General features: G+C 70.5%; 52 protein-coding genes, 1 tRNA gene and 3 pseudogenes (1 of these 56 running past the window's edge). 38 read left to right on the forward strand and 18 right to left on the reverse strand.

Annotated elements, in window-relative coordinates:
• Positions 1-1,092: Hsp70 family protein (locus ACFYY6_RS20530; protein ID WP_351524196.1), on the reverse strand; the 1,092-nt coding region annotated here is incomplete at its 3' end.
• A 276-nt stretch (positions 1,093-1,368) separates the two neighbouring features.
• Between ACFYY6_RS20530 and ACFYY6_RS20535 the strand changes: the two genes are divergently transcribed.
• The 3 genes from ACFYY6_RS20535 (at position 1,369) to ACFYY6_RS20545 (ending at position 5,870) form a co-directional block, all read left to right on the forward strand.
• A complete protein-coding gene (locus tag ACFYY6_RS20535) occupies positions 1,369-2,193 on the forward strand; it encodes a sugar transferase (protein WP_389194508.1) in 825 nt (274 codons plus the stop codon).
• Between the two features lie 102 nt (positions 2,194-2,295).
• Entirely contained in the window at positions 2,296-4,578 is a 2,283-nt protein-coding gene (locus ACFYY6_RS20540) for a heterodisulfide reductase-related iron-sulfur binding cluster (RefSeq protein ID WP_389194511.1), read from the forward strand.
• 311 nt (positions 4,579-4,889) lie between these two features.
• Positions 4,890-5,870, forward strand: a complete 981-nt coding sequence (locus ACFYY6_RS20545; RefSeq protein ID WP_386609018.1) for a Yip1 family protein — start codon at positions 4,890-4,892, stop codon at positions 5,868-5,870.
• Positions 5,871-6,037: 167 nt separating this feature from the next.
• Here the strand turns inward: ACFYY6_RS20545 and ACFYY6_RS20550 are convergent, their stop codons facing one another.
• From ACFYY6_RS20550 to dcd, 3 genes are all read right to left on the reverse strand, one after another.
• Complete coding sequence (locus ACFYY6_RS20550) at positions 6,038-6,571, reverse strand: DUF2690 domain-containing protein (protein WP_351630887.1); 534 nt, start codon at positions 6,569-6,571, stop codon at positions 6,038-6,040.
• Positions 6,572-6,913: 342 nt separating this feature from the next.
• Positions 6,914-7,414: a phosphoribosyltransferase gene (locus ACFYY6_RS20555; protein WP_351630871.1), complete on the reverse strand. Its 501-nt coding sequence runs from the start codon at positions 7,412-7,414 to the stop codon at positions 6,914-6,916.
• Between the two features lie 6 nt (positions 7,415-7,420).
• Complete coding sequence (gene dcd, locus ACFYY6_RS20560) at positions 7,421-7,996, reverse strand: dCTP deaminase (protein WP_351524201.1); 576 nt, start codon at positions 7,994-7,996, stop codon at positions 7,421-7,423.
• Between the two features lie 502 nt (positions 7,997-8,498).
• Here dcd and ACFYY6_RS20565 point away from each other — a divergent pair.
• Positions 8,499-8,569: transfer RNA gene (locus tag ACFYY6_RS20565), tRNA-Gly, on the forward strand.
• Positions 8,570-8,700: 131 nt separating this feature from the next.
• On the opposite strand, the gene ACFYY6_RS20570 is transcribed toward ACFYY6_RS20565, so the two are convergent.
• Genes ACFYY6_RS20570 through ACFYY6_RS20580 form a run of 3 tightly spaced genes read right to left on the reverse strand, consistent with a single transcriptional unit; the run spans position 8,701 to position 9,743 of the window.
• A complete protein-coding gene (locus ACFYY6_RS20570) occupies positions 8,701-8,865 on the reverse strand; it encodes a hypothetical protein (protein ID WP_351517690.1) in 165 nt (54 codons plus the stop codon).
• A 27-nt stretch (positions 8,866-8,892) separates the two neighbouring features.
• Positions 8,893-9,249, reverse strand: coding sequence for a PRC-barrel domain-containing protein (locus ACFYY6_RS20575; RefSeq protein WP_389194514.1), 357 nt, complete (start codon positions 9,247-9,249; stop codon positions 8,893-8,895).
• Positions 9,246-9,743 (reverse strand): DUF5994 family protein, encoded by a 498-nt coding sequence (locus ACFYY6_RS20580; RefSeq protein WP_351630865.1) that lies wholly within the window; start codon positions 9,741-9,743, stop codon positions 9,246-9,248. Before ACFYY6_RS20580 ends, ACFYY6_RS20575 begins: the two co-directional genes overlap by 4 nt.
• A gap of 309 nt (positions 9,744-10,052) precedes the next feature.
• On the opposite strand from ACFYY6_RS20580, the gene ACFYY6_RS20585 reads away from it, so the two are divergent.
• The 7 genes and pseudogenes from ACFYY6_RS20585 to ACFYY6_RS20615 form a co-directional block, all read left to right on the forward strand.
• Complete coding sequence (locus ACFYY6_RS20585; protein ID WP_351517688.1) at positions 10,053-10,658, forward strand: DUF5994 family protein; 606 nt, start codon at positions 10,053-10,055, stop codon at positions 10,656-10,658.
• A 298-nt stretch (positions 10,659-10,956) separates the two neighbouring features.
• Positions 10,957-11,223, forward strand: coding sequence for a hypothetical protein (locus tag ACFYY6_RS20590; RefSeq protein WP_351517687.1), 267 nt, complete (start codon positions 10,957-10,959; stop codon positions 11,221-11,223).
• 42 nt (positions 11,224-11,265) lie between these two features.
• Positions 11,266-11,538: a hypothetical protein gene (locus ACFYY6_RS20595; protein ID WP_073789036.1), complete on the forward strand. Its 273-nt coding sequence runs from the start codon at positions 11,266-11,268 to the stop codon at positions 11,536-11,538.
• Between the two features lie 243 nt (positions 11,539-11,781).
• Positions 11,782-12,981, forward strand: coding sequence for a PP2C family protein-serine/threonine phosphatase (locus tag ACFYY6_RS20600; RefSeq protein ID WP_386609014.1), 1,200 nt, complete (start codon positions 11,782-11,784; stop codon positions 12,979-12,981).
• 298 nt (positions 12,982-13,279) lie between these two features.
• Entirely contained in the window at positions 13,280-13,528 is a 249-nt protein-coding gene (locus ACFYY6_RS20605) for a type II toxin-antitoxin system CcdA family antitoxin (RefSeq protein ID WP_351517683.1), read from the forward strand.
• On the forward strand, positions 13,525-13,926 hold the full coding sequence (locus ACFYY6_RS20610; RefSeq protein WP_351630859.1) for a DNA-binding protein: 402 nt from the start codon (positions 13,525-13,527) through the stop codon (positions 13,924-13,926). The genes ACFYY6_RS20605 and ACFYY6_RS20610 overlap by 4 nt, the downstream gene beginning before the upstream one ends.
• A gap of 660 nt (positions 13,927-14,586) precedes the next feature.
• Positions 14,587-14,940 (forward strand): annotated as a pseudogene (locus tag ACFYY6_RS20615) (nucleotidyl transferase AbiEii/AbiGii toxin family protein); the annotation flags it as partial.
• A gap of 36 nt (positions 14,941-14,976) precedes the next feature.
• Here the strand turns inward: ACFYY6_RS20615 and ACFYY6_RS20620 are convergent.
• Positions 14,977-15,225, reverse strand: a complete 249-nt coding sequence (locus ACFYY6_RS20620) for an SCO4226 family nickel-binding protein (protein ID WP_351517679.1) — start codon at positions 15,223-15,225, stop codon at positions 14,977-14,979.
• Positions 15,226-15,620: 395 nt separating this feature from the next.
• Here ACFYY6_RS20620 and ACFYY6_RS20625 point away from each other — a divergent pair, with 395 nt between their 5' ends.
• Positions 15,621-15,917, forward strand: coding sequence for a hypothetical protein (locus ACFYY6_RS20625; protein WP_351517678.1), 297 nt, complete (start codon positions 15,621-15,623; stop codon positions 15,915-15,917).
• Positions 15,918-16,065: 148 nt separating this feature from the next.
• Positions 16,066-16,497, forward strand: coding sequence for an SRPBCC family protein (locus tag ACFYY6_RS20630; RefSeq protein WP_351517676.1), 432 nt, complete (start codon positions 16,066-16,068; stop codon positions 16,495-16,497).
• A 984-nt stretch (positions 16,498-17,481) separates the two neighbouring features.
• On the opposite strand, the gene ACFYY6_RS20635 is transcribed toward ACFYY6_RS20630, so the two are convergent.
• The 3 genes from ACFYY6_RS20635 to ACFYY6_RS20645 form a co-directional block, all read right to left on the reverse strand.
• Positions 17,482-19,539 (reverse strand): PA14 domain-containing protein, encoded by a 2,058-nt coding sequence (locus ACFYY6_RS20635; RefSeq protein ID WP_389194519.1) that lies wholly within the window; start codon positions 19,537-19,539, stop codon positions 17,482-17,484.
• A 201-nt stretch (positions 19,540-19,740) separates the two neighbouring features.
• Positions 19,741-20,847, reverse strand: a complete 1,107-nt coding sequence (locus ACFYY6_RS20640; protein ID WP_389194522.1) for a hypothetical protein — start codon at positions 20,845-20,847, stop codon at positions 19,741-19,743.
• Between the two features lie 186 nt (positions 20,848-21,033).
• Entirely contained in the window at positions 21,034-21,702 is a 669-nt protein-coding gene (locus ACFYY6_RS20645; RefSeq protein WP_351630844.1) for a DUF4232 domain-containing protein, read from the reverse strand.
• A gap of 436 nt (positions 21,703-22,138) precedes the next feature.
• Between ACFYY6_RS20645 and ACFYY6_RS20650 the strand changes: the two genes are divergently transcribed.
• Positions 22,139-22,471, forward strand: coding sequence for an SCO0607 family lipoprotein (locus ACFYY6_RS20650; protein WP_351630841.1), 333 nt, complete (start codon positions 22,139-22,141; stop codon positions 22,469-22,471).
• Between the two features lie 80 nt (positions 22,472-22,551).
• On the opposite strand, the gene ACFYY6_RS20655 is transcribed toward ACFYY6_RS20650, so the two are convergent.
• Positions 22,552-23,256, reverse strand: a complete 705-nt coding sequence (locus tag ACFYY6_RS20655) for a helix-turn-helix domain-containing protein (protein WP_388651584.1) — start codon at positions 23,254-23,256, stop codon at positions 22,552-22,554.
• Positions 23,257-23,393: 137 nt separating this feature from the next.
• Here ACFYY6_RS20655 and ACFYY6_RS20660 point away from each other — a divergent pair, with 137 nt between their 5' ends.
• The 9 genes from ACFYY6_RS20660 (at position 23,394) to ACFYY6_RS20700 (ending at position 31,169) form a co-directional block, all read left to right on the forward strand.
• Positions 23,394-23,663, forward strand: coding sequence for a hypothetical protein (locus tag ACFYY6_RS20660; protein WP_386609005.1), 270 nt, complete (start codon positions 23,394-23,396; stop codon positions 23,661-23,663).
• Positions 23,664-23,750: 87 nt separating this feature from the next.
• Positions 23,751-24,125: a hypothetical protein gene (locus ACFYY6_RS20665; RefSeq protein ID WP_389194525.1), complete on the forward strand. Its 375-nt coding sequence runs from the start codon at positions 23,751-23,753 to the stop codon at positions 24,123-24,125.
• Between the two features lie 444 nt (positions 24,126-24,569).
• Positions 24,570-25,802 carry an ATP-binding protein gene (locus tag ACFYY6_RS20670; RefSeq protein ID WP_351517667.1) on the forward strand — a complete coding sequence of 411 codons (1,233 nt, stop codon included), beginning with the start codon at positions 24,570-24,572 and terminating at the stop codon, positions 25,800-25,802.
• Entirely contained in the window at positions 25,799-26,203 is a 405-nt protein-coding gene (locus tag ACFYY6_RS20675; RefSeq protein ID WP_073789056.1) for a roadblock/LC7 domain-containing protein, read from the forward strand. Before ACFYY6_RS20670 ends, ACFYY6_RS20675 begins: the two co-directional genes overlap by 4 nt.
• Positions 26,200-26,574, forward strand: coding sequence for a DUF742 domain-containing protein (locus ACFYY6_RS20680; protein ID WP_351517666.1), 375 nt, complete (start codon positions 26,200-26,202; stop codon positions 26,572-26,574). Before ACFYY6_RS20675 ends, ACFYY6_RS20680 begins: the two co-directional genes overlap by 4 nt.
• On the forward strand, positions 26,549-27,139 hold the full coding sequence (locus ACFYY6_RS20685) for an ATP/GTP-binding protein (protein ID WP_073789060.1): 591 nt from the start codon (positions 26,549-26,551) through the stop codon (positions 27,137-27,139). The genes ACFYY6_RS20680 and ACFYY6_RS20685 overlap by 26 nt, the downstream gene beginning before the upstream one ends.
• A gap of 203 nt (positions 27,140-27,342) precedes the next feature.
• Positions 27,343-28,743: a cytochrome P450 gene (locus tag ACFYY6_RS20690; protein WP_351517665.1), complete on the forward strand. Its 1,401-nt coding sequence runs from the start codon at positions 27,343-27,345 to the stop codon at positions 28,741-28,743.
• Positions 28,744-29,220: 477 nt separating this feature from the next.
• Positions 29,221-30,351 carry a cytochrome P450 gene (locus ACFYY6_RS20695; protein WP_351630883.1) on the forward strand — a complete coding sequence of 377 codons (1,131 nt, stop codon included), beginning with the start codon at positions 29,221-29,223 and terminating at the stop codon, positions 30,349-30,351.
• The gene (locus tag ACFYY6_RS20700; RefSeq protein ID WP_351630828.1) at positions 30,348-31,169 is read left to right on the forward strand and encodes an enoyl-CoA hydratase/isomerase family protein; all 822 of its coding nucleotides are present in this window, start codon (positions 30,348-30,350) and stop codon (positions 31,167-31,169) included. The genes ACFYY6_RS20695 and ACFYY6_RS20700 overlap by 4 nt, the downstream gene beginning before the upstream one ends.
• 400 nt (positions 31,170-31,569) lie before the next feature.
• Here the strand turns inward: ACFYY6_RS20700 and ACFYY6_RS20705 are convergent, their stop codons facing one another.
• Positions 31,570-32,022 carry a VOC family protein gene (locus ACFYY6_RS20705; RefSeq protein WP_351517662.1) on the reverse strand — a complete coding sequence of 151 codons (453 nt, stop codon included), beginning with the start codon at positions 32,020-32,022 and terminating at the stop codon, positions 31,570-31,572.
• A gap of 464 nt (positions 32,023-32,486) precedes the next feature.
• On the opposite strand from ACFYY6_RS20705, the gene ACFYY6_RS20710 reads away from it, so the two are divergent.
• From ACFYY6_RS20710 to ACFYY6_RS20720, 3 genes are all read left to right on the forward strand, one after another.
• Complete coding sequence (locus ACFYY6_RS20710; protein WP_386609002.1) at positions 32,487-34,802, forward strand: MMPL family transporter; 2,316 nt, start codon at positions 32,487-32,489, stop codon at positions 34,800-34,802.
• 214 nt (positions 34,803-35,016) lie between these two features.
• Positions 35,017-36,477, forward strand: coding sequence for a sensor histidine kinase (locus ACFYY6_RS20715; protein ID WP_351630820.1), 1,461 nt, complete (start codon positions 35,017-35,019; stop codon positions 36,475-36,477).
• Positions 36,449-37,150, forward strand: coding sequence for a response regulator transcription factor (locus ACFYY6_RS20720; protein WP_351517658.1), 702 nt, complete (start codon positions 36,449-36,451; stop codon positions 37,148-37,150). Before ACFYY6_RS20715 ends, ACFYY6_RS20720 begins: the two co-directional genes overlap by 29 nt.
• A 250-nt stretch (positions 37,151-37,400) precedes the next feature.
• Here ACFYY6_RS20720 and ACFYY6_RS20725 read toward each other — a convergent pair whose 3' ends face one another.
• On the reverse strand, positions 37,401-38,330 hold the full coding sequence (locus tag ACFYY6_RS20725) for an ion transporter (protein ID WP_389194529.1): 930 nt from the start codon (positions 38,328-38,330) through the stop codon (positions 37,401-37,403).
• A 225-nt stretch (positions 38,331-38,555) separates the two neighbouring features.
• Here ACFYY6_RS20725 and ACFYY6_RS20730 point away from each other — a divergent pair, with 225 nt between their 5' ends.
• Positions 38,556-39,353 (forward strand): VOC family protein, encoded by a 798-nt coding sequence (locus ACFYY6_RS20730; protein WP_386608999.1) that lies wholly within the window; start codon positions 38,556-38,558, stop codon positions 39,351-39,353.
• A 214-nt stretch (positions 39,354-39,567) separates the two neighbouring features.
• Positions 39,568-40,194, forward strand: a pseudogene (locus tag ACFYY6_RS20735) (phosphoribosyltransferase); the annotation flags it as partial.
• 421 nt (positions 40,195-40,615) lie between these two features.
• Here ACFYY6_RS20735 and ACFYY6_RS20740 read toward each other — a convergent pair.
• Positions 40,616-41,374 carry a polyprenol monophosphomannose synthase gene (locus ACFYY6_RS20740; RefSeq protein WP_351517656.1) on the reverse strand — a complete coding sequence of 253 codons (759 nt, stop codon included), beginning with the start codon at positions 41,372-41,374 and terminating at the stop codon, positions 40,616-40,618.
• Positions 41,375-42,149: 775 nt separating this feature from the next.
• Here ACFYY6_RS20740 and ACFYY6_RS20745 point away from each other — a divergent pair.
• Together ACFYY6_RS20745 and ACFYY6_RS20750 are read left to right on the forward strand one after the other, a co-directional pair.
• Complete coding sequence (locus tag ACFYY6_RS20745; protein WP_351630811.1) at positions 42,150-42,956, forward strand: SDR family oxidoreductase; 807 nt, start codon at positions 42,150-42,152, stop codon at positions 42,954-42,956.
• Positions 42,957-43,124: 168 nt separating this feature from the next.
• Positions 43,125-43,973: a GNAT family N-acetyltransferase gene (locus ACFYY6_RS20750; protein WP_389194532.1), complete on the forward strand. Its 849-nt coding sequence runs from the start codon at positions 43,125-43,127 to the stop codon at positions 43,971-43,973.
• 261 nt (positions 43,974-44,234) lie between these two features.
• On the opposite strand, the gene ACFYY6_RS20755 is transcribed toward ACFYY6_RS20750, so the two are convergent.
• Complete coding sequence (locus ACFYY6_RS20755) at positions 44,235-44,507, reverse strand: DUF1876 domain-containing protein (RefSeq protein WP_073789143.1); 273 nt, start codon at positions 44,505-44,507, stop codon at positions 44,235-44,237.
• A gap of 111 nt (positions 44,508-44,618) precedes the next feature.
• The gene (locus ACFYY6_RS20760; protein WP_389194535.1) at positions 44,619-45,413 is read right to left on the reverse strand and encodes an alpha/beta hydrolase; all 795 of its coding nucleotides are present in this window, start codon (positions 45,411-45,413) and stop codon (positions 44,619-44,621) included.
• 416 nt (positions 45,414-45,829) lie between these two features.
• Between ACFYY6_RS20760 and ACFYY6_RS20765 the strand changes: the two genes are divergently transcribed.
• The 5 genes from ACFYY6_RS20765 to ACFYY6_RS20785 all read left to right on the forward strand — a co-directional run bounded on the left by ACFYY6_RS20765 (position 45,830) and on the right by ACFYY6_RS20785 (position 50,802).
• Positions 45,830-46,339 (forward strand): hypothetical protein, encoded by a 510-nt coding sequence (locus tag ACFYY6_RS20765; protein ID WP_351517649.1) that lies wholly within the window; start codon positions 45,830-45,832, stop codon positions 46,337-46,339.
• Between the two features lie 102 nt (positions 46,340-46,441).
• Positions 46,442-47,914 carry an SPFH domain-containing protein gene (locus ACFYY6_RS20770; RefSeq protein ID WP_351517647.1) on the forward strand — a complete coding sequence of 491 codons (1,473 nt, stop codon included), beginning with the start codon at positions 46,442-46,444 and terminating at the stop codon, positions 47,912-47,914.
• 206 nt (positions 47,915-48,120) lie between these two features.
• Positions 48,121-48,591, forward strand: coding sequence for a cation:proton antiporter regulatory subunit (locus ACFYY6_RS20775; RefSeq protein ID WP_073789085.1), 471 nt, complete (start codon positions 48,121-48,123; stop codon positions 48,589-48,591).
• A 2-nt stretch (positions 48,592-48,593) separates the two neighbouring features.
• Positions 48,594-49,895, forward strand: coding sequence for a cation:proton antiporter (locus tag ACFYY6_RS20780; protein WP_389194538.1), 1,302 nt, complete (start codon positions 48,594-48,596; stop codon positions 49,893-49,895).
• 451 nt (positions 49,896-50,346) lie between these two features.
• Complete coding sequence (locus ACFYY6_RS20785; protein ID WP_351517644.1) at positions 50,347-50,802, forward strand: TerB family tellurite resistance protein; 456 nt, start codon at positions 50,347-50,349, stop codon at positions 50,800-50,802.
• 178 nt (positions 50,803-50,980) lie between these two features.
• On the opposite strand, the gene ACFYY6_RS20790 is transcribed toward ACFYY6_RS20785, so the two are convergent.
• The gene (locus ACFYY6_RS20790) at positions 50,981-52,051 is read right to left on the reverse strand and encodes a helix-turn-helix domain-containing protein (protein ID WP_351517643.1); all 1,071 of its coding nucleotides are present in this window, start codon (positions 52,049-52,051) and stop codon (positions 50,981-50,983) included.
• A 270-nt stretch (positions 52,052-52,321) separates the two neighbouring features.
• Between ACFYY6_RS20790 and ACFYY6_RS20795 the strand changes: the two are divergent.
• From ACFYY6_RS20795 to ACFYY6_RS20805, 3 genes and pseudogenes are all read left to right on the forward strand, one after another.
• Positions 52,322-52,969 (forward strand): annotated as a pseudogene (locus tag ACFYY6_RS20795) (hypothetical protein); the annotation flags it as partial.
• A 438-nt stretch (positions 52,970-53,407) separates the two neighbouring features.
• Positions 53,408-55,636, forward strand: coding sequence for a flotillin family protein (locus ACFYY6_RS20800; RefSeq protein WP_351630791.1), 2,229 nt, complete (start codon positions 53,408-53,410; stop codon positions 55,634-55,636).
• 386 nt (positions 55,637-56,022) lie between these two features.
• Positions 56,023-56,624, forward strand: partial view of a DNA repair ATPase gene (locus ACFYY6_RS20805; protein WP_389194543.1) — the start only. 4,489 nt of this gene lie beyond the right edge of the window; the window shows 602 of its 5,091 coding nt (coding positions 1-602); its start codon is at positions 56,023-56,025; its stop codon lies off the right edge, out of view.

The raw sequence follows: 56,624 nt of genomic DNA on the forward strand, positions 1-56,624 counted from the left end.
GTCGAGCAGCAGGACGTCCTTGACCTCGCCCTTGAGGACACCGGCCTGGAGCGAGGCGCCGATGGCGACGACCTCGTCCGGGTTCACACCCTTGTTGGCCTCGCGGCCACCGGTCAGCTCCTTGACGAGCTCGGCGACGGCCGGCATACGGGTCGAGCCACCGACGAGGACGACGTGGTCGATCTCGGACAGCTGGATGCCCGCGTCCTTGACGACGTTGTTGAACGGCGTCTTGCAACGCTCCAGCAGGTCGGCGGTCAGCTGCTGGAACTGCGAGCGCGTGAGCTTCTCGTCCAGGTGCAGCGGGCCCTCGGCGGACGCCGTGATGTAGGGCAGGTTGATCGTGGTCTCCGTCGAGGAGGAGAGCTCGATCTTCGCCTTCTCCGCGGCCTCGCGCAGACGCTGGAGCGCCATCTTGTCCTTGGACAGGTCCACGCCGTGCCCGTTGGCGAACTGCTTCACCAGGTAGTCGACGACGCGCTGGTCCCAGTCGTCACCACCGAGGTGGTTGTCACCGTTGGTGGCCTTCACCTCGACGACGCCGTCGCCGATCTCCAGCAGCGAGACGTCGAAGGTGCCGCCACCGAGGTCGAAGACGAGGATCGTCTGGTCGTCCTTGTCGAGCCCGTACGCCAGAGCGGCGGCCGTCGGCTCGTTGACGATGCGCAGGACGTTCAGGCCCGCGATCTCGCCGGCCTCCTTCGTGGCCTGGCGCTCGGAGTCGTTGAAGTACGCGGGAACGGTGATGACCGCGTCGGTCACCTTCTCACCCAGGTACGCCTCGGCGTCACGCTTCAGCTTCTGCAGGATGAAGGCGCTCATCTGCTGCGGGTTGAACTTCTTGCCGTCCAGGTCGATCTTCCAGTCGGTGCCCATGTGGCGCTTGACCGAGCGGATCGTCCTGTCGACGTTGGTCACCGCCTGGCGCTTGGCGACCTCGCCGACCAGCACCTCGCCGTTCTTCGCGAAGGCGACGACGGACGGCGTGGTCCTGGCGCCCTCTGCGTTGGTGATGACGGTGGGCTCGCCGCCTTCGAGAACGCTGACGACGGAGTTAGTCGTGCCCAGGTCGATGCCGACCGCACGTGCCATTTCGATTCCTCCAGGATGACTACTTGAGTGGAACTCACTCAAGGATGCATGACACGAATCCCAGTGTCAATAGAGTTGAGTCGAACCGACTCAACTAACGTGCACCCACCGCGCTCGCACCGAACATCCCGACCGCTCCTGGACAACACTCGCTCGCCCCACGGGCCACACAACCCCTCCCCATCATCAGGCCATGGGATCGTTCTGTCATAAACCGCCGCGAGTCGCGCAAACCTGGCACTCCGGCTCACCGATCCCACCAGGCAGGTGCGAACGATGCAGAGACAGGGGCAGCGGAGACAACGGGAGCAACGGAGAGGACGGGGGCGGCGACACCTCACGCACCGACCGTCGGCGGCAGCCCTCGCGCGACCCCTGGAGCGCCGCCCGGCACGACTCGCGGGACACCGCCCGGACCGCACCCCACAGCGGCGTCCGGGGCGGCGCCCGTCGGCCGAGCGCGCCCTGGACCTGACCCTCGGATCGGCCCTGCTGGTCCTGTCCGCCCCGGCGCTCGCCGCGGGCGCCCTCGTCCTCGCGGCACGAAGGCCGCCGGGCGGCATCATCGAACGCTCGCCACGGGTCGGACAGGGAGGCAGGGTGTTCACCCTGTGCTCGCTGCGCACCCGTCGGCTGCGACTCGACGTGCTCTCCCGCCTGCCGCACGTCGTACGCGGGGACCTCTCCCTCGTCGGCCCGGAGCCCCTGTCGCCGGACGACCCCCGGTCCCGCCCCACGAGCACCACGAATCCCGTGGACCACGCAGACGCCACCGACCCCGGCGGACCCGGCGATCCCGGCGACACATCCGGCACGTCCGGCACACCCAGCACATCCGGCGCGCGACACTGGCGGCAGGAACTGAAACCGGGCCTCACCGGCCTGGCGCAGATCCGCTCCCGCTCCGGAATGCCCTGGGACGAACCCGACCTGCTCGACCAGCACTACGCCGAGCACCGCGGGGTGCGCCTCGACCTGGCCATCCTGGCGCGTTCCGTACGGATTCCACTGTTCCGGGGCCTCCTCGGGGCGACCCGCCCCGAGGAGGCGCACCTGAGCGACACAGATCACCGCCGATGCGGCTACAGCGCCGCGGAATAAGTGGGTAGTGTCAGCACGGACTGATTAAGTTACTGCTTAGTAGATGCGAGTATTCGCTCGTAGACGCTGGATCCCACCCTCGCAGGCCCGAGGAGCCCCCAAATGCAACTCGCCGCGATCATCGTGTCGCTGGTGCTGACTGTGGTCGGCGTTGCGCTCATCGCCCGAGCAGTCGCGCAGATCTACCGGTTCGTCACACTCGGACAGCCGGTCCCGGCAGGCAGCCGTACCGACAACCCGAAGCAGCGCACGATCACCCTGGTCAAGGAGTTCCTCGGCCATACCCGGATGAACCGGTGGGGGATCGTCGGCTTCGCGCACTGGTTCGTCGCCATCGGCTTCCTGACGCTGCCGCCGACCCTGCTCCAGGCGTACGGCCAGCTCTTCAAGGCCGACTGGGTGCTGCCGATCATCGGCGACTGGGCTCCGTTCGAGATGTACACCGAGTTCATCGGCCTGATGACGGTGGCCGGCATTCTTACGCTGATCGCCATCCGGCTGCTGAACCTGCCCTCGCGGGCCGGTCGCAAGTCCCGCTTCGCCGGCTCCAAGGCGTGGCAGGCGTACTTCGTCGAGTACGTCATCCTCATCATCGGCCTGGCGATCCTCGCCCTGCGCGGTCTCGAAGGCGCGATCCACCACATCGACGGCTACGAGGCCGGGTACTTCATCTCGTACCCCCTGGTCCTCGCGTTCCAGGGCCTCACGCTCGGCACGCTGCAGAACCTCATCTATCTCGTCGCCGCGATCAAGATCAGCACCTCGCTGATCTGGATGATCACGGTCTCGCTCAACACCAACATGGGTGTCGCCTGGCACCGCTTCCTCGGCTTCCCGAACATCTGGTTCAAGCGGAACGCGGACGGCGAGTCGGCCCTGGGCGCGCTGCAGCCGATGACGTCCGGCGGCAAGGAGATCGACTTCGAGGACCCGGGCGAGGACGACGTCTTCGGCGTCTCGCAGGTCGAGCAGTTCTCGTGGAAGGGCATCCTCGACTTCTCCACCTGCACGGAGTGCGGCCGCTGCCAGTCGCAGTGCCCGGCCTGGAACACGGGCAAGCCCCTCTCCCCCAAGCTCCTGATCATGTCCCTGCGCGACCACGCGCACGCCAAGGCCCCGTACCTGCTGGCCGGCGGCGGCAAGACGATGGAGGGCGAGGAGAAGGCGTCCGAAGAGCAGCTCAAGGACGTCCCGGCCGCGGCGCTCGCGGAGGCGGAGCGCCCGCTGATCGGCACGGTCGAGGAGAACGGCGTCATCGACCCGGACGTGCTGTGGTCCTGCACCACCTGCGGTGCGTGCGTGGAGCAGTGCCCGGTCGACATCGAGCACATCGACCACATCGTCGACATGCGCCGCTACCAGGTGATGATCGAGTCCGCGTTCCCGTCCGAGGCGGGCACGATGCTCAAGAACCTGGAGAAGAAGGGCAACCCCTGGGGTCTCGCCAAGAAGCAGCGCGTCGAGTGGACCAAGGAGGTCGACTTCGAGGTCCCGATCGTCGGCAAGGACGTCGAGGACCTGACCGAGGTCGACTACCTGTACTGGGTCGGCTGCGCGGGCGCCCTGGAGGACCGGGCCAAGAAGACCACGAAGGCGTTCGCGGAACTCCTCCACATCGCGGGTGTCAAGTTCGCGATCATGGGCGGCGACGAGAAGTGCACCGGTGACTCGGCCCGCCGCCTCGGCAACGAGCCGCTGTTCCAGCAGCTCGGCCAGGAGAACGTGGCGATGCTGAACATGGCGTTCGGCGAGTCCCTCGACGAGGACGGGGGTGTGGACGACTCGACGAAGAAGGCCAAGTCGGCGAAGAAGATCGTCTCGACCTGCCCGCACTGCTTCAACACCATCGCCAACGAGTACCCGCAGCTCGGCGGCGAGTACGAGGTCATCCACCACACCCAGCTGCTCCAGCACCTCATCGACGAGGGCCGGCTGATCCCGGTGACCCCGGTCGAGGGCCTGATCACGTACCACGACCCGTGCTACCTGGGCCGTCACAACAAGATCTACACCCCGCCGCGCGAGATCATGGACAAGGTCCCCGGCCTGCGCCAGCAGGAGATGCACCGCCACAAGGAACGCGGCTTCTGCTGCGGCGCGGGCGGCGCCCGGATGTGGATGGAGGAGCGGATCGGCAAGCGCGTCAACGACGAGCGCGTCGACGAGGCCCTGTCCCTCGACCCGGACATCGTCTCCACCGCCTGCCCGTTCTGCCTCGTCATGCTGACCGACTCGGTCAACGGCAAGAAGAACGAAGGCAAGGCGAAGGAGTCGGTCCAGGTGGTCGACGTCTCGCAGCTGCTGCTGGACTCCGTGAAGACCCCGGCCGACCCGGCGGGCGACGCCGAATCGGCGGACGAACCGGAGCCGGAGCCGGTGAAGTAGACCGCCCGGACCGCCGTACGACGGAAGCGGCCGGACCTGCCTCTGGGGCGGGCCCGGCCGCTCCCGCGTTCCCGTGTTTCCCCCCGCCCCCGCGTTCCCGTGTCCCCGCAGGCGCGCCCGTTCGCGTTCGGGTACGGGTACACCCGGTACGGCGGAGCCGCCCCGCCCCTCTCAGCCGGTTTCCAGGGCCCCGGCGCCTCCCCGGGTCTCCCCCGGGGTCTCCCTTAGGGGATGTCACAGCTCGGCCGCAATGGCGGGCGGGTTTACCCAGCCCTCTCACCACGCCCGCGCGGACCAGGTACGTTCGACGAGTGGCTGGATTCAGGATCGGACGCGGCCGGGACAACCGCACCCCGCAACAGGCGCAGCAGCAACCGCAGCAGCAGCCGTACGGCACACAGGCACCACCACCGTACGGGCAGCAGCCATGGCCGCCGGCGGGCGGCAACGGCGCCCCTCCCCCGTACCACCACGGCGGCTACGCCAACGACGGCAACGGCGGCTACCAGGGCGGCTACAACCCCGGTGGCCCCGGGCCCGGTCATCACCCCGGCCACCACGCCGGTGGTCACGGCGAGCCGGAGTACTTCGGCGACCCGTACCAGCAGCAACCCCACCCCCACGGAGGCCCGCGGCAGGGCGACCCGTACGCCAACTCCCCGGGCCACACCCAGGCGTTCAGCCTCGGCGAGGACCCGTACGGCGACGGCAGCACCTACCGCGCAGGTCAGGCCCCCGCCCAGCCCGCGGGCCCGCGGCTGCGCTGGAAGGACCTGCTCAGCGGCATCGTGCTGCGCCCGGGGCCGACCTTCTGGCAGATGCGCGACTACCCCGTCTGGGGCCCGGCGCTGATCGTCACGTTCCTGTACGGCCTGCTCGCCCTCTTCGGCTTCGACCAGGCCCGGGAAGACGCGATCAACGCGACGATCTCCACGGCGATCCCCTACGTCGTCGTCACGGGCGTCTGTTTCGTCATCGGCGGCCTGGTCCTGGGAGCGGTCACGCACACTCTCGCCCGCCAGCTCGGCGGCGACGGTGCCTGGCAGCCGACCGTGGGCCTCTCCATGCTGATCATGTCGATCACGGACGCGCCCCGCCTGATCTTCGCCCTGTTCCTCGGCGGCGAGAACTCCCTGGTCCAGGTCCTCGGCTGGGTCACCTGGCTGGCCTCGGCCGCGCTCTTCACCACGATGGTCAGCAAGTCGCACGACCTGCCGTGGCCGAAGGCCCTGGGCGCGTCCGCGATCCAGCTGGTCGCCCTGCTGTCGATCATCAAGCTGGGCACGATCTGACCCACGGCACCGCATCGCACCGCGTCGGCGCGTGCGCGACGGCCCCGGCACCGCACGACGGTGCCGGGGCCGTCGCCCGTGCGGACCGGGCCCGCACGCGCTGCGCCGTTCGTGGTCCGTGCCCGCACGGCCTGCGCGTTCGTGGTCCGTGCCCATATGCGCTGCGCCTACACGGGCTGTGCGTTCGCCGAGGCCGACGGGAGCGACGTCCGGTCCGCCCCGACCCGGAGGGTGTAACCCTTCGGGATCTCCTCGTCCGGCTTCCCGCTGACCGCGGTAGCGGTCGCCTGGGCGGAGAAGTCGTCCTCGACGGCGAGCATCGGCGTGTACTTGGTCTGTCCTTCGCGCACGGACGCGGCCTGCCGCTGCGAGGGCGTGGTGTTGATCGTCACCGTGTCGCCGGGCCGTGCACCGGTCAGCTTGCCCCACACCGTCGCGCACCGCTCGCTGTACCGGATCTCCAGCTGCATCGTGCCGACCCAGTCCTTCTCCAGCGTCCGTGCGCCCACATCGCACCCAGCCGTCCTGGGATCCAGTCCCACGCACGTCTCCGCCGCGCAGGAGGGCGAGGCGGCGGACCCGGGCGTCGCCGTGCCCGACGACCCGGACGCGGCGGGAGGCGCGCCCTTCGCCTCCTCGTCGTCACCGCCTTCGAACACCGAGGTGAGGATCACGGAGGCGACCGCGCCGACGACGGTCACGACCAACGCGCCGATCAACGTCTCGGGCCCGTGGCGCCCTGCCCAGCCGCGCCATCGGGAGCGGGAGGTCGAGGAGCCACCGGCTCCTTCGGGTAGACCGCTCGGCCCTCCGGGCGACGGAGTGCCGTTCCCTTCTGCCATCTCTCCCCCAGTTCCGCCACAGACCATGGCAAGACCTGTCCACCTGGAAGGAGAGTGTTCCCCGCCGGACGTCACGGCTACCCCGCACAGGCGCACGCCCGAGGCCCGGCGGGCCTGACGTCCACTGCGGCTCAGGCTCGCGTCCGCGCCTCAGGCCCGCGTCCGCGGGGCCTCGAAGTCAAAGTCCGCGTGCGCCGGGTCTCAGGCGTCGAGGACCTGTCCGCCACGCTGTACGACGGGCTTCTCCACGCTCCACGGGAAGTTGATCCAGCGATCGGTCTTCTTCCACACGTACTCGCACTTCACGAGCGAATGCGGCTTCTCGTAGATGACCGCGCTGCGCACCTCGGCCACGTGGTCGATGCAGAAATCGCGTACGAGCTTCAGCGTCTTCCCGGTGTCGGCGACGTCGTCGGCGATCAGCACCTTCTTGTCCGAGAAGTCGATCGCATTCGGAACGGGTGCCAGCATGACCGGCATTTCCAGGGTGGTCCCCACTCCGGTGTAGAACTCGACGTTCACCAGGTGGATGTTCTTGCAGTCCAGCGCGTAGGCGAGGCCGCCCGCGACGAACACCCCGCCGCGCGCGATGCTCAGCACGATATCGGGCTCGTAACCGTCGTCGGCCACGGTCTGCGCCAGCTCGCGCACGGCATGGCCGAATGCCTCGTACGTCAGATTCTCCCGCACGTCATCGCTCATTCGGTATCACACCTGGGTCCGATGGAAATTCAAGTACGAACGCGACGCCGTCGGCCCGCGCTGGCCCTGGTACCGGGATCCGTACCGGTCGGAGCCGTACGGGAACTCGGCCGGCGAACTCAGCCGGAACATGCACAGCTGCCCGATCTTCATGCCCGGCCAGAGCTTGATCGGCAGAGTCGCGAGATTCGACAGCTCCAGCGTCACGTGCCCGGAGAATCCCGGGTCGATGAAGCCTGCGGTCGAATGCGTCACCAGCCCGAGCCGCCCCAGCGAACTCTTCCCCTCCAGCCGCGACGCGAGATCGTCGGGAAGCGAAATGACCTCGTACGTCGAGGCGAGCACGAATTCACCGGGGTGCAGGATGAACGCCTCGTCCCCGTCCGGCTCGACCATGCGCGTCAGATCGGTCTGCTCGACGGCCGGGTCGATATGCGGGTAACGGTGGTTCTCGAACACCCGGAAGTAGCGGTCGAGCCGCACGTCGATACTCGATGGCTGCACCATCGACGCATCGAATGGATCAATGCGTACACGTCCGGCGTCGATCTCGGCCCGGATGTCCTTGTCTGAGAGAAGCACTCCCCGAGGATACGCAGAACGCGCGGGCCCGCCCCAACCAGGGACCGCCCCGCGCGCCTGTCACCGCTCCTGCCGCGTCATCCGCGGCCTTCCGCTACCGCTGCTCGAACACCACGGGCACGGCATGCCGCAGCCGCGCGCAACGAGGACAGCGAATGAGCCGCCCGGGGCCGATCCGTCCGGACCCGAGCTGCTGCATCGGGAACGAGGCGGTAGCGAAAACGTGCCCTTCGGCACAGCGGACGACGGTGCGCTCCATGGAGTCCATCAAGTCCCTTCCCCATCAAGACGTGGACGAGAACGCCACATTAGGGGATGAACAGGACGCCACTCCAGGCGGCACTCCGACGCCCTACGCTACGCCCCCAACTCCCGCCCCCAGCGCCCGCATCCACCCTTCGCGCCGGTGTCTTCGCACACCAAAAAGACCCACGGCGCCGCCGGGGGTCTGGCATGGGGTAGAGTGTGGAACTGCACAAGCGATCGATGATCACTGTGCTTCGCGGGTGTAGTTTAATGGTAGAACATGAGCTTCCCAAGCTCAGAGCGCGAGTTCGATTCTCGTCACCCGCTCTTTGATGAAGGCCCCGGTCAGCGACCGGGGCCTTCATCGTTGTCCAGCCTGTCAGATCGGCCGTGCCCTCCGGCGCACCACCGCAGCCGAGCGTCCGGACCGCTGGGGCCCACTCCGGCCGCGCCTGAAGTCACCGGAGCGGGCGGTGATGGGCGAAGTGGCGGGTGCGCAGGGCCATGTAGAGGAAATCTGCCACGAGCACCGCGATGCCGATGAAGAGCAGGAAGAGGAGTCCGTCGGCGACGATGAGTCTCAGAATGATCGCGACGATGATCAGGGCGAGGAAGAGTGTCACGGGGCCGCCTCCCTGGCGGTCGTCGGCTCAGCGTCGGGCCAGTTGCCGTTCGCCGTTCGCACCGGGCTCGTAGGCGAGGCCGTAGTGGCGGAAGACGGCTCCCTCGTCCTCGAAAGGCAGGACGCCGTCCGTGTCGATCGAGGGGCTCCGTTTCACCAGCTTCTTGTCATGGGCGACCCGTACGTACCCCGGCCCGACCATCGCCGCCCTCCAGGGGACGAACACGAGGCGGTGCCGGGTGGGCATGCCCACACGGACCGTGGCCATGGCCGGTTCGCCGGTGCTGGTGTCGACGTAGACGGATTCCAGCTCGCCGATCTTGTGGCCGCCTGGGTCCACCACTTCCTGGTTGCGCCACTCGCGGATGTCCGCCATCTGGATCACGCCGCTCCTCCATGCTCGGTCGTCGGTGGGGGAAGCGTGGCGACGAGGATCTCGGTGGCCTGCGTGATGTTGTCGGCGTGGACCGCGCGGGCCATGGCCGTGCGGGCGGCATCGGGTTCCGTGTCCGGCGGGACCACCATCAGCGCGAAGTGGTCCTTGTCGCCGCGGGTGATCAGGACGGTGTCGTCTCCGACGGGGAAGGAGTCGAGGTGCACGATCCGGTCGTCGATGATCAGGCGGGTCGGTATCGCGTCCCAGGCGGCGGCGTCCAGGCCCACCCGGGTGATGGGTCCGAGGTGTTCAGTCAGGACGGACACCAGCGCGGGAACCTCCTGCTCCACGTCGTGGGTGCGCGGCCACCACGCCCCGTCGAGGACGCCCTGCCGGGAGTGCGTCGTCTCCAGCCGGAGCAGAGCCGTACCGGGTCGAACCACCTGGTGGATCGCGTCCGGCAGGAGCAACGGGGGCGTGGGCGGGATGTCTGAGTCGGCCATGGTGGATCCGCCCATCTACGGGTGAGCTGCCGTGGCCCTCGCGGGCCCCACCTGTGTGGGTGCCGGGCCGTCGGCGGGGCGACTGTGCCGTCGTTTCACGGTAACTCCGGCTCCCGCATATCCGTCCGTCGCCGCACACTCGTCCACACGAAACCGGAAGTCTCGCACCGCATCAGGACGAAAGATAGCTGCTCGGACGTAGACTGGACGCACCGGAAGTACTTCGAGCACCAGCTTCCACGCAGGTGTCGTTTCCGGGGAACACAAAATACCGGGCTGCCGCGGGCAGCCCGGGGGCAGGTTCGCACCATGACCACCACCCTCGACAGAACAGCGAGCCGCGCCCCCTCCCCAGGACTTCCGGCACGCTTGTCGCTCACCCCGAAGACCATGCTGGCCGGTCGGCTCGACGGCGCCTGGTGGCCCCGTTCACGCGACCTGGCAGCCGAGTTGCCGCCGCTGGCCGACGCCCTCGAAGGGCGCTGGGGACGCATCACCCGCGTCCTGGTGAATCCCGACCACTGGCCCGTCGTCCCGCACAAGGTCGCCGGCACCGACCACGTCCTGCACGTGGGCTGGTTCACCGAGCAGGATCCCGACAAGATCATCCTGCTGTCCTACACGACCGGCCGCTGCGACCTGCTCGTGATTCCCCCCGAGACCGAACCCGCCTCCGCAGCCCGGCTGATGGCCGCCGCGGCCCTGCCCGGAAGCATCCTCACCGCGGGCGGGCTCATGTCCGACGAAGCCGCGACCGGCCGCCGTATGCGGGAGGCACGGAGCAGCGAAGACGCCTGGGAGAGCGAGGGCGGGGCCGCCCGGGCGCCCCAGCCGCACCCGGCGGCGCACTCGGTCGTCGGCGCGCGGATGATCCCCCTGCCGGGGTACATGCGGGTGCCGACATGGAGGCCGTGATCTCCCTCGTGGCAGGCACGCTTCTGATCGCGCTCGGCATACGTCTGATCCATCGGCTGAACGCCCAGCACGACGCACGCACAGCGGCCCACCGCTTCAGCGCTCCCTGTCCCTCCCTGAGCCGTCCCCCCGGCCACAGACACCTCAGGTCGCCCGAACGAATCGCCGGTCGTGGGCGTGCGGGTACCTGGCCCTGACCTCAAAACCACTCCTCCGACCGAAGGCCGCAGGTGGGCACCCGACACCAGGAACATCCCACTCGTCGGCCTCTCGCTTCGTCCGAAGGGAACACGCTCTCTTGCACCCCGCCGAGAACGAGCCTCTGCCGCAGGCCGGGCACGCCGAGATCCGTATCGTCTCCGCCACCCCCGAGGCCGCCCGCGCGGTCGCCGAAGTGATCCGCCGGTGCTTTGCCGGGGCGGAGCAGCGCAGCTACCCGACGCCGGGCGGCGGCACGCGGCTCCACCTCACCGTCGACACCGAGACCGCCGCCGGACCCGCCCGCTCCTGGCTCGCCACCAGCAGACCACCCACCGGCACCGGCCCCCACGCCGAGGAACCCTGACCGGCCACGAATGACACCACACGACGACAGGACCACGCGGCCATGGCGACACTCCACGAGCGGCAGCGGTACCGCCGACAAATCCTCCAGGCCCTCTACGCAGCCGCCGAGGGCAACCGCCTGCTCGGCGTCACCGGAGCCGCGCTCGAGCACGATCTCCGCATCCCGGAGCAGGACCTTGCTGCCGCCTGCGGCTACCTCGCGGGCGAGGGGCTGGTCACCGTCGACTGGGAGCCGGGAAACACACCCGCGATGGTCTCGCTCACCCACCAAGGCATCCGCCTCATGGAGGCGGAGGAGGAGGAGCGCGGCTGAGCCCGTTCGCCTCCGGATCCGGTCAGTTCGAAAGGCTCGGGGAAGGAGGGCGCGGTCACCTGCGGCCAGCGCCCCCGCGCGGTGGTGGCCATGTGGCGTGACCTGCCGCCGAGGGGCATCCTGGAGGCCACATCTCTGGTGCGGCCCGCTCCGGTATCCGGTCGCTGCGCGCCCTCGGTACCCGCACCCGCCCCGTACCGCAGCACCGGACGAGGTCCTCGCCGCCCGGTTGGAGGCAACGGGATGACCGTCGGACGGCTCGGGGAACCCGATCGCTCGGAGAGCTTCGGGGAGGGACTCCTGGGTGCGGTCCTGGACCGGGCGCACGAGTTGCCGCCCCACCGGGTCGGGCTGGTCGTCGCCGAGACAGTGAGCCGGTTGGGGGGCCGGGACCCGCAAATCCTCCTCCAGGACTACGGGCAACAGAAGCTGGTGCCCCTGCCCGCCGAAGGGCTGACGGGCGGCGAGCCACTGCCCATCGGCGACTCGGAGGCCGGCAGGTGTCTTCTCACATCGCGCCTGGTCGAACTGCCGCTGGCCGACGGGGTACGCGTCCACGTATCACTGCTCGACGGCGGCGACCAGGCCGGCGTCCTGACCGTCACCCTGGACGCGGTCGACGACGACGACCGCCGCATCCTGCGCAGGATCGCGGGCCTGGTCGCCGGACTGCTGCAGACCAAGAACGGCTACACCGACCTCTTCTTCCGCACCCGCCGCAGCGAACCGATGAGCGTCGCCGCGGAGATCCAGTGGTCGCTCCTGCCGCCGCTGACCATGACCATGCCGCGCGTCGCCGTCGCCGGAGTTCTCGAACCCGCCTACGACGTAGCGGGCGACAGCTTCGACTACGCCCTGAACGGCGACATCCTCCACCTCGCCATGATCGACGCCATGGGCCACGGCCTGGACGCGGCCACCATGGCCACCGTCGCCATCGGCGCCTATCGGCACGCCCGCCGCATCAGTATCGAGCTGTCCGAGATCTACCTCTTCATGGACCGTGCCGTGGCCGAGCAGTTCGCCCCCGACCACTTCGTCACCGCGCAGATGCTGCGGCTGGACACGAACACCGGCCGCCTCCAGTGGGTCAACGCCGGCCACCCCGCCCCCATGCTGATCCGCGGACACCGCGTCGTGCACCGTCTGGACAGCCCCACAACCCTCCCTGTCGGCTTCGGAGGGGCACAGCCGCAGATCAGCGACCTGACACTCGAACCCGGTGACCGCATCCTCTGTTTCACCGACGGCCTGGTCGAGGAACACGCGAGCGGACAGGAGCAGTTCGGCGAGGACCAGTTGATCGACTGGGTCCATCGACTGGACCAGGCCGACCGAGCAGTACGAACCGTGGCACGCGACCTGTCCCACACGCTCAAACGGGCCCGCGGCGAGACCACCACCGACGACGCCACGCTCGTCCTGGTCGAGTGGCGTGGCTGATCCGCCGTCGTGCCACAACGTGCCAGTAGAGGCGGTGAACAGCGGTCAACAGAGGTCCTCCGGCATCCCCGAACGCCGGGATGCCGGAGGGCGTTTCCGCAGTTCAGGGGGTACTCACGGACCCAAGTGCCGGGTGATTCCCAAGCTCAGAGCGCGAGTTCGATTCTCGTCACCCGCTCTTTGATGAAGGCCCTGGTCAGCGACCGGGGCCTTTCGCTTGCCCACCGGCGGTATCGGACCGGGCCCCGCCGCGGATAGAAGCCGAGCCAGCACGTGCATACTGGAGTATGCTTGCCGCATGTCCTCGACGACTCGCATCACCGTCACGCTCCCCAGCGACCAGGTGGCGGAGCTCCGCAAGCTCACGGACAACGTCTCCGGCTACGTGGCGGAAGCCGTAGCCCGCCAGATCCGGCACCAACTCTTGGGCGACGACCTCCGTCGCCACGAGGAGCAGCACGGACCTTTCAGCGACGAGGAGCTCGCCAAGGCGCGCGCGAAGATCTTCGGCGACGCCGACTCCTCCAAGGACGCGGACGCCGCGTGAGCGAGCGCATCGAGACCGTCGTCCTGGACTCGGAAGGGCTCTCCGCCTGGGTCGCGCAGGACCGCAAGCTCCTCGCGATGCTGCAGGTCTTCCACGACATGGGCGCCGACCTGGTCATCGGGGCGAACACCATCGTGGAAGTCACCCACTCCCGCACCAACATGCCCCGCCTGAACTGGGCCCTGTCCCGGATCAAGGTGGAACCGGTCACCGAACAGGCGGCGAAAGCGGCAGCGGAGCTCCTCAAAGGTGCCGGGTTGCACGGGCACAAGTACGCCATCGACGCCACGGTCGCCGAAGTCGCCCTGCGCCAGCCGAAACCCGTCGCCCTCCTGACGTCCGACAGCGACGACATGACCAAGCTCTGTGGCAACCAAGTCCGCATCATCCCTCTCTGACCCGCTGGCCCACCCGTAGCACGCACCATGGCACCCGTTGCGCTGCCAGCCCTCGTGCCCCATCCGTGCCCAGCGGAGCGGGCAACAGCGGTCAGGTGCGGTCTCCAGAGCCCGTAGCCATGCACCCCGTGCGATGGAAAAGCACAGGTCAGGGTCCCTTCAAAGGCTCAAGCACCGCTGATTCCCAAGCTCAGAGCGCGAGTTCGATTCTCGTCACCCGCTCCATGCAAAAGCCCCAGGCCAGCAGCCCGGGGCTTCTCTGTTTGCAGTGCTGTATCACCAGCTGACCGAGTGCCCGCGGGGCCTCTTCCTGGGTAATCGATGCATGGCGTCGCAGCCCAGTCTTTCCGATCTTCGCCGCGCCAAGTTCGCCCGGAACCTGCCCGCAGCGCTCTCTGACTTGCCGGCCCCGAGCACGGCACAGCGAGCCTGCCGCTTCATCTGGCGTGGTCGGGACTGGCCACGTTCGACCATGACCAGCCCCGGCTGCGGATGAGCTACTACCGCATCGTCCTGACCGAGGGCCAACACGACGACCTGATCTCAACCACGACCTGCTCCTCGGTCCGTGGCCCACGCTGCGCACACTGGTCAGCCATGATGCCCGTGTGGTCCGGGAGATCTCCTTCGCCGAGCTGCTCACAGCACTCAGGCCGCTGCGTGAACCTCACGGACCTGCACCGCCGCCTGCTGACAGACCTGTTCGCCGTGGGTGGTGCTTACCCTCTGGCGCTTACCGGCGGCTACGCGGTCCAGGCCCACGGACTGGTCGACCGGCTCAGCCAGGACCTCGACGTCGCAACCGAGAATCCGCAACGCATGGAGGACATCGCTACTGCCGTGCGCACCGGCTTGGAGCAGCGCGGATGGCACGTGAGGGCTCTGGAAACAGACCCGTTGTCCGCGCGTCTGATCGTCACAGATCCCATCAGCCGTGAGGAGTGCGAGGTCGACATCCTCAAGGAAGCACTCTGGAGGCCACCCGTGCACACCGAGCACGGCTTGGTGCTGTCCCCCGCCTGAGGTTCTCCGTGGGCAGAGGGCTACTTTTCACACGGTCAGGGGGACTGGGTGGATCTCATCGGCCCGGTGACCAGCACGTTCGTGAATGCGCTGGACCGCTTCAGCCGAGGGGGCCTCAGAGAGGCAGTAGACAGTTCCGGACTCCGGGTCCGCCCAGGCCTTCTCGAAGTGGACGCCTTCCTCCTTCTCGATGGCCAGGTCGGCCTTGTGGGTTTCCATCAGCTGGTCGGCCGTGAGGCCCTTCATTCCGTGGTGGACGTCCATGAACCGGGCCATGGTGTCGTGCCTCCTTCCGACTGCCGCGTCCCGGCGGATGCTGAGTCGCTTGCCGGCTTCGTTATGTCCATCCTGTGCCTGTACGACCGTGATGGCGACCGTGCGACACCCGCCAGCCGGTTTCCAGCACATGCGACATCGGACGAGAGGCCAGGGCTGCCAGCGCGACAGAAAGCCGTGCGTGCCCTCCACGTGCCCGATCCAGCAGTACCGGACGGGGGGACGACGGGGAACTACCGTGACCGCCCCGAAACGCGCAGGTCAGAGTCTCGTCAGGTCACCCCCAGACTTCCCTGTTGGTCCACAGCCGCAGCAGGGGCGGAAGCCGTGCCACAAACCTACGATGGCTCGAGAAAGCGCCATCAAGTCGAACCGGCGTTCCAGAGGAGGCCGCGATGGTGGAGCACTTTGTCTGGGTGACGACACGCCGCATCAAGCCGGGCACGTTGGAGGAGTTCGAGCGGGCCTGGCGCCCGGACCCGTACCCCCAGGCGCTGCGCCGCGCCTACGCGTACTGGTCCGAGGACGGGCAAGAGATCACCGGGGTGTCGTTCTGGGACACCAAGGAAGCGTGCGACTCCTGGCGGGCCTCTGCGGCGGAGACGCAGCGGCGTGAAGCCATGGCCCCTTACATCGTCGAGGAGCGGGAAGGCTTCTACCGCGGCCGCGAACTCGGAACCGGGCACGCCTGAAGCCGCTGCGGCCCTTCTGTCCGCGTCCCGGAACGCCGAGGACGGGCAGCCCCGGGCGCGGACACCGACTCCCGGCCCCCATCGATCCTCCGGGGGCGATACTGGAGTCATGGCCCCATAAATGGTGAACCGAGTTCTGAGGTGGCCGATGAGCACTCTCGAAGAACAGATCGACGTTGCTGTTCCGATCGCTGTGGCCTGGGAACACCTCCACGAAGTGGAGAACTATCCGCGATTCGTCGAAGGAGTACGCGAGGCCAGTTCGGAGGACGGGCACCGGGCGCGCCTGGACGTCGACGCAGGCGGCCGGGCTCAGGAGTTCGAAGCCGAGATCACCGATCGCGGCAAGGAACACATGCTGGAGTGGCGGACCACGAGCGGTCCGGACCTGGCGGGAACCTTCTCACTGCTGCCCATCGACCGGGAGCACACCCGAGTCCAGGCCCGGATCGAGTACGACCCGGGCACCGTCAAGGAGGCGTTCGGCGGGCCGAAGGGGTTCGCCCAGGCGACCGCGATCGAACGGCTTGTACGGGACGATCTCGAGCACTTCAAGGAGTTGGTGGAACGGGAACGGTGAGGCCCCCACCGGTCGGGGTTGGCCTCACGCTTCACGAAGGCGTATGACGGCAGTGCGGTCCGCGGCCGTCGTGCCCCGCCCGTGCCTTCAGCCCGGCAAACAGCGGTCAGCAACGGTGCCCAGTGCACCTCCGCACGGGACGCCCAGTCGGCGTCTGGCCTGGTCAGCCCCATGCCGGCCTCGCGGGCGGCTCTGATTCCCAAGCTCAGAGCGCGAGTTCGATTCTCGTCACCCGCTCTTCGGATGAAGCCCCAGGTCAGGGACCTGGGGCTTGGCTATTGTCTAGTGCCGCTCCCGGCACTAGACCTCTCAGGTTTCTCGGCCGGTGCAGTCGGCACCCTTGCCGTGTATGGTCGGCGAGCCCACCGACCTGGTTCCTGCCGTCGCGATCGATCACGCCGGCGACGGCAGAGGACAGCGTGCGCCGGCCACTCGTGCTCCACGGTCAATTCCGTGTCGGTACGGTGCGCGTCGCCCTGGCGTGTACCCATGGGTGAGGACACGTGGGCGGGAGTGCGGGAGCGGGTGCTCCGGCTCGCCGAACGCTCCGGAGCGGACAGAGTCTTCGGGGCACAGGGGCATGGCTTTCGCCTCGGTCCGGTCATGACGACTGCCCGGCTTCGAAGCGGACTGGGGTCTCGTCTCCCTCATGCCCGAGTGTCGGCGCAAAACCGCCGCCCCGCCGACCAGGGCAAGCCATGCCGTCGGCCGCGGCGCCGGAGTGGTGACGGGGAGCGGCGTGGGGTGCGCCGAGTGTGTGAGCCATGAGGGGACCTTCCTCGCGTCGCCGGTGTCGCCCATATGACCGATATGACCGACGTCGAGAGCGGAACTCATCGCCCCTTCACCAATCGGCGGGAACGGGAACTGGTCGGCCGCTGGGCCTTCGCCGCTGACCGGCAGGTACCGGGAGGGCCGGAAGCAATGCTTCCGGGCCCTCCGTACGAGGCCGGCCTCTTCAGCGAAGAGGCCGCGGAAGCGGGCTCAGTAGGTGACGGCCACCGCCTCCGTCGCGGCGGACTCGGTGCCGTCGGCGTAGCGGACCGAGAGGCGGTAGTACACCGTGGTGGCGGACGGCTGGGTGAGGTCCCAGTACGACGAGCCGGAGTTGCTGGGCGAGGTGTTGATCAGGTCGAACTCCCCCGTCTGCGGGTTCCAGCGGCGGACGAGGATGTCGGTGGCCGGGCTGCCGTTCTCGTTCCCGGTGGTGTCGACGAAGCCCCAGGAGATGTAGCCGCTCGTACCCGCGCTCGCGAAGGAGAACGGGCCGCCGGTGGCGGGCGGGGCGGTGGGGCGGAGGTCCAGTGCGGTGACGGCGACGACGGTCGCGCCGGTCTCCGGGGCGAGCTGGTTGCCGTACTGGTCGACGCCGACGACCGCGTAGCGCGCCTCCTGTCCGTCGGCCGGCACCATGTCGTGGAACGTCGACTCCTTGATCTCCCTCGGGCGCCAGGTCGTGGGGTCCTCGACCGGGGCGTATGCCCACTGCCCGTCGGAGAGGGTGCCGCGCAGCACGCGGTAGTGGGTGAGGCCGGGGGCGTCGCTCGCGTCCCAGGAGAGGGTGACGCCGTTCTCCTCTGGGGTGGCGGTCAGTCCGGTGAGCGCGGCGGGGGCGGTCGTGTTGCCGGTGACGGCGACGGTGACCTTGTCGGAGGAGGGGCCCCCGTTTCCGGCGTGGTCCAGGGAGATGACGTAGTAGATGTACGTGGTGCCGGGAGGCGGGGCGACGTCGGTGAAGGTGGTGCCCTTCACGCCCTTGCCGACCTCCTCGGGCGCGGTGCCGGTGGTGGCCGTGGCGCGCCTCCGGAAGACCGAGTAGCCCGCGAAGTCCCTGCTGGTCCCCTCGGAAGGGTCCCAGGTCAGCATGACGCCCGCCTCGCCCTCCTCGGCCCGCAGGTTGAACGCGGTCTCCACCGGGGGTGTCTTGTCGCGCGTGTAGTACATCGCGTAGGACGAGGCGGCCGATTCGAGGCCGTGCGTGTCGACGGCGGTGACGACGTAGTAGTAGACGTCGCCGGTCTGCGGCACGGGAACGCTGTAGTAGCTGTAATACGTCGGCTCGTCGCCGCTGAGCAGGTTCTCGGGGGTGAGGGCGACGGGGAGTGTCGTCGAGCGGTACACCCGGTAGCCGACGAGGTCCGGCTCCTTGTTCTCGTCCCAGTAGAGGGTGACGCGGTCCGGGTAGTTCATGGACCAGTTCTTGTCGACGCCCTTCGGGGCGGCCGGGGCGGTCCGGTCGACAGTGGTGATACCGATGTCCGCGGTGCCCGACGAGGTGTTGCCGGCCTTGTCGTAGGCGCGGACCTCGTAGTAGTAGACGTAGCCGTCCTTCGGGACGGTCGTGTCGGTCCACGAGGTGGCCGTCGTCGTCGCGATCGGCTTCGAGGGGAAGGAGGCGCCCTTCAGCCGCCGGTACACGCGGTATCCGGCGAGATCCATCTCCTTGTTCTTGGCCCAGGAGACCTCCGTGGACGTGCTTGTCGCGTCGTACCTGACGGTGGTGCCGGTCGGGACGAGCGGCTTGACCTTGTCGACGCTCGCCGACGTGCGCGGGGCGTAGCCGAACTTGACGTTCGCGGCGCCGGTCCAGTTGACGTAGTCGACGCGGAGGCTGTGCTTGCCCTTCGGGACGGTCACGTTGACGGTCCTGGTGACCGTGGCGGAGCCGTCCTTCCACACGTCGATCTTGCGGACGCCGTCGAGATAGACGCGGATGCCGTCGCGGGCGGAGACGGTGAACGAGAAGGGCCCACCGGAGCCGAAGTCGCGGCTCATGGACCAGCGCACGCCGAACTTGTTGGCGGGCATGCCCTTGTACCCGGGCGCCCGGTTACCCCAGTTCTCGTTGATGGTGGAGTCGCAGTCCGTGCGCTTGGGCGTCCCGGAGAACGTGGTGTTCGCGTAGAACGTCCGCTTGAAGACGGGCGATGCGCAGGTCACAGCGGCGGCGGAGGCGGAGGGGGCCACACTGAGCAGGCCGCCTGCGGTGGCGAGTACGACAGCGCAGGCCGCGGCGACCGTCGTACCTCTGGGTCGGTTCATGCGTTCCTTCGGTGTGGATCGGCGGCCGAGAAATCCGGCCAACCACCATGACCCACGAAGTGGTTGCCTGGTTGTAGTGCTTGGTGTATCTGGCCCCGCGTCCCGGCAGGTGATCCTTCCTGAGGGGCTGCGGCCTTGTGGAGTCGCCCGCCCGTACCCGCCGCCCCTCGCCCCTTCCCAAAGGCGGTTCGCGGGACGGGCTCAGAACGGGCGGGTGTACGGGTGCGCCCGCACCCGGTCGTGGATCTCGCGCAGCCACGGCTGTCGCACCGTCGGCAGGCGCGCCAGCGTGTCCAGGAATATGTACGGATCCGGGCGGAGGAATTGCCAGGGGTGTGCCGGCAGCGGGTCGTCGCGCAGCACACCGTCGGGCAGTCCGCCCGTCACAGGCACCAGGGAACGTTCATCGTGGAGGGCGAGGTACGTCCACACGTCGGCGGCCAGCGGCACCGTGTCCGCGGCGCCGGGCGAGGCCCACACGCGCCCGGTACGCGGATGCCTCGGGACCAGGGCGATGTCGGGGGCCGGGTCGAGGGAGCGCAGGCCCGGTCCGTCCAGGGTCAGCCTCCTCACCGAATGGCCCGGGACGGAGGGGGCGCGCCTCCTCTTCGGCGGGCCCGGTGGGAGCAGGGCATCGAGAGCGTGACCGAAGGTGTCCGCGAGGAGACCGGCGGACATCGTCACCCGGGCGCCTGCCGAGGCCGCCAGCAGATGGGCGAGGGATGCGCCGATCGCCGCCCCCCAGCGCGGGTCCCAGGCCCCGGACTGTTCGACCGGTGGCGTGCCACCCTGCTGTTCCCGGATCAGCGTCTGCCACTCGGCCGCCGGGCGGTGGTCCGGGCCGCCGTCGACGGGGACACGGCGCACGGCGTGCGGAACGAGCCATGCCGTCTGCCAGTACGAGCAGTCGTCGACGCGGGTCGCCACCGCCCGCCCGCAGTTCGCGCAGGCCACGTTCGGGCCGTCCCGCCCGTCCAGGCCCATGCAGGAGCCACCGAGCCGGTCCGGGATCAGGGCGGTGTCGCGCAGATCGCCCGGCGCGACGACGACCGCTCCGGGCTCCCCGAAGGACAGGCCGTGAAGCGGCGCGAAGACGCCGCGGGCCGCCGCCTCGTCGGGCCCGATCTCGTTCCAGGGCCGCCACGGCGGGCCGGAGGGCTCCGGATCGACGGCGTACGTCCCCGATTCCATGAGGGCGGGGAGCAGTTGGTGCCCGCACGTCTGGCGGGCGTGGACGGGAAGCGCGACCGGTGACACGGGAGCCGTCAGGGCGGCGCCGCACCGCGCGCACACGAATACGTCGGCCATCGGTCCTCCCCCTCTGCCGGACCGATTGTCACGGCCGGACGGAAAGGAGTCCACTCACCGGAAAGGAGTCCACTCACCGGAAAGGAGTCCAGTCATCACGGCAAGGAGTCCAGTCATCGCGAAAGCCCAGGCCGTCGGCCTGGGCTCTGCATCATCGGATACGCCGGTGGGCGGCTCGTGGCGCGGTCAGCCGACCCTGCGGACCGGGCTGATCTCCAGCTTGGTGCCGTCCGGGTCGTCGCTCGCGGGCAGGCTGCCGGCCGGCCAGGAGACGGTGACGGACTTGGTCTCGTTCGGCGGCGTGACCACGATCTTGGTCGGGCGGATACCGGAACCACCGGAGTTGTTGATGGGGAAGTAGATGTTGAAGGCCGCCAGGTCGCCCGTCTTGATGACGTCGCGGCCCGTGGCGTCGCCGTTACGGTCCAGGGAGATCGAGGAACCGTCGGCCGTCTTGAGGTCGGCGCCGGCAAAGCCGTTCACGACGCAGTCGCCGCCGGTGTTCTTGAAACTGACGGTCACCACTCCCTCCTTCTTGTCGGTGGTGTTGTCGGCGGCCTCGACCTGGAGCGCGTCGGTGCGGCAGGCGCCCGCCTTGGCGTCGCCCGTGCCCTTCCCGGCGGAGGAACCGGAGCCGGAGGAGCCGGAAGAGCCGGAGCCGGAGGAGCCCGCGGACTCCTTGGACCCCGAGCCGGAGGTACCTGTCGAGTTCGAAGATCCCGTGTTCTGGCCCGCCGAGGAGGCGGCCGGGGCGGCGGCACCATCGGCGTCGTCGCCGTTGCATGCGGTGAGCGAGAACGCCGCGGCCAGACCGATGGCGGCGACGACAGTCTTACGAGCACGCTTGCCGAACATTTCTCTTCCCTCTGCCGAATTGATGGACGCACCGATTTTCGCGACAAGGAAATGTATACAGAGAGTCCGGTCACGGAACGATCCAGGGTATGTTCGCGTTCTGTCACCAGAATTCTTCGGCGCGCCGACTTGACCTGAGCAGGGGGTTTCCGCTGGTCGCGGCAGGGCAGCGCCACCCTCGGCAGCCACCGAAGGCCCTCCGGCGCTGCCACGCAAAGATTCCGGAACAGGAGGCAGGAATTCCTCTTTCGACCCTCGACCGGATATCCATGGCTTGTGAAATATTCGCGAATCGACGCGTCGGATTTCGCGAACGAACCAGCGCTGGCACACACATCTCGCGCACATGCACGGATCCCGGCTGAGTATTCGGACTCACGATCGACCCTGCATCCGTCGGCCAGGCTGTTCCCAACCGCCCACAGGGAGACAGACCATGCGCACGTTCACCCGGCCCCGGCGCCGTCACGCATCCGTCGCGGGCCCCAGGCCGACCGTACTGACCGCACTGACCGCGTTGGCCGCTGCGGCACTGCTCACCGGCTGCTCGTTCGAGGACAGCATCTGCGGCGACGGCGAGTACCCGGTCATGACCGTCGGCGCCACCGGCAGCGCGTGCGTGCCGAACGACGAGCAGCCGCCGAAGGGGTACGTCCGCTACCCGGAGGGAAAGGTCCCGAAGCACGTCGACGACAAGTGGGACAAGTACTGGCGAACCCACACCGTCGACGAGAACGGCACGATCATCACCGTTTCCGAGCCGGGCTGATCGACCCGCCGCAGTCGGCGGAGTTCAGGAGATGACGACGGGCTCGCCGCTCAGCGCCACTCCCGCGCGGCGGAGCTCGTTCAACGCGGTGCCGGTGGTGTCGGCGTGCCGCTCGGCTCTTCCTCGGCCTCCCGGACCGTCACGGTCGGCCGGTCGGCGGCGGCGACGAGGTCGGCGAAGGACACGGGCCGGGTCGGCGGCAGGTCCGGGTCCGGCGGCGGGACGCTCGCGGCATCGGCGGCGAGCCCGTCGAGCGCCAGGTCGAGATGGCGGTGGAGGAGTCCGCCGTCGGCGTCGAGGCGGGACAGCCCACCGGGAAGGGGGCGGGACAGCCGGATCGAGAGCAGCACCAGGTCGCCCATGCCGATGTCGCGGCGGAGCCGGCCGGCCCGGTGCGCGGCGTCGATCAGGCCCTCCACCGCGTGCACGGCGCCGGTCCGGACGCGTACCAGCTCCTCGTCGACCACGAGTCCTTCGAGCAGCACGAGGATCACCGCGCCCGCCCGCAGGTCCGCCGCCGCGTGCACGAACCGGCGCACGGCCTCGAAGGCGTCACCGTCCCCCGCCGCGGCCTCCTCGGCCGCCGTCTCCAGACAGGACAGCAGGTCACCGGTCAGATCCCGGACCAGCGCCTCCCGGTCCGCGTATCGCCGGTACAGCGTGCCCGGCCCCACCCCGGCCCGGCGCACGATCAGGTCCAGGGGCGCGTCCAGGCCGCGCTCCAGGAACACCTCACGGGCCGCGTCGAGAATCCGCCGTCTGCTGCGCGCCGCATCCGACCGCACGGCTCACCGCCCTTCCTGATCACCACCCTCCGAATCAATCGGAGAGTTTCTCTCCGCTATGATCCCCCCTCAGTAAGGAGGAAATTTCTCCGGTTGTGAGCGCCGCGCAGTGCGCGCAGCGGCGCAAGGGGCATGTCATGAGTGGTGCAATGACCGTCCGGACCGTGATCGACGGCATCGAGCGCACGCGGGACGACATCCGCCGGTGGGAGCTGGAGCGCTCCCGTGCGGCGCTCACCCTGCTCAAGGACCGGCTCGGCGACGAGCGGATGCGCGAACTGCCGGCCCCGGACCTCCGGGCCGCGGACCGGGCGATGGCACCGCTGCCGGAGGCATCGGGCGGGGCATGGCGGTTCCGCCGTGACCGAGATGGAGTTCGAGGGGGATCGACGCCGACAGGTTCCTGACCTGGTCAGGGCAAGCTCGCGAGCGGCGACCGGATCGCACTGCTGACGGCCGACCCGGAGCACTACCTCGCCGACCCCTCGGACGGCGTGGTCGAGATCGTCGAGACCATCGGCTCCGGGCCGCTGCGCCGCTTCCTCGCCTTCCACGAAGGCCTGCCGACCGAGGGCGAGGGGTACGGGACGCACCCGGTCCGGATCGGCGGCACCGGCAGGCTCGCCGACGGCACCGAGGTGGTGCGGGTCATGCACGAGTTCCGGGACGGGCCGCGCGGCCTGTGCGTACGGCTGACGATCCAGTTCCCCGCGAGCGCGCCGGAGCACGTCTTCACCGGCCGCCAGTGGCACTTCGCGTGCGAGTTCCTCAACCGGGCGGAGGCCGCCCACGCGGCGACCGGGGCCACCGCCGCCGCGCGACCCCGCGATCCCCGCGGCCTCGGGACTCGCGCCCCCGTGATCACATGACCACGTGACCTCGCCACCCCGCGACCTGGCCGCATCCGCGACCGTCACACCACCGCGTCCGCCGCGCCGGCCGCCGGAGATCCAGCACCCCGAATTTCCGTCAGGTTCAGGTCACATGCCCGGCCATGCCCCACAGAACGGGACATGGCCGGGCCAACCGCGCCGATGGGGGCGCCGGTTCCGACCCCTTATGTGAACATTCCGCGCCAAGAGTGCAACTGGCCTGGCGGTCTTGACATTTACCCGAGAGCCCGATGCTAAGATCATCTTACTTCCAGTGGGCTGATGGCATGTGGGGGCATTCCGGGAGGAATGAATTCCTCGGCCCCACTTTCGGAGGGGCCTTCCCCGCGTGACCCGACCGTGGCTCGACCAGCCCGGACCACGGGGCTCATGAGGGAGCGTCAAGCCGTTTCCACAGCCATGGCACTTGAAGTGAGTCTCATGACATTTGTACAGGGCCCGCTCTTCTGGGCGCTGGTTGTCGTAGCACTGGTCGCCGTCGGCGCCGTTCTGCGGGCTCGTAAGACCAATATCGGGCTTCGCAGACAAAACTCCCAACTCCGTGGCGAGCGCGACGCGCTGCAACGGCAACGGGACGAACTCCACGCCGCCCATACCGGTCTGCTGCACCGACAGACCTCCGAACTCGCCGAGGTCCGCAAGGACGCCGAGGAGGAGACCAAGGCCGTCCTGAAGGCGGCCGTCCGTACCCTCCAGGGGCTCGCGGACGAGCAGCAGGTGGTCATCGAGAACGCCCAGAAGAAGTACGGCGACGACCCCGGCATGCTCGCCGACCTGATGGCCATCGACCACGCCAACAGCCAGCTCGGGCGCCGCGCCCAGGGCATCGCGGTGCTGTGCGGCGGCTGGCTCGGTCGCCGCGAAACCTCCGCCTCCGTCTTCGACGTGGCCCGCAGCGCCCAGGGACGTATCCGGCACTTCGACCGGGTCCGGGTCAACGGCCAGGTGAACTTCTCGGTGGTCAGCAAGGCCGTGGAGCCGGTCGCGGTGGTCCTCGCCGAGCTGCTGGCCAACGCCACCAACTACTCCGCCCCCGGCACCCCGGTCGAGATCAACATCCAGGCCGTGCCGAAGGGCGTCTGTCTCATCGTCGACGACGCGGGCCTCGGCATGGGCCAGGAGGAGAAGGACCGCGCGTCGGCCCTCCTCGCCCCCCAGGCCGCGATCAGCGTGTCCAGCCTGGGCATTCCGCCGCAGTTCGGGTTCGCCGTGTCCGGTGTGCTGGCCGCCCGCTACGGCTTCAAGGTCTCGGTGGACTCCGTTTCCCCCTATGGAGGTGTGCGCGCGGTGGTCCTGCTGCCCGACGAGCTGCTCACCGCCGACGCGCCCGCTCCCGCGCCGGCCGAGGCGGCCCCGGCCGCCCACGACCCCGGGGTGTCGACGCTGCCACGCCGCCCGGTGGCCGCACCGGCCCCGACCCCGCTGTTCCCGCCGGCCCCGCAGTCGGCCACCGCCCCTCAGCCCGCGGCGCCCTTCACCACTGCGGGTGGTCTGCCCAAGCGTCGTCGCAAGAGCCCGGTGTCGGTAGTGCCGTCGGCCGAGCCCGCGCCGGTCCGCAGCAACGAGGAAACGGCTTCCCGTCTGGGTGCGTTCCAACGTGGAACCCGGTCCGGACGTGACACGACGACGATGGAAGGACCCGAGATCCAGTGAACCCCGATCTTTCCTGGGTGCTCAACGATGTGCTCCAGGTACCCGGAGCGCGGCACGCGATCCTCGTCTCCGCCGACGGTCTGCTGCTGGCCAACTCCAGCGAGATCGGCCGGGACGACGCGGAGACCGTGGCGGCGGCGATGAGCTCCATGCAGTCGCTGAGCCGCGCCGTCGCGCCGTTCATCGGGGCCCAGACCCCCGGGCGCTGGCGCCAGACACTTCTGGAGTACGAGCACGGCTGGATCTTCCTGATCGCCGCCGGGACCGGTGCCTACCTGGCCGCGGCCGCCGCGGCCGACGTGGACATGGAAGCCATGTCGTTCCGCATGCAGCAGCAGGTCACCGCGCTGGGGAAGGCGATGACCACTCCTCCCCGCCTGAACGCCGGAAGCGACATATGACGGCCCCGGGCGAGGAGCAGTCGGTCAACAGCGGGTTCGTCCGTTCCTACGTCATCACCGGAGGACGCGGGCTGCCCGACGCGGAGAACCTCTCCCTCGTCACCCTCGTCACCATCGCCCCCGACCGGCAGCCGCCGCCGAACCCCAGCCCCGAGGTCAGGGCCATCTGGGAGCTGTGTTCGGGCGGGTATCTGTCGGTGGCCGAGGTCGCGGGCCGTCTGGGGCTGCCCGTCGGAGTGGCGCGTCTGCTGCTCAACGATTTAGCGGAACAGGGTCATCTGATGCGCCGCAAGGCGCCGCCGCCGGCTCAGCTCGTTGACAGGAAGATCCTCGAAGAGGTGTTGCATGGACTCCACGTCCGGTTCGGCTGAGAACATCTATGTGTCGGACGCGGTGCGGCGTGCGGCGAAGATCCTCGTCGTCGGACACTTCGCCGTGGGCAAGACGACGCTCATCGGCACCCTCTCCGAGATCACTCCGCTGCGCACCGAGGAGCGGATGACGCAGGCCAGCGAGCACGTCGACGACCTGCGCGGCGCGCCCGACAAGGTCACCACGACGGTCGCGCTGGACTTCGGCCGACTGACCCTCAGCGACGAACTGGTGCTGTATCTGTTCGGTACGCCGGGCCAGCAGCGATTCGTCGAACTGTGGGAGGACATGGCGCGCGGCTCGCTGGGCGCGCTGCTCCTCGTCGACCCGGCCCGGCTGGCCGACACCTTCCCGGTGATCGACCTGGTCGAGACGTACGGGCTGGAGTACGCGGTCGCGGTCAACAGCTTCGACCCTTACTCCCAGCATGCCGAGGAGGAGCTGCGCGAGGCCCTCGACCTGCTGCCGGACACCCCGGTCGTCTACTGCGACGCCCGGGACGAGAAGTCGTCCGCACAGGCCCTGATCACGCTGGTGCAGCACCTTCTCGCGCGCGTGGCCTGAGCCGGCCACCGGTGCCGGCGGGCGTCCCCGCCACCCGTCGCGGTGGGCGTCCCACCGCGTGGCCGGCCCGCCTTCCGGCGCCTTTGGGCCCGGACAGCGGGCCGGCCCCCGCTCCGACCACCGCCCTCCGATACGGGTGGCCGAGCCCCCATCTCCGTCCGTCGTGCGGGCCCATCGGCCCGCGTTCACATCGAGGAATCAACATGGACTCGTCGCCGGGAGCCACCCCGTACAACGCCCCCAGCGGGTGCCCGATGCACGGTGAGCGCCAGACGTCGCTCTACGGGCCGGAGTTCGCGGCCGATCCGCAGCGCGTGTACGACGCGTTCCGCGCACACGGGCCCGCCGCCCCGATCGAGCTGGCCCCCGGCGTCGACGCCACCCTGGTCGTGCAGCACGAGGCCGCGCTCCGGGTGCTGCAGAACCCCTCGTACTTCGCCCGCGACTCGCGGCGGTGGGCGGCGCTCCGGGAAGGGCGCATCGCGCTCGACAGCCCGGTACTGCCCATGATGGCGTACCGGCCGAACTGCCTGTTCACGGACGGCACCGAGCACCTGCGGCTGCGCAAGGCGGTCACCGAGAGCCTCGCCAGGCTCAACACCACCCGGCTGAGCCGGGACGTCGAGCGCATCGCCGACTACCTGATCGACCAGTTCATCGAGCGCGGCTCCGCCGACCTGCTGGGCGACTACGCCAAGCTGCTGCCGCTGCTGCTCTTCAACCAGCTTTTCGGCTGCCCCGGCGACATCGGCGACCGACTGACCCGCGGCATGTCCGGGATCTTCGACGGCGAGGACGTGCTGCGGGCCAACGCGGAGCTGACCGAGAGCCTGATGGAGCTGGTCGCGCTCAAGCGGCGGCAGCCCGGTGAGGACATCACCTCCTGGCTCATCCAGCACCCGGCCGGCCTGCGGGACGAGGAGCTGAAGGACCAGCTCGTCATGCTGATGGGCGCGGGCATCGAGCCGGAGCGCAATCTCATCGCCAACGCGCTGCTGCTCCTGTTGTCCGAGGACGCGGGCAGCGCGCAGCGGCGCGGCACCGGGATGCTGGTCGAGGACGCCCTCGACGACGTGCTCTGGAACAACCCGCCGATCGCCAACTACGCGACGCACTACCCCGTCCAGGACATGGACCTGGGCGGCGTGACGCTGAAGGCGGACACGCCCGTACTGATCAGCTTCGCCGCCGCGAACACCGACCCGGCGCTCACCGACGCCCGCCAGACCCTGAGCAAGGGCGCCCATCTGGCCTGGGGCGCCGGCCCGCACGTCTGCCCGGCGAAGTCCCCGGCCCAGCTCATCGCCCTCACCGCGATCGAGCGGGTCCTCAACAGCGTTCCGGACCTGACCCTCGCCATTCCGGCCACCGGCGTCGAATGGCGTCCGGGCCCGTTCCACCGCGCCCTGGTGTCGCTGCCCGTACGATTCAGCCCGAGTGCGCCGCGCCGGGTCGCGAACGTGCCGAGCACCACGGCCGCTTCGCCCGTGTCACCCCGCGTCTCCCCTCTTGACGACGTCACCACGACGCGCCACGACACCGGGGAGCCCCAGAAGAGGCACAAGGGCTGGTGGAGTTCCTTCCTGGACGTCTTCCGGGTGTGAGCGCGGACGGCGGGGAGCGGACCGCTCCCCGCGATCCGCGACCCGTGCAACGGTCCGGGTTCGCGCAACGGTCCGTGATCCGCGGTACGATCCCGCGATCCGAGTCCGGATACCGGTCGGAAACTTCCGGCCGCCGACTTCCGAAAAAACTCGGCTCCCGGCGACCGGAATCAGCCGACTTTCGCGCATAACTTGCCTTTTCCGAAAAGGGTATTGGGCACCACTCGGCATATGACAAGAGGTCACGAGGGCATTTCTCTGTGACAGGAGCAACAGGCACGGGGGCTTGGCGAACATATACGGAGGGGTAGGTTCTGGCCGTAACCATGAGCCCGGATCAAGGAACTCTGTGTGAGCGCTGCAAGTGGTACCGAAAGGCCCGCCGACGACCGCCGTGCCCTCATCTCTCTGATACGGCGTCTCAAATCACCAGAGGGACAGGCGGATCCCTACGGCCTGCTCGCCGAGGTGAGGGCCATGGGGGACGTCGTGCGCGCCCCCTGGGACGCGTATTTCGTCACGGGCTTCGACACATGCAGTGAGGTGCTCCGCGGCCGCAACTGGCTGGCACCGGACTTCGCCTGGCAGGAACGCCAGGGCGACCCCGAGCGCTGGGGGGCGGTCGCCACGCAGGAGATGACCAAGACGCTCTCCCGCCTCAACGCCCCGGAGCACACCTGCCAGCGCCGCAGCCTCGGCAACCTCTTCGACCGCTCGACCATCCAGCGGCTGACACCGGTCATCGAGGAGCACAGCGCCCGCCTGCTCGACGACCTGACCGAGAAACTGCGCTGGGGCGAGGCCGACTTCGTCAGCACGGTCAGCGAGCAGCTGCCCATCAGCACCATCGGCTCCTGGCTGGGTGTCCCGGCCGCGGACCACCCGCACATCCTGGAGATCACCCACAACCAGGTGCACGCCCAGGAACTGCTCCCCACCAAGAGCGAACTCGCCGTGTCCGCCGAGGCGACCGGGCACCTGCGCGCCTACTTCACCGAGATGGTGCGGCAGCGGCGCGCGAAGCCCGGCAACGACATCCTGACCGGCTGGATCCACCACTGGGACGCGCGGGAACCCGACCGCGAGACGGCCGACGAGATTCTCTACCGTCTCACCATGTTCGTCACCATCGCCTCGCTGGAGACCACCGCGACGCTGCTGTCGGCCATGGTGGGGCTGCTGCTCGGGGAGCCCGGCCGGTGGGCGTGGCTCAGGGAGAACCCCGGGCACATCGACGCGGCGGTCGACGAGGTGCTGCGGTACGACCCGCCCATCCAGATCAACACCCGGGTCGCCGCCGAGGACACCGTCCTGGCCGGTGTCCCGATCGCGAAGGACAGCATGGTCCACGTCATGTACGGCGCCGCCAACCACGACCCGCGGCGCACCGAGAACCCGGACGCCTTCGACATCGAGCGCCGCGGCACCCATCTCACCTTCGGCGGCGGGGTGCATTACTGCCTGGGGGCGGCCCTCGCCCGGCTGGAGGCCCGCACGCTCCTCATCCAGCTGCTGGAACGTTTCCCCACCCTGCGGGTCACGACACCGCCCGTGTACGCGTCCCGACTGGTCTTCCGGCGCGTGACCTCGATGGGCGTGTCGATATGAAGCTCTCGCTCTCGGAGCGCCTGTCCGGGTACCGGCGGCCGCGCACGGTCCGCACCCTGCGCGAGGGCCCGGTCCTGCGCGTGGAACTCGACCGCCCCGAGTCGGGCAACGCCGTCAACGAGGAGATGCTGGACGACCTGCTCGCGATCCTGACCGCTCCGGACCCCGAGGTCCGGGTGCTGGTGCTCAGCGCGGCCGGGGACGACTTCTCCCTCGGCGGGGACCGCAACGAGTTCGCGGACTGGCTCGAGGAGGACCAGGAGGGCCGGGGCATCCGGATCGCGGGCGACAAGGCCCGCCGCGTCTGCGAACTGCTCTCGACCAGCCGGATCGTCACCATCGCCCGGGTCCAGGGCAAGGCGATCGGCGCGGGGATGGCCCTGGCGCTCGCCTGCGACCTGCGGGTCGGTGCCGAGACCGCCAGTTTCCGGCTGCCGGAACTGGCGCTCGGCCTGCCCACCGCCTGGGGCGGCATGCTGCCGCGGCTGATCCATGAACTGGGCGCCGCCCGGACCCGTGAGATCATCCTGACCGGACGGCCCATCGGCGCCGCCGAGGCGTACGAGCTGTCGGTCCTCCAGCGCGTCGTCCCCGAGGACGAACTCGACGCCGCCGTCACCGCGTGGGCCAAGCCCGTCGCGCGCCGCCCGGAGTCCGCGGTGCGGATCACGAAGGCCCTGCTCAACTCGTACATGGCCGCGAACCGGATGGCCGATCCCGCGGTCCTGGACTCCGAACTCATGGCCGCGGTCGCCGCCGCGAGCAGGCGGGCCCGGGACGCCGGGGAGAGCGCGGCGGGCGCGGCGCCGGTGCGCTGAGCCCCCGTACAACGTCCGTGCGGCGGTGACGCCGACAGCGTCCGTACGACAATCGGCCGACGCCGCACCGCGTCCGTACGACATCGGCGCGACGCCGCACCGGTGCGTACGACGTCGGCGTGACGTCGTACCGGTGCGTGCGACGTCGGCGTGACGCCGTGCCGCCGTCCGTACGTCATCCGCGCGGCGCCCGCGTGACGTTCGTGGCACGTTGGTCGGGCGTCCGGCGCTTCCATACCGCGCCACGCTGTGACATGAGTCACCGACGAGTCACTGGAACCTCCCTGCGGCGCCGGACAGCCGGGGGAGGTGAGCACACACATGCGTACCCGGGACAAGGGCCGGGGACCCGAGCGCGTTCGCCGAGCAGGACGAGACGAGCGGCGAGCGCATGGAGACGTCAAGCCGCGCAGAACTCGTTTCCCTCGGGGTCCCGCATGAGCCACCAGCGCCCGGCGGGCCCCTTGTCGACCTCCTGGACACGGGTCGCTCCCAGGCCCTCCAGCCGGGCCACCAGTGCGTCGAGGCCGCCGGGTTCGCCGTGGACGTCGATGTGCAGACGGTTCTTGCCGGACTTGCCCTCGGGCACGTCCTGGAAGAGCAGCCGTCGGCCGCGCCCCACCCCGCTGGTCGCGTCGAACGGGTCCTCGGGGTGGCGGATCGCGGCGTAACCGCGGAAGGTCCTGCGTCCGCCGTGCTCGACGATCGCGTTCTCGTCGATCCGGCCCGCCGCCAGCAGCCGCTCGACCAGAGCGCTGGGATCCTCCACCTCGTACTCCAGGGCCGCGGCCCAGAAGTCCGCGAGAGCCGACGCGTTCGCGCTGTCGATGACCAGTTTCCAACCCAATGCCATGTAACCGATTTTATCGGTTACACCGTGCCTCCACAACCGGACTCGAACCTGATTCGGACCTGATTCGGACCTGACTCGAACCGGATTCACGGAGCGCCCACCGTTTCGCCTCGTCATCCTGTGCGCCCGTCGGCCGTCCTGCGCGAGGGGGAGGACGGACATGCCGCGTACTGCGGCGACAGTACGCAGGAGTCCATGCAGGTGAACGACGACGATGACGCCCCCGTTCACGAAGGATCGAGGTATTCCTCCGGCCCCGCCGTGCGTCCGACGTGCCACCGGCGTGCACTGTCACGCCCGGGCACGGGCCGTGTGCACCGGTCCGCGTACGGCCCGCGCACGGCCCGTGCGGGCCACATGTGGTTCGCGTGCGGCCCACGCGCGGCACGTACGGCCCACGCGTGGCCGGAGCACGGCATCCGTGCCGCCGATCCGTTGCCCGAACCAGACTGGAGCGCCTCTTCGTGGCTACCTTCCTCTACCGGCTAGGCCGCTTTTCCTTCCGGAGGCGACGACTGGTCGCCCTGCTCTGGGCGGTGGTCCTGGCTGCCTGCGCGTTCGCGGCGGCCAAGGCGCCGACCGCCCCCGAGGACGGGTTCTCGATGCCCGGCACGGAGTCGCAGAGGGCGTTCGACCTGCTGGACGAACGATTCCCCGGCCAGAGCTCCAACAGCGCCGACGCCCGTATCGTCTTCGTCGCCCCCGAAGGCCAGAAGGTGACCGCGGGCACGAACAGGGCGGCCGTCGAGCGGGTCGTCGCGGACGTGGCGGGCGGCCCGCAGGTCAAGGCCGCCCTCAACCCGTTCGACATGGCCGGGGCCGTCAGCGAGGACGGCCGCACCGCGTACTCGACCATCACGTACGACGTGCAGAGCGTCGACCTCACCGACGCCTCCACCAAGGCGCTGGAGGACGCCGCGGAGGACGCGCGCGAGGCCGGACTGACCGTCGAACTCGGCGGCTCGGCCCTCCTGCCGGACTCCGAGGTCGGCGGCACGACGGAAGTCGCCGGTGTCGTCGTCGCCGCGATCGTCCTGCTCGTCACGTTCGGCTCGCTCGCCGCGGCGGGACTGCCGCTGCTCACCGCGATCGTGGGCGTGGGCGCGGGCGTGGCCTCGATCATCGGCGCCGGGATGTCCACCACGACCACCACGCTCGCCATGATGCTGGGGCTCGCGGTCGGCATCGACTACGCCCTGTTCATCGTCTCGCGCTACCGGTCGGAACGCGCGGAGGGTCACCATGCCGAGGAGGCCGTGGCCCGGGCCGTGGGAACGGCGGGTTCCGCCGTGGTCTTCGCCGGCCTCACCGTGGTCATCGCCCTCGCAGGACTGTCCGTCGTGAACATTCCGGTCCTCACCAAGATGGGCCTGGCCGCGGCGGGCACCGTCGTGATCGCCGTCCTGGTCGCGATGACGCTGCTGCCCGCGCTGCTGGGCTTCTTCCGGACGGCCGTACTGCCGCGTGCCGACCGGGGCGCGTCCGGGAACGGGCGCGCACGCCGCGGGCGCCGCGCCGGGGCGTCGGGGGCCCTCGGGAGCACGAGCGGCACGGCCGGCGCCGACCGGCCCGACATGGGCACCCGCTGGGCCCGCTTCGTGATCCGCCGCCCCCTCGCGGTCCTCGTGCTCGGGGTCCTCGGTCTCGGCCTGATCGCCGTACCGGCGCTCGACCTCCAGCTCGGCATGCCCGGCGACGAGTCGCGGCCCACCTCCAGCACCAAGCGCCGCGCCTACGACGCGCTGGCCGACGGCTTCGGCCCCGGCTTCAACGGGCCGCTCACCGTCGTCGTCGACGCCAAGGGGTCCGACGACCCGAAGGCCGCGGCGGCGCACGCCGCGAAGAAGCTCGCCGCCACCGACGGCATCGTGGCCACGACGCCCCCCGCCTTCAACAAGGCGGGCGACACCGCGGTCCTCACCGCCGTGCCCGCCACCGGGCCGAGCTCCGAGAAGACCACGGACGTCGTCCACACCATCCGCGACAAGGCGCACGGTCTGGAGGCCGACACCGGCGCGAAGATGCTCGTCACCGGCGCGACGGCGGTGAACATCGACGTCTCGCAGAAGCTCTCCGACGCGCTGGCGCCCTACCTCACGCTCGTCGTCGGTCTGGCCTTCCTGCTCCTGATGATCGTCTTCCGTTCGCTGCTGGTCCCCCTCAAGGCGGCGCTCGGCTTCCTGCTGTCGGTGGCGGCGGCCTTCGGCGTGATCGTCGCGGTCTTCCAGTGGGGCTGGCTCGCCGACGTCCTCGGCGTCGAGCAGACCGGGCCCATCATGAGCATCACGCCGATCTTCCTGATCGGTGTGGTCTTCGGCCTGGCCATGGACTACGAGGTCTTCCTGGTGACCCGGATGCGCGAGGCGTACGTCCAGGGCGAGCGGCCCGGCCAGGCGATCGTCACCGGGTTCCGGCACAGCGCCCGGGTCGTCGTGGCCGCGGCGGTCATCATGATCGCGGTGTTCGCCGGGTTCATCGGGATGAGCGAGGCGATGATCAAGATGATGGGCCTGGGGCTCGCCGCGGCCGTCTTCTTCGACGCGTTCGTCGTCCGCATGACGATCGTCCCGGCCGTTCTGGCCCTGCTCGGCGACCGGGCGTGGCGACTGCCCCGGTGGCTGGAGAGGATCGTGCCCCGGGTGGACGTGGAGGGCGAGCGGCTGAGCCGGAGCGGTCCCGCGGCCGTGCACGCCGACGCGAGGGCGGCGGGAACGTGGCCGGCGGGAGCGGAGCCGACGGGCACCGAGAAGGACTCCGAGCACGGCCCCGTGCGCGTATGAGCCCTCCCCGTACGGGGCCGGCTCCCCGTACGGGACCTCGTACCCCTCGGGACGAGGCACGCTCCCGGGACGAGACACGCTCCCGGAATGGGATGAGGCGCGGGGTGCCCGGAGGCCGCCCGTCGTACGTCACGACAGACGACTCCGGACACCTTGCGCAAAACGGACGGCCGCGTCGGCGACCATGGTGGGACCGAGAAGGAAAGAAGAGCGCATGTTCACCGACTGGCGGCTGTGGGCCCGGCGCCACCCCCGGGCTGTCGACGCGGCGGTGGCCGTGCTGCTGTGGGCCTTCGCGGTCTTCTCCAGCACCGTGACCGACGCCCGGATCGTCCGCGGCCCGGCACCCTCCTTCGCCCTGGCGGCCGCCGTGCCCTCCGCCGTCCTGCTGCTGGGACAGCGCACCTACCCGCGCACCGTGGTCGTGGTGACGACGCTGTGCGGCAGCGCCCTGGGCCTGATGGGCAACGACATGGGCTTCGACCCCTCGCCGAGCCTCACCGGCGCGGCCCTGGTGGCCCTGTACCAGCTGGCCCTGCTCACGGACCTCCGTACGACCTCGGTGTACACGCTCGGGGCGGTCGCCACCCTCGCCACCGTCTCGGTCGTCTGGGGCGACGGCGCGCTGCTGCGGCCGGACCGGATCGGCATCCTCTCCTGCGTCTTCCTGGCGGGTGCGGTCGGCGAGTCGGTGCGCAGCCGCCGCGACTACGTGGCCGCCGTGGAGGCACGGGCCGAGCTCGCGGAACGCACCCGCGAGGAGGAGGCACGCCGTCGGGTGAACGAGGAGCGGACCCGGATCGCCCGCGAGCTGCACGACATCGTCGCGCACCACATCGCCCTCGCCCACGCGCAGGCCTCCACCGCCTCGTACCTGCTGCGCAACCGGCCGGAGCAGGCCGGGCAGATGATGGACCAGCTCGCCGGGACCACCTCCTCCGCACTGCGCGAGCTGAAGGCGACCGTGGGGCTGCTGCGCAGCGAGGACGACCCCGAGACACCGCTGGAGCCGTCCCCCGGACTCGCCCAGCTACCGGAGCTGATCGCCTCGTTCGAGCAGACGGGTCTCACCGTCCAGGTGTCGGTGGAGGGCACGGTGCGGCCGTTGTCGCCGGGCGCTGACCTCACCGCGTACCGGATCGTGCAGGAGGCGCTGACCAATGTCACCAAGCACGCGGGCTCCGCGACGGCCTCGGTCCGGCTCGGCTACTCGCGCCGGTTGCTCACGCTCACCGTCGCCGACGACGGACATGAGCCGCAGGCGTCGGGCACGCCCGGGTACGGCCTCATCGGCATGCGTGAACGGGCTCTGTCCGTCGGCGGCCGGCTGTCCGCCGGGCACCGGGCGGCCGGCGGTTTCGAAGTGACCACGGAGCTCCCCCTGGAGTCGCAGACCGAGCCGGAGAAGGGCGCGGAGACGGCGACGGGCGCGACTGCGGCCACGAAGGCGACCGCGGGGGCCCCCGTGGCCACGGGGGCGACCGCGGAGGCGGCCACGGAGACAGAAGCAGAGGTGGCCCCAGAGGCCGGGCCGAAGGCGGACACGGCGATGGACGCAGCGGCGGGAAGGGCGGCGGGAGCGGGGAGGGCTCGGCCCGAACCGTTCCGGAACGATGACGACACGGACGGGACGAGAGGACGGCACGGTGACGATCCGGATACTGCTGGCCGATGACCAGGCACTGCTCGCCGGGACCTTTCGGCTGCTGATCGAGGCGAACGACGACATGGAGGTCGTCGGCGTCGCGGCGGACGGCCGCGAGGCGGTGGAGCAGGCCCGCGCCACGCTGCCGGACGTCGTCGTGATGGACATCCGCATGCCGGGACTCGACGGCGTGGCGGCGACGGAGCTGATCTGCCGCGACGAGACGCTGCGCGGAACCCGCGTCCTCATCCTCACCACGTTCGAGATCGACGAGTACGTGACCCGGGCCCTGCGCGCGGGCGCCAGCGGGTTCCTCGGCAAGGGCGCCGCCCCCGGGGAACTCCTGGACGCCATCCGCACGGTGGCCGCGGGGGACACCCTGCTGTCGCCCACCGCGACCAAGGCCCTGATCGGCCGATACCTGGCCCTGCCCGAGGGCAGGGTCGCCGCGCCCGACGTGCTGGGCGTCCTGACCGCCCGCGAGCGCGAGGTCATGGCGCAGGTGGCCGAGGGCCTGTCGAACGACGAGATCGCCGAGCGGATGCACGTCAGCCCGCTGACCGTACGCACCCATGTCGGGCGGGCGATGACGAAACTGGGGGCCCGGCACCGGGCCCAACTCGTCGCGATGGCCTACCAGTCGGGGCTGGTGCGGGTGGCCCCGCCACGGCCCGGCGACGACTTCCCGAACGCGGCGCGCTGAACGCGGGCCGACGGGCACGGGCCGACGGACCACGTCCGATGAGCCTCCGCTCCGCGGGCGCCCGTTCGGCGAACCTCCGTACGGGTACCCGTGCCCGACGGTCTCACGGCCGCGGACGCCGCCCGCCCCACGGGCCGGATTCCGCGACCCCCACGAGCTCTCCCTCCTCCGCACCCCGGCAGCCGCACCGATGCCCGGGCCGCGCGAGGTTCGCCTCGATGCCGTCCAGGGCCCGCCGGAGCCCGGCGATCTACGCCCGCAGGGCCTCGGTCGCATCGACCGCGTCGACCACCTCGACCGCCTCGGTCGTCGGCCCGACGGCCCGGGACATCGTGGCGGCACCGGACGCCGTGACGGCCTCGGAAGTCGGGACGGCCTCCGAATCCGTGGTGGGCTCGGGGATCGCGGCGGCACCGGAGGCCGCGGCGTTCTCCTCCCTCTCACGCGTCATCTCCAACTCGCGTGCTTCTTCAAGGGAGTTGATGACGACGCCGATGAGGAGATTGACGAGCAGGAACGAGCCGAGCAGGACGAACGACGCGAAGTACACGATCGTCCAGCGGGAGATCTCCAGCCCTTCACGGACCGCGTCCCCGAGACCGTCGAGGGTGATGAGGAGGAACAGGCTGAGCGCCGCACGGCCGAGCGAACCGAAGTGCTCGGGGTTGTCGTCCGCGAAGAACACCCAGCCGACCATGGCGTACACGTACAGCAGGAGCGTGCCGACGAGCAGGAAGCTCAGGGTGCCGGGCAGGCTCTTGCCCACCGCCACGATGACGATGCGCAGTTGGGGCAGGAAGCGCGCGGCGCGCAGCACCCGGGCCAACCGCAGCAGCCGCAGCACGGTGGCGTTCTCGCGGGCGAACGGCAGGAAGGCCAGGGCGACGACGAGGACGTCGAACATGTTCCAGGGGTCCCGGAAGAAGTCCCCGGGCCGGTCGGCGTGGGCGGCGCACCGCAGCAGGATCTCGACGGTGAACGCGCAGAGAAAGGCGTACTCCGTCGCCTTGAGCGCGCCGTGCCACTGCTGCACGACCCCGCTGTAGGTCTCGATACCCAGCAGTGCCGCGTTGGTCACGATGAGGCAGAACACGGTGCCGGTGAAGGCCGGGGAGTCCACGATCCTGCGGCCACGCACGGCGATCGCGTGCCGTAAGGGTGCGGCGGCCTGTTCGGACATGGTGTGACTCGGCTCCTCGCATCCTCGCAGGTGCGTTGCCCCCGCGGGCCGGTCCGCTCACCGGCCGAAGTGGATCTTAGACCGACCGTTCACGGCCGGTACGGGCGTCTCCGGCGCGCGGCCCCGCGGCCCGATCGCTAGCGTGGGACTGCGGACGAACTCGTTGATAACGGGTCAGACACGCAGAGAGCGGATGAACCCACAGAGGGCGAAGGAGCCTGAGCCATGGCTGTACGAGCGGAGGGCACACCGTGCTGGGCCGACGCGATGTTCCCCGACCTGGAGGCGGCGAAGAGCTTCTACGGTGACGTGCTGGGCTGGACGTTCGGCGAGTCCGCGGAGGAGTACGGCAACTACACGCAGGCGTACGCCGACGGCAGGGCGGTCGCCGCCGTCACGCCCCCGATGCCCGGCCAGGAGGGCCCGGCGGCCTGGTGCCTGTACCTCGCCTCACCGGACGTCGCCGCCACCGCCGCCAAGATCCGTGACAACGGCGGGGAAACACTGATGGACCCGATGCAGGTCGGTGAGTTCGGCACGATGCTGCTGGCCCGCGACCCCGCGGGCGTCGTCTTCGGTGTGTGGCAGGCGGGCTCCCACGAGGGCTTCGAGGCCCATGGGGTGCCCGGCACGTTCTGCTGGGCCGAGATCTTCACCCGGGAGCCCGGGAAGTCCGACGCCTTCTTCTCCGCCGTCTTCCCGTACTCCATGGTGAAGATGGAGGACGAGCACGTCGACTTCAGGCTGTACAACATCGGCGACGAGACGGTCATGGGCCGGATGCGGATGGGCGACGACTTCCCGCCCGAGGTGCCGTCGCACGTGAACGTGTACTTCACCGTCGCGGACTGCGACGCGGCCGTGGCGAAGGCGACCGAGCGCGGCGCGGTCCTCCGGTTCGGCCCGATGAGCATGCCGTTCGGCCGCTTCGCCGCGCTGACGGACCCGCAGGGTGCGGCGTTCTCCGTGATCGACATCCACACGACCGAGGGCGAGATGCCCAAGATGTCGCCGGCGTCCTGACCTGCCCCGACGGTCCGGTCCCGGCTCCCCCGGTGGATCCGCCCGAGTCGCGGGCCGGTCGCGGGTCCGTACCGGGCCCGAGTTGCGGGCCCGTCGCGCATGGGGTTGTTTCGAAGGGGGAGGCGGGCGCGTGCCCGCGTGGTCCCCGGCCGCCCGGCCGGGTTCCCGGCTCCCCCGGTCGGTTCCCCGGCTCCCCGGTTGGGGGTGACACACCGTGCTGTTCGTCGACCGCACGGACGCGGGACAGCAGCTGGCCGAGGCGCTCCGCCATCTGGAGCGTGAGAACCCCGTCGTCCTGGGGCTGCCGCGCGGCGGGGTCCCGGTGGCCTTCCAGGTGGCGCAGACGCTCGGTGGTCCGCTCGATGTGATCGTGGTCCGCAAACTTGGCGTGCCCCATCACGAGGAGGTGGCGTTCGGCGCCATCGGCGAGGGCGGGACACGGGTCCTCAACGAGGAGGTGGTCAGCCGGCTGCGGTCCGGGAAGAAGGACCTCGCCGCAGTCGAACGGGTCGAGGCGGCGGAGCTGGTGCGCCGCGCGCAGGCGTACCGCGCGGGCAGGCCGCGGATACCGGTCGAGGGCCGGACCGTGATCGTCGTCGACGACGGTGTCGCGACCGGCGCCACGGCCGAGGCGGCCTGCCGGGTGATACGGGCCCAGCACCCGGCCCGTGTGGTGGCGGCGTTTCCGGTGGCGCCCCCGGACGCGGTGACCCGGCTGCGGGAGTGCGCGGACGAGGTGGTGTGCCTGTCCGTGCCGCCCCTGTTCTACGCCGTCGGGGAGTGGTACCGGGACTTCTCGCAGACCTCCGACGACGAGGTCGTCGCCCTGCTGGCGCGCGCCCGGTACGGCGGACACGTGACACCGGGCAGCGACGGCTGACACCCGGCGGAAACGGCAACGGTTGACGCGCGTCGGCAGAAGCGGCGACGGCTGATGAGCTCCGGACACGGCGACGGGTCACGCAGGGCAGCGGTACGCATCACCACTCCCCGACGCGTACCGCTGCCCGGCGGGTGAGGGCTGACGATTGCCGCCGCACCGACGGCCGGCGGGTGGCGCCGTCGGGCCCTCCGGCGATCACCAGCTGCGTCCCACGCCACTCCGACGGCCGGTCACCACGCACCCGGGTCACCTTCGGGCCGATGCGCGGGCCGTGCGGGACGCGGTAGTCGAGCGGCAGGGGAAGCTCGGCGCACTCCTGGGTGGTGGGGCCGCCGGGCGGGCCGCACGCACCGGGCGGGGCCGAACCCCCCGGCCGGATTCAGCGGCCGTTCTTGCCGAACAGGAGCTTCCACGGCGCGAGGGCGGATTCGATCTGCACTCCCAGTCCGAGTTTCGACTGACCGGCGACCCGTTCCTCGAATCGGATCGGCACCTCGACGATCTTCAAACGGCGCCGGACCGTGCGGTGGTTCATCTCCACCTGGAAGGAATAGCCGTTGCTGCGCACCGAGGGCACGTCGATCGCCTTCAGGGTCGACGCACGCCATGCCTTGAAACCCGCGGTGGCGTCCTTCACCCGCAACCGCAGGATCGCGTTGACATAGAAATTCGCCCACGCGGAGAGCGCCTTGCGGTGCCAGGGCCACTCGGTGGCGAGCGAACCGCCCGCCACATAGCGGGAACCGATCACCACGGCGGCGTCCTCGGCGAAGAGCGTCTCGATCATCACGGGGAGCCGCGACGCGGGATGGGACAGATCCGCGTCCATCTGGACCACGACGTCCGCGCCCCCGTCGAGCGCACGCGTCATCCCCGTGACGTAGGCACGGCCCAGCCCGTCCTTCTCCCTGCGGTGCAGAACCTCGACCGCTCCGGCGGGATCCGCCGCCAGTTCGTCCGCGACCGCGCCGGTGCCGTCCGGCGAATTGTCGTCCACCACGAGAATGCGCAGACCGGGCAGTCCCAGACCGGTCAGGAGATCCACCAGGACGGGCAGGTTGTCCCGCTCGTTGTAGGTGGGCACCACCACCACGATCTTCGGTGAGTCCTTCGCCCCGGCGCTGTCCTCGTGTTCCATTTCCCGCTTCCCCGCGTCCCTCTACCAATTCCCGTGTCCTGCGTTGCGCGTTCCGCATGTCCTGCGTTGCGTGCTCCGCGACCCGTAAATCCGCGACCCGCGTCACACGTTCCCGTGATCCTCCCCGGACTTTCCCGCCCCCGCCTCGGAGTCTCCTCGAACTCTTCGCGCGATCTCCGGGTGCTTCCCCGCACGGGATCGCACGAACCAAGGGCTGTCCCGTAACCCCTGGCGGGCGCAGGACGTCGGCCACGGCACCTCGCTGCGTTGTCGGGACGTCCGCCTACCTCCAAGTATGCGGACGTCCCTCCCGTGCGATGCACCGCATCCGACGCCGCGCGCTGATCCACCAGGGATTACGGGACAGCCCATGGCATCCGGGGATTCGTCGGGCCGGTCGCGGAAGGTTCCGGGAATTCGTCGCGCTCTTCCCCCGGACATTCGCCGGTGCCGTGGGCGAGGTCGTAAGAACCCGCGCCCGCACCCCTCGGGCACCACGCCCGACAGCCGCACCGCACTCCACTCCACCGGCGGGCGGCCGGGCCGTCGCGGGCGCGGCGCGCGGCGGATCGCGGCCGGATCGCGGACACGAGCGCAGGCACGGCGCGCGGCCGGCCTCCGGGCGGCGGTCCGCTCCGTACAATTCCGCGTACGGAACCGGGGCACGGCCCATGCGAGGACCACGGCGTGGCCGTGCGACCGCCCGGCCGACGGGCCTGCGCGCACGACGCACCCGATGCGCCCGGCAGCACCCCCGAGAGCGAGAGGTCCCCCCGTGGCCGTAGACGACACCGCGCCGCAGCCCCACGACAACACTCGGCCGCCGCAGGACACGGCTCCGCGCCCCCGCCCCGTCACCGTCGTCACGGGTGGCAGCCGCGGCATCGGCGCCGCGACCTGCACCCGCCTGGCGTCCGACGGGCACGACCTCGTGCTCGGCTACGTGCGCGACGCCGATGCCGCGGAACGGACCGCCGACGCGGTCCGGGCCGCGGGGGCGCGGTGCCTCACGGTGCGCGTGGACACCTCCGTGGAATCCGACGTGGAACGGCTGTTCGACCTCGCGGCCGCACGGCTCGGCCCGGTCACCGGCCTGGTGAACAACGCCGGTGTGACGGGCCCGCTGGGGCGGCTCGTCGACACCTCGACGGACACCCTGCGCCGGGTCCTGGACGTCAATCTCCTCGGCGTCCTGCTGTGCTGCCGGCGCGCCGCGAAGGACATGGTCGCTGCCGGAGCGGGCGCGATCGTCAACGTCTCCTCGGCAGCCGCCACCCTCGGCAGCCCCGGCGACTTCGTCCACTACGCGGCCACGAAGGCGGCCGTGGACGCGCTGACGGTGGGGCTGTCCAAGGAACTGGGGCCGGACGGCGTCCGCGTCAACGCCGTCGCCCCCGGAATGATCGACACCGAGATGCACGCCGAGGCGGGCGACCCGGACCGGGCATACACCGCCGCGGCCGGGATCCCGCTCGGCCGGCCGGGTACGGCACCGGAGATCGCGTCCGCCATCGCCTGGCTGCTGTCGGGCGAGGCGTCCTACGTGACCGGAGCGGTGCTGCGGGTCGCGGGCGGACGGTAGCGCCGCGGGCCCGGGAGAGCGCCTCCCGACGGTCGCCGACCACGGCCCGACGGCCCACGACCACCGCCCGTCCGACGACCGGTGTTCCTGCCCGACGACCGCCTCACCCGGACAGGCGGTGGCGGAAAAACACCGTTGAACCGATCGCCCCCGGGGTACAGGTGCCCCGTGCCGAACTTCGAGATCACCACCGCGAGCGCCGACGACCTCGTCATGCTGGCCGACTGGGCCCACGCGGAGAGCTGGAACCCCGGGCTGACCGACCACCACGCCTTCTACGCCACCGACCCGCGCGGCTTCCTGATCGGCCGGCTCGACGGCGATCCGGTCTCCTGCGTCTCCGTGGTCCGCTACGGCACCGCATTCGGGTTCCTCGGCTTCTACCTCACCCGGCCCGAACTGCGGGGCCGGGGCTACGGGATCCGGACCTGGCGGGCCGGCATGTCCCGGCTCCAGGGGCGCAACGTGGGGCTGGACGGCGTGGTGGCACAGCAGAACAACTACCGGAAATCCGGGTTCCGTTCGGCCTGGACCAACATGCGCTACGAGGGCCGCCCGGCCGATGTGCCGCCCGCGCCTCCCGGGACCGCGCTCGTCGACGCCCGCGGTATCCGGTTCGATCAACTGGCCGCCTACGACCGGTGTTTCTTCCCCGCCGAGCGCGACAGCTTCCTCGCGTCCTGGATCGCCGGACCGGCCCACGCCTCGTTGGCCGCCGTCCGTGACGGGGAATTGCGGGGCCTCGCCGTGCTGCGCCCCTGCCGCACGTCGTCCCGGATCGGCCCGGTGTACGCGGAGTCCCCCGAGGTGGCCGGTGCCCTGATCGGCGCACTCGCGGCCGGCGATCCGGACACCCCGGTGGCGGTCGACGTGCCCGACGTCAACCCGGCGGCCGTCCGGCTCGCGCAACGGCTGGGCCTCACCCCGTCGTTCGAGACGGCCCGGATGTACACTGGCCCGTCACCGGACATCGACCACCCCGGGCTGTACGGCATCACCAGCCTGGAACTGGGCTGAGGCACCGGGCTGAGGCACCACGTCGACGGACTGCGCGTGCGGCCGACGCCGGGCCCCTCGTCAGCACACACCGACGAGCACACACCGACGAGCACGCACCGACGAGCACGCACCGACGAGCCCACGCCGTATCAACCGCGCATGTCGAAGAGCCCGCCCTCGCAGAACCCCGCCTCGTAGAGCGCCGCCGCCTCGGTCTGCCGCAGCCGCGGAACCCCGGGCGGGCGCACGCCCGGGGTCCCGGAACCCCCGGCGCCCGACTCAGGTGAGCGGGTGCGATGTCCGGCCGGACGCCTCGTCGATCTCGTCGTGCGCCTTCGTCAGCATCTTCATCGCCAGTTCGTTGAGTGCTCTGGCTCCCGCGATCTCCTCGCCGACCCTCGGCTGTTCCTTGTCGGAGGGGTGACGGCTCGCGTACCCGTGGGCGCGTACCTCGGCCCCGTCCGGCAGCCTCACCAGAGCGGCGGCGCGGGTGCGGTGACTGTCCTCCTCGAATTCCAGATCCACATGCCACCCGACAGCTGTGTGCATCATCTCGATCACCTCCCTACCAGAGTGCGCCCGTTCCGCCGCCCCTGCACCACGGCACGCCCCCGCGAACCGGCCGTACGAACGTCTCGGCTTCCGGGCCCGCGGGTCGACGGTCTACCGGTTCCCGACGGACGAGCCGGGGACGAACAGGCGGCCGGGGGCACCGGGGTCGGGGACGGACCCGTCGGGAGCGAGCCGGTCCAGGTCCAGGGTGCCGTGCGTCGCCGGGGCGGCCGACGGGAGCCGGAGCGCCGTCGCGATCTCCTCGGGGAGCGGGCCGAGGCCCAGCAGGCCGGTGACGATCCGGGTCGTCAGCGTGTGCCAGGCCCCGGCACGACGCAGCATCGCGTGATCGCTGTTCCGGATCGCGACCAGGCAGGAGCGGGCCCCGGCGCGGCGGGCACGGACGGTGAAGGTCCGGGACTCCCCGGGGCTGGTGACGCGGTCGCGGGTGCTGTGGAGGAGGACGACGTCACGGCCGGCGAGCTGGGCGACCGGATCGTCCGCCGGACACCAGGGGGCCAGGCCCACCACGCCGCGTACCAGCGGATGACCGGCGGCCCGGAGGGCGGCACGGGCGCCCATCGAGTGCCCGACCAGGACCACCGGGAGCTCGCCCGCGTCGCGCCGCAGGGTGTCCAGGGCACGCAGCGTGTCGTGGAGCGGGTCCTCCCGGGAGCCGTTCCAGCCCTGATGGGCGTAGCGGGCGGTGCGCACCAGGACGTCCCCGGCGCCGCCGCCGTCCATGGCTCCGTCGTCGCGGGCCGTCGCCCGGCCGACGGCCCGCGCGAACGGCCGCATCCGGACGGCGGGCAGGTTCAGGAGGCCGGGCGGGGGCGGGCCCAGGCCCGTCTCACGGCCGCCGTGCAACAGGAGCACGGCAGCGGCCGGCGGTCGACTGCTGGTCATGCGCACCTCCCTTCGCGCTTCCGCGCGTATGCCTGTGCGGTACCCCGCTCCCTGTCGAGCATGCGGCACGCGGCGCGGCCGTGTCGCCGGACCGTCGGAGATCGCCGGTCGGACGGACGCCTCGGGCCGGTCCGAGGCCCTGGGAAAAGCGCGGCACCGCGACTGTCCACAGGGTGTGGACAGCCGCGGGAGTCCGAGCCTCGGACGCGCACCCCGTACGCCGCCGGTACGCGGCCCGCACGGGGCCGGATCGACGCCCGGCGATGGTCCGGCATCCGGCATAAAGAGACCGTAAAAGTTTTCCTGCTTCCGGCAATGTGTTTCGGCCGTCCCGTATGGGATCATCCAGCCAGTTCGACGGAGATGTTCGGGGGAAGCATGTTCGGAGGATTTCGAGGACCGAGAGAGGTGACCGCGTGACCCTGTTCCTCGGTCTCGGTATCGCAGGGGTCGTCCTGCTCGTCCTGTCGCTGGTCTTCGACGGCATTCTCGAAGGTCTCTTCGGCGGTGTGCTGGACGGTCTCTTCGACGGGCTCCTGTCCCTGCCCGTCATCGCGGGGTTCCTGTCGATGCTCGGCTTCGGCGGCGCGATCGTGCTCGGCACCACGGGCGCCGGTACGGTCGTGGCGACCATCGGCGGCGTACTCGCCGGAATCGTCGCGGCGTGGCTCACCTGGAAGTTCAGCCGGGCGCTGATGCGTGATCAGACCAGTGTCACTCCGCGCGGGGAGGATCTCGTCGGCACGTCCGGGTCGGTCGTCACGGCCATCCCGGCCGACGGCTACGGCGAGGTCCTGCTGCGGCTGGCGGGCCAGCCGGTGAAGCTGGCCGCGAAGAGCGCGGTGCCGGTCGGACGGGGTACGGAGGTCTGGGTGGAGGCCGTGCTGTCCACCACCTCGGTCGCCGTACGGCCCGTCGAGCACTGACCCCACCGAGCCGGGACACCATCCGTCGGACCACCACGGCCACCGCAGCACCACCACCCGCAATCAACTGCCGTCCCGCAGGGAGGCAGGGGGGACACCCTTATGAGCCCAGTCGTGACCGCAGTCATCGGAGTCGTCGTACTCCTGGTACTGCTCGCCCTCGTCGTCATCACCCGCTACAAGGTCGCGGGGCCCAGCGAGGCGTTCATCATCACCGGACGCCGGGGCAAGAAGTCGACCGACCCGGTGACGGGCCGCACCAGCATCGACAACAGCGGCCAGAAGGTCGTCGTCGGCGGCGGCGTCTTCGTCGTCCCGTTCGTCCAGCAGAAGTTCACCCTCGACCTGTCCAGCCGGCACATCCCGGTGGCCGTGCGCGGGGCCGTCACCCTGCGCGGGGTGAAGTCCAACCTCGAAGGCGTCGCGATCGTCAAGGTCGGCGGCAGCGAGGAAGCGATCCGGGCCGCCGCCCAGCGGTTCCTCCAGCAGCAGGACGGCATCGTCGGCTTCACCCAGGAAGTACTCTCCGGCGCGCTGCGCGCCATCGTCGGCCGGATGTCGGTCGAGGACATCATCCGGGACCGCGCCGCGTTCGCCGGGCAGGTCGCGGAGGAGGCCGAGGCCAGCCTCTCCGGCCAGGGCCTGATCCTGGACGCCTTCCAGATCCAGGACATCACCACCGAGGGCTCCTACCTCGAAGACCTCGGCCGCCCCGAGGCCGCCCGTGCCAAGCAGGAGGCGGACATCGCCGAGGCGAACGCCAAGCGCGCCTCGGAGCAGGCCCGGCTGAAGGCCGCCGAGGAGATCGCCGTCGCCGAGCGGACGTTCTACCTCAAGCAGGCGGAGATCAAGGCCGAGACGGAGGCCGCTGCGGCCAAGGCCAACGCGGCGGGCCCGCTCGCCGAGGCGGCCCGTCAGCAGGAGGTCCTCGCGGAGCAGGAGAAGGTCGCCGAGCGGCAGGCCGCGCTGACCGACCGCGAACTCGACACCAAGGTCCGCAAGCCCGCCGACGCCGCCCGTTACCAGGCCGAGCAGGAGGCGGAGGCCCGCCGGATCGCCCAGGTGAAGGAGGCCGAGGCGGACGCCGAGCGCGCCCGGCTGACCGGCCAGGGCGAGAAGCTGCACCGCTCGGCCCTCGCCGACGCCGTGCGCATCGAGGGCGAGGCGGAGGCCGCGGCCATCGCCGCCAAGGGTGCGGCCGAGGCCGAGGCGATGCAGAAGAAGGCGGACGCCTTCGCCCGGTACGGCGACGCGGCCGTGCTCCAGATGCTGGTCGAGGTGCTGCCGCACGTCGTCGCCAAGGCGTCCGAGCCGCTGAGCGCCGTCGACAAGATGACCGTGATCTCCACGGACGGTGCGAGCCGGCTGTCGCGCACGGTCACCGACAACGTCGCCCAGGGCATGGAACTCCTCAGCTCCACCACGGGCGTCGACCTGGCCGCGCTGCTGAAGAACCTCAAGGGCACTGCGGCCGCCCCCGCTTCGGACGGCGCCGCACCGTCCGGCGCGTCCGCCCGGCCGACGGGCGGGGCCGATGCCGCCCCCGCCGACGGGAAGATCGAGATCACCGACTGACCGGGTCCGTCCCGTACGTGCCCGGCCGGTATCGCACCGGCCGGGCACACGCATGTCAGGAACCCCGCGCCCGTTGCCCACCACTCCCGTGTCCCGGCCCCCGCACCGGCGCACCGGAGGCGGCGGGACCCTCCGGATAAGGTAATGCGCGGATAAAGAGATCACCAAGAGTGTCGATATGTCGCCACATCCCTCAGGAGGAAGCCATGGGAACCCACCGCACCACGCTGCCCGGAGTCGGTGTCCAGTACGACTACACGACCGAGTCGGGTCAGCACATCTCCGTCGTCGTGCACCACGACGGGCGCCGGTTCATCGGCTTCTACGACCAGGACGATCCTGATTCGTGTCGTCTCTCGGTACCGCTGACTCCGCAGGAGGCGACCGGCCTCGCGCACCTCATCGACGCGGCGCCCATCGACGCGGTACGGACCGAGGGCATCGACCTGGTCACCGAGCACATCCCGCTCGGGACGCGCTCCCCCTACGGCGGACGGCTGCTCGGGGACACCCGGGCACGCACCCGCACGGGGGCCTCGATCGTCGCGGTGCTGCGGACGCACAGTGCGCATCCGTCGCCCGGGCCGGACTTCCGGCTGGCCATCGGGGACACGCTCGTCGTCGTCGGAACCAGGGAGGGCGTCGATGCGCTCTCCGAGATCATCGCGGAGGGCTGACAGTGCATGATATGACCGCTTTGCTGGTGGAGCTCGGCTCCGTCATTCTGGGGCTGGGAATCATCGGGCGGTTCGCCGGGCGGATAGGACTCTCGCCCATTCCCCTGTATCTGCTGGCGGGGCTCGCCTTCGGGGAAGGCGGGCTCCTGCCCCTCGGCGCCAGTGAGGAGTTCACCGCCGTCGGCGCCGAGATCGGTGTCATTCTGCTGCTGCTCCTGCTGGGCCTGGAGTACAGCGCCTCGGAGCTGGTGACCAGCCTCAAGACCCAGTACCCCTCCGGGGCCGTGGACTTCCTCCTCAACGCGACCCCGGGAGCGGTGGCCGCGCTGCTGCTGGGCTGGGGACCCGTCGGGGCCGTCGTGCTCGCCGGGGTCACGTGGATCTCGTCGTCCGGGGTGATCGCCAAAGTGCTCGCGGACCTCGGACGGCTCGGAAACCGGGAAACGCCCGTCATCCTCGGCGTCCTGGTCATCGAGGACCTCTCGATGGCCGTGTACCTGCCGCTGCTGACCGCGATGCTCGCGGGAGTGGGCTTCGCCGGAGGCAGCATCGCCCTGCTCATCGCGCTCGGCACCGTCGGGTTCGTGCTCTACCTGGCCCTGCGTCACGGACGGCTGATCAGCCGGGCCGTGTCCTCCGACAACCCGGAGATGCTGCTGCTGGTCGTGCTCGGGCTGACGGTCCTGGTGGCCGGTGTGGCCCAGGAGTTGCAGGTGTCAGCGGCCGTCGGCGCGTTCCTGGTCGGGATCGCGCTCTCCGGTGAGGTCGCCGAGGGCGCGCGCAAGCTGCTCACCCCGCTGCGGGACCTGTTCGCCGCCGTCTTCTTCGTGTTCTTCGGTCTCTCCACCAACCCGGCCGAGATCCCGCCGGTGCTGCTCCCGGCCGCACTGCTGGCCGTCGTCACGATCTTCACCAAGATAGCCACCGGCTGGTACGCCGCCCGCCGGGCCGGAATCGGGTCGAAGGGACGCTGGCGGGCCGGCGGAACGCTCGTCGCCCGCGGCGAGTTCTCCATCGTCATCGCCGGACTGGCCGTGGCGACCGAGCCCCGGATCGGGCCCATCGCCACCGCGTACGTCCTCATCCTCGTGATCGCCGGACCGCTCACCGCCCGCTGGACCCAGCCGATCGCGGCCAAGGTCCTGAGCCGACGCGGCCGTACCGCCGGTGCGGGCACCACCGACACCGCGGATGCCATGAACACCGCGAGCGCCGCGGACGCCAGGAACAGCACGAGCGCTGCGGACGCCTCGGGAGCCTCGGTTCCCGCCGCGCGGGAGGAGATCCCGGCCTCCGCCGACTAGTGCCGCGGCAGGCAACGTTTGCCCGTCAAGGAGCGCGTCCGGTACGTGCTCTCGGCGTGCCGGCCGGAAGCCCTCGTACTGGATGTACTTGGGATTTCGGCCGGTGCGGCGAGAGGGCGTGCCGGGCGTCGCGACGGGGCGAACGTTGCCTGATGCGGCACTAGAGGGCCTGTTTCGAAAGTCCCGCCCGGCCCAGCACCTCGACCGACCGCGTCCACCGCCCCGGCCGCCCGGTCGACGCCCGTACTCACGCGGCGCCACTGGGCTGGGCGCTTCGCAAAATCAGGGCGCTTCGGGCTCCGGGGCACTTATCCCGACAGCCACTCGTTGCACTCAGTGATGTTCAGGGAACACGGAGAACACTCCGGGAACACCCTCCTGCTAACTTCTACACGCCTGTAGAGTTCAGTTGGTTCCGGCAACACAACGCAACGCAACGTATGGAGACGACATGGCACTGTGGGATCGGATCAAGGAATCCGCTTCGTCGATGCAGTCGCAGCTGGAAGCGAAGAAGAACGACCTGAAGAGTGGGGCGTTCCGTGATGCGAGCATGGCCATGTGCGCTCTCGTCGCGGCCGCCGACGGTTCCGTGGACCCGTCCGAGCGCCAGCGTGTCGCCTCGCTGATCGCCTCCAACAACGTTCTGCAGAACTTCCCGGCGGACGACCTCCAGCGTCGCTTCAACGACTACGTGAACAAGCTCACCGCCGACTTCGACTTCGGCAAGGTCTCCATCCTCCAGGAGATCGGCAAGGCGAAGAAGAAGCCGGCCGAGGCGCGTGCCGTCGTCCAGATCGGCATCGTCATCGGCGGTGCCGACGGCGACTTCGACGCGTCGGAGCGGGCCGTCGTGCGGGAGGCGTGCTTCGCGCTCGACCTCCCGCCGCACGAGTTCGACCTGTAGGGCCTGTCTCCGAACCCGCCCTGGTCCTCGATCCCCTTCCCGGCGGACCGGTCACCCCGGCCCGCCCGCGTACCGCCGGACGACCACGGACCGGACGATCACCGGTCCGCGTCCGGCAGGCCGGGGGTGTTCAACTCCCCCGATGGGCACCCCCGGCCGCTTTCCCCCGGCGCCCGCGTCACAGCTCTTTGGCCGGCCAGTCCAGCAGCCGGGCGCCGATCACCGCCGTCTGCAGCGTGTAACGGTGCATCGGGTCGGCGGGATCGGCCCCGGTCAGCTGGTGGATCCGCTCCAGACGGTAGGTCAGCGCCCGCACGCTCAGCGACAGCCGCCGGGCCGTCTCGGCGGCGACGCAGCCCGCGTCGAAGTAGGTGATGAGCGTGTTGAGCAGGGGCTCGGCTCCGCCGCGCGCCCGCTGGAGCGGGCCCAGTTGACCGCGCACCAGGTCGGCCATGGCCTGCCGGTCCCGGGTCAGCACCGGATAGACCAGCAGATCGGCGGCGTACAGCACCGGATCGTCCAGATCCATCCGCTCCGCGAGATCGAGCGCGTCGAGCGCCTCGTCGTAGGAGTGGACCACGCCCCCCGGGCCCGGATGCGGACGGCCCACCGCCACCCGGCCGCCGTCCGTCGCCGCGTGCGCCTGCTTGGCGAAGTAGCGCAGCACATCGGGCTGGCTGGCCGGCGCGATGCAGACCAGCCGCCCGTCCTTCGTCGTGATCAGGATCTTCCGGCCGCTGAACCGCGCGAGCAGCGCCGACTCGACCGCGCGGGGCACGGAGTCGGTCTCCGTGTACGTCTCCGGACCGGTGGCCACCGCGACCGCGTGGGCACGGGAGAGCCGCAGCCCGAACCGGGTGGCGCGCTCGGCGAGCCGGCCCAGGTCGCTGCGCCCGTACAGCAGGTCGTCGATGAACTCCCGGCGCGCCGCCTCCTCGCGCCGCACGGTCAGCCGCTGGGCCCGCTCGAACCCCTCGGCGAAGGCGTCGACGGCCTGCTCGACCGCGGCCAGTACGGAATCGGTCGTCGCGGCGTCGGCCGAGGGGCCGCATGGCCAGTCGGCGCGGGTCGCCGCGAGATGGAGGCCGACCAGGGCGCGTATCTGGAAACCCGCCTCGGCGGCCCGGCGCCCCATGGCCCGACGGGAGTCCAGCTCGTCCCGGGTCAGCCGACGGCCGGTGGCGGCGACCTCGGCCAGGATGCGGGCATAGTCACCCAGATATTCGTCGGGTATCTCCGGCGCGGCCACACGTACCCCTCACTTCATGACGAGACTCTGACGCTCATCCAACACCACGCATAACTGCCGATGCCCGGCATCAAGAATGTACAAAGATTGCCGGATTCCGGCAGTGCTGTTCCGAGGCCCCGAATGGCACGATCGGCCCAGCACCACGGGGGAGCACGGGGGGATGCACGGGGGATGGCCCGGCCGTCGCGGCACCGCCATGCGCGGGCCGCGGCGCCGGGGTCACCATCGCCGCCACCGGACCCCGCCAGGACAGACAGGGGTGGACCGATGCAGGAATTCCTGAGCGCGGCGACTGCCTTTCCGGCCGTACTGTTCGGAGCCGCGCTGGCCGTGGTCGTCTTCTTCTGGCTGCTCGTGCTGGCTGGTGCCGCCGATCACCACTCCTTCGACGGGGACCTGGACACCGGCCTGGCCGGGATCGGCGGAGTGCCGGTCACCGTCTCGGTGTCCGTGATGGTCGTCGTCGGCTGGTTCACGAGCCTGACCGGTACCGTCCTGCTGCATCGCGGCGGGGCCACCGGCACCCTCCGCGCGGTGCTCGCCTGCGCCGTGCTCCTCGGGTCGTTCCTGATCGCCTGGACCGTCACGCGGGCGCTGGTGAGTCTGCTGCGTCGCCGCCTGCCTGAGGTGCCTCCTCCATCGCGGCAGGACTTCCTCGGCAGGGTCTGCACGGTCCGTACCGGTTCCGTGAGTTCCGACTTCGGTCAGGCCGAGGTCGTGGCGGACGACGGTTCCACCGCGATCGTCCAGGTCAGGCTGTTGAGTCCGCCGGACGGGTCGCTGCTCGTCGCGGGCAGCGCGGGGCTGCTGTACGCGTACGACGACGACGGCGAGTTCTTCTGGGTCTCGCCGTACGACAGGGCACTCGATCCGGGCCCGCCGGGACGGCCCGAGCGGCCGGAGCAGCCGAAAGGGCCTGAGCGGCTGAAACGGTCGGAGCGGCCGGAACGGCCGAGGCCGCAGGTTCCGCCGGGGTCGCACCGCACCCGGCGCCCGGTCGCCCGGCCCGGGGCGCGACGTACCGCTCACCACTCCGGCTGACCGGTCGGCCGTACCTCCGACCAGCCCTCCGGCCGGCCGGTCGCGCGCTCGGCCGCTGCGCCGCCGCGCCCGATCACGCCGGTGCCGGACCCGAGGGACGACTCGCTGGATGCCTCGCAGAACGCCGTGGCCGACCGCAGCCGTCCACCGCCGGACACGTTCCGACGACCCTGAACTGAACATGACTGACCGTAAGAACGAAAGGGACTGACCGGGACTGAACGGGGCCACACGGGGCTCCCGGCCGGACGGGCCGGCCTGCCCCTCCCCCGCTCCTCCGTCCGCCTTCCGCACCAGCCGTCAAGGACTGCCATGGATGCCATCACCCTGGGCTTCGGCGTACTCGTAGCCGTCGTCCTGCTCATCGCCGTCGCCCTCCTCCTCGTCATCAGCCGACTCTTCCGCAAGGTCGAGCAGGGCAAGGCGCTGATCATCTCCAAGACCAAGAAGGTCGATGTCACCTTCACGGGGGCCGTCGTACTGCCGGTGCTGCACAAGGCCGAGTACATGGACATCTCGGTGAAGACCATCGAGATCCGCCGTACCGGGCGCGAGGGCCTGATCTGCAAGGACAACATCCGCGCGGACATCCACATCAACTTCTTCGTACGGGTCAACAAGACGGTCGAGGACGTCATCAAGGTCGCCCAGTCCATCGGCACGGAGCGGGCCAGCGACAAGGTGGCGATCCAGGAGTTCTTCGGCGCGAAGTTCGCCGAGGCGCTCAAGACGGTCGGCAAGCAGCTGGACTTCGTCGACCTGTACACCAAGCGCGAGGAGTTCCGGGACCGCATCATCCGGGTCATCGGCACCGACCTGAACGGCTACCACCTGGACGACGCGGCGATCGACTTCCTGGAGCAGACGCCCATGGCGCAGCTCGACGGCGCCAACATCCTCGACGCGCAGGGCATCCGCAAGATCACCGAGCTGACGGCGATCGAGCACGTGCGCACCAACGAGTACCAGCGCACCGAGGAGAAGGAGATCACCCGGCAGAACGTCGACGCCCGGGAGACGATCCTGGAGCTGGAGCGCCGGCAGTCCGAGGCCGAGATCAAGCAGCGCCGCGAGGTGGAGACGCTGCGGGCTCGTGAGGAGGCGGCGACCGCCAAGGTCCAGGAGGAGGAACGGCTGAGCGCCCAGGCCGCGTTCATCCGTACCGAGGAGCAGCTCGGCATCCAGCGCGAGAACCAGGCCCGGGAGATCGCCGTCGCGCAGAAGAACCGCGAGCGGGTCATCGCCGTGGAGAACGAGCGCATCGAGAAGGACCGGCTGCTGGAGGTCATCGGGCGCGAGCGGCAGACGGAGCTCGACCGGATCGCCGCAACGAAGGAGGTCGAGGCCGAGCGCCGCGAGGTCGCGGACGTCATCCGGGAGCGCATCGCCGTGGACCGTACGGTCGCGGAGCAGGAGGAGTCCATCAAGACGCTGCGGGCCGTTGAGGAGTCGGAGCGCACCCGCAGGTCGGTCATCATCGCCGCCGAGGCGGAGGCGCAGGAGAAGCTGGTCAAGGACATCAAGGCCGCCGAGGCGGCGGAGGCCGCGGCCGCCCACCTGGCCGCCGAACAGCTCACGCTCGCCGAGGCCCGGCTGAAGACCGCGGACCTGGACGCCCAGGCGAAGCTGCGGCTCGCGGAGGGTGTCCAGGCGGAGTCCGCCGCTCCCGGCCTCGCGGAGGTCCAGGTGCGGGACGCGGCCGCCGCCGTCATCGAGAAGACCGGTCTCGCCGAGGCCGAGGCGGCGTCCGCGCGGCTCAAGGCCGAGGCGGAGGGGGCCAGGCTCAAGGCCCTCGCGGAGGCGGAGGGCACGCAGGCCCAGGCGACGGCCGACGCGGCGATGATCGGCGAGAAGCTGAAGGCCGAGGCGGCCGGGCTCACCGAGAAGGCGGCGGCGATGGCGGCACTGGACGACGCCTCGCGCGGGCACGAGGAGTACCGGCTGCGGCTGGCCGCGGAGAAGGAGATCCGGCTGGCCGGGCTCGACGTGCAGCGGCAGGTCGCGGAGGCTCAGGCGACGGTGCTGGCCACCGGGCTGGAGAACGCCGACATCGACATCGTCGGCGGGGAGTCGGTCTTCTTCGACCGGCTGGTCTCCTCCATCTCGCTGGGCAGGAGCCTGGACGGGTTCGTCGAGAACTCGGACACGGCGAAGGCCCTGGCCGGACCGTGGCTGGACGGCACGTCCTCGTTCACGGACGACCTGACCCGGATGGTGGGTTCGGTGACCACGGGGGACGTGCGGAACCTCACGGTGTCGGCGCTGCTGACGCGGCTGATGCGGGCACCGGGGGCCGGGATCGCGCCGGAGCAGGTACGTCAACTGCTGTCCGCAGCCCGGGAGTCGGGCCTCGCGGACCTGCCGGTCGCCGCGCTGACGGGGGCCGTCGGCGCGGGTGTCGCGGGTACGGCCGCCGGAAACGGGGCCGAGGCCGGGGCGGCCGGTACGGGTGCCGGGACCGAGGCGGCGGTGAACGCTCCGGACGCCGGGGCGCACGGCGCGGACGCGCGCGCGGCGCGGAACGGGGCGCCGGTCGCGTAGCCACGCTCGTCCGGATCGGGCCGGTTCCGCGGGCATCGCCACCGCGCCCGCGGCCCGGTCCGGGCGCCGCGAACGGCCAGGAACCCGTCCGGGCAGGGCGACAGGGCCCCGCCCCGGACCTCCCCGGGCCCGTCCGGTGACCGTCGAACCGTCCCCCGGCACCGGACGGGCCCACGCCGCAGGCCGCCCGCCACCGCACCACCGTCCCCAGCTCCACCCAGCCACCGCCCCTTCCGCACCACCGCCCCACCACGGAACCGCCCCCGCGCCCCACAGGCGCCCCGCACCCCGCTCCTCCGCACCACTGGCCGTCCCCGCCCCACGGGCCGCACCACCACCCGCACGGGCGCCCCGGCACATCGCACACCTCACAGAAAGCCGCACGCATGGACACCGACACCACGGCCGCTCCGTCGGCCGGCGGCCCCGTGGACGCGGGGACGTACGACGTGCTGCGCCGCCGGCTCCACGACCGGGCCGCCGATCTCGCGGCCCGCGCCGAGGCGCTCAACGTCCGCCGCACCGAGGAGTTCGGCTCGACCGGACTCCACCTCACCGGCACCGAGCGGATCCACACCGCCCAGGCGTGCGTGCCCCGCGACCTGGTGGCCGTGGGCGGGCGGCTCCTCTTCGGCTTCGAGCGGGGCCCCGGGGCGGCGGACCCGGCCGAGGTGAACGACGTACTCGCCCTCTACGGCCCGGAGTCGGCCGAGCCGGACCCGCATCCGGGGCACGACGGCGGCGTGCTCGACGACGAGGGCTTCGTCCGCGAGTTCACCACCCTGCACCGCTACTACCGCGACGCCCGCCTGCTGCGGCTGCGCCGCGTGGACGGGAAACTGCTGGCCGTCTTCCGTACCGGCGAGAACGCCGACGGCATCCGGGTGCTGCGCTGGGCGCTCGGCCCCGACGGCTCGCCCGGCGCGTTCCTCGACGCGCGCGGCGACCGCGACCACGTCTTCCCGCCCTCCCACGACTTCACCTGGAC

Origin of the sequence: Streptomyces sp. NPDC001750 (assembly GCF_042892615.1) — a bacterium.
Lineage (GTDB): Bacteria > Actinomycetota > Actinomycetes > Streptomycetales > Streptomycetaceae > Streptomyces.

Excerpts from the sequence above, each read along its gene's own strand:
- ACFYY6_RS20740 (WP_351517656.1), bottom strand. The coding sequence starts at position 41,374 with ATGGAACACGAGGACAGCGCCGGGGCGAAGGACTCACCGAAGATCGTG.
- ACFYY6_RS20540 (WP_389194511.1), top strand. The coding sequence starts at position 2,296 with ATGCAACTCGCCGCGATCATCGTGTCGCTGGTGCTGACTGTGGTCGGC.
- ACFYY6_RS20685 (WP_073789060.1), top strand. The coding sequence starts at position 26,549 with ATGGACTCCACGTCCGGTTCGGCTGAGAACATCTATGTGTCGGACGCG.
- ACFYY6_RS20555 (WP_351630871.1), bottom strand. The coding sequence starts at position 7,414 with ATGAGCGATGACGTGCGGGAGAATCTGACGTACGAGGCATTCGGCCAT.
- ACFYY6_RS20725 (WP_389194529.1), bottom strand. The coding sequence starts at position 38,330 with ATGTCCGAACAGGCCGCCGCACCCTTACGGCACGCGATCGCCGTGCGT.
- ACFYY6_RS20730 (WP_386608999.1), top strand. The coding sequence starts at position 38,556 with ATGGCTGTACGAGCGGAGGGCACACCGTGCTGGGCCGACGCGATGTTC.
- ACFYY6_RS20670 (WP_351517667.1), top strand. The coding sequence starts at position 24,570 with ATGACATTTGTACAGGGCCCGCTCTTCTGGGCGCTGGTTGTCGTAGCA.
- ACFYY6_RS20595 (WP_073789036.1), top strand. The coding sequence starts at position 11,266 with ATGGCGACACTCCACGAGCGGCAGCGGTACCGCCGACAAATCCTCCAG.
- ACFYY6_RS20585 (WP_351517688.1), top strand. The coding sequence starts at position 10,053 with ATGACCACCACCCTCGACAGAACAGCGAGCCGCGCCCCCTCCCCAGGA.
- ACFYY6_RS20695 (WP_351630883.1), top strand. The coding sequence starts at position 29,221 with ATGGGGGACGTCGTGCGCGCCCCCTGGGACGCGTATTTCGTCACGGGC.
- ACFYY6_RS20700 (WP_351630828.1), top strand. The coding sequence starts at position 30,348 with ATGAAGCTCTCGCTCTCGGAGCGCCTGTCCGGGTACCGGCGGCCGCGC.
- ACFYY6_RS20620 (WP_351517679.1), bottom strand. The coding sequence starts at position 15,225 with ATGGCCCGGTTCATGGACGTCCACCACGGAATGAAGGGCCTCACGGCC.
- ACFYY6_RS20640 (WP_389194522.1), bottom strand. The coding sequence starts at position 20,847 with ATGGCCGACGTATTCGTGTGCGCGCGGTGCGGCGCCGCCCTGACGGCT.
- ACFYY6_RS20785 (WP_351517644.1), top strand. The coding sequence starts at position 50,347 with ATGGCACTGTGGGATCGGATCAAGGAATCCGCTTCGTCGATGCAGTCG.
- ACFYY6_RS20600 (WP_386609014.1), top strand. The coding sequence starts at position 11,782 with ATGACCGTCGGACGGCTCGGGGAACCCGATCGCTCGGAGAGCTTCGGG.
- ACFYY6_RS20605 (WP_351517683.1), top strand. The coding sequence starts at position 13,280 with ATGTCCTCGACGACTCGCATCACCGTCACGCTCCCCAGCGACCAGGTG.
- ACFYY6_RS20630 (WP_351517676.1), top strand. The coding sequence starts at position 16,066 with ATGAGCACTCTCGAAGAACAGATCGACGTTGCTGTTCCGATCGCTGTG.
- ACFYY6_RS20660 (WP_386609005.1), top strand. The coding sequence starts at position 23,394 with ATGAGTGGTGCAATGACCGTCCGGACCGTGATCGACGGCATCGAGCGC.
- ACFYY6_RS20625 (WP_351517678.1), top strand. The coding sequence starts at position 15,621 with ATGGTGGAGCACTTTGTCTGGGTGACGACACGCCGCATCAAGCCGGGC.
- ACFYY6_RS20690 (WP_351517665.1), top strand. The coding sequence starts at position 27,343 with ATGGACTCGTCGCCGGGAGCCACCCCGTACAACGCCCCCAGCGGGTGC.
- ACFYY6_RS20535 (WP_389194508.1), top strand. The coding sequence starts at position 1,369 with ATGCAGAGACAGGGGCAGCGGAGACAACGGGAGCAACGGAGAGGACGG.
- ACFYY6_RS20760 (WP_389194535.1), bottom strand. The coding sequence starts at position 45,413 with ATGACCAGCAGTCGACCGCCGGCCGCTGCCGTGCTCCTGTTGCACGGC.
- ACFYY6_RS20650 (WP_351630841.1), top strand. The coding sequence starts at position 22,139 with ATGCGCACGTTCACCCGGCCCCGGCGCCGTCACGCATCCGTCGCGGGC.
- ACFYY6_RS20645 (WP_351630844.1), bottom strand. The coding sequence starts at position 21,702 with ATGTTCGGCAAGCGTGCTCGTAAGACTGTCGTCGCCGCCATCGGTCTG.
- ACFYY6_RS20755 (WP_073789143.1), bottom strand. The coding sequence starts at position 44,507 with ATGATGCACACAGCTGTCGGGTGGCATGTGGATCTGGAATTCGAGGAG.
- ACFYY6_RS20635 (WP_389194519.1), bottom strand. The coding sequence starts at position 19,539 with ATGAACCGACCCAGAGGTACGACGGTCGCCGCGGCCTGCGCTGTCGTA.
- ACFYY6_RS20580 (WP_351630865.1), bottom strand. The coding sequence starts at position 9,743 with ATGGCCGACTCAGACATCCCGCCCACGCCCCCGTTGCTCCTGCCGGAC.
- ACFYY6_RS20715 (WP_351630820.1), top strand. The coding sequence starts at position 35,017 with ATGTTCACCGACTGGCGGCTGTGGGCCCGGCGCCACCCCCGGGCTGTC.
- ACFYY6_RS20770 (WP_351517647.1), top strand. The coding sequence starts at position 46,442 with ATGAGCCCAGTCGTGACCGCAGTCATCGGAGTCGTCGTACTCCTGGTA.
- ACFYY6_RS20800 (WP_351630791.1), top strand. The coding sequence starts at position 53,408 with ATGGATGCCATCACCCTGGGCTTCGGCGTACTCGTAGCCGTCGTCCTG.
- ACFYY6_RS20705 (WP_351517662.1), bottom strand. The coding sequence starts at position 32,022 with ATGGCATTGGGTTGGAAACTGGTCATCGACAGCGCGAACGCGTCGGCT.
- ACFYY6_RS20680 (WP_351517666.1), top strand. The coding sequence starts at position 26,200 with ATGACGGCCCCGGGCGAGGAGCAGTCGGTCAACAGCGGGTTCGTCCGT.
- ACFYY6_RS20775 (WP_073789085.1), top strand. The coding sequence starts at position 48,121 with ATGGGAACCCACCGCACCACGCTGCCCGGAGTCGGTGTCCAGTACGAC.